Genomic DNA, 57,671 nt, shown 5'->3' with positions numbered 1-57,671 from the left:
GCCGGCGGCGCCGAACTCGTCGATCGCGCGCCAGGTCCAGTCGACGCGCCTGCCTTTCAAGCGTGAAAGGATGTTCGGTTTGATGAAATATTTCGCAATGATGCGCGGATGGTAGGCCAGCATGATCTCCTTCGCCGCCAGAAAGATCGGCGAGCGGGAGAAATTGGCATCGTCGAGCCGTCTTTGCATCGGCTTGCCGGAATTGGCCATCATCAGAAGATCGGTGCGCGTGCCGCTCATGCCGATGGAAGCCTTGGGTTCGTTGAACCGGAGAACAAATTGTGCCGCATCGATTTCGGTTGAAAGATCGCGTGGCAGGCTGCCGTTTCCGACGATGATGAGTTTCTTGCGTGAAGGGGGCATTCCGGACTTTCCAGGTGGAGATACACGCTTTGATTATTCTAGGCGCTGAAATATTCAACGGGCAAATTCGCCAGCGTCTGTGGCACGTCCGCTGCTATGCAGCATGAGCGTATCTCCTTGGCGGTAAATCGTCATTCTGAAGACGGGAGGTGAGAAATCAAAAAAGGTGAATAAATTAAGCGGCCTCCGCATTCAATACCGCTGCTTGACCGTTACTGGAAGCAGCATCACACCATCTGCAGGAACTTCGCCGCTACGGCGATCCCACCTCATGGATTTCGGCATCACACGCTCTGGTGCCCGCCGCGCGGCATGCGAGGCGGCCAGAATCTGATGGCAGTCCGAAGACGGCGCTGGTTCCGATCAGGTTTCGCCAGGCTTTTTTACACGGATATGGACGTCTTCATCGGCTAGATCGAAGCCCGAATAGCTGCGTTGAAACGCGATGATGGCGTCATTGACGCCTTTTGAGAAGTCATCGTCGCGCACTTCGATCCTGTGCCGGTACAAAATCCGCTCGCCCTTGTAGAAAACGACCTGTCCTTCCATCGGAGCCTCCTTTGGATGCGATGATCTAAATAAATTAAGCCTGAATCCCGGCAGAACAAGGGAAAGCACGATACTCCGGTCGATAACTTCCAACGTCCCAAAGGACGCACGCGCTGTAGAAAGTTATTCTGCGGGACCTCGCTCTGCCGTGATATCGCGCGAGCGCGCAAGCTCGAGCCATGCCTTCGCGATCGCCGGGCTGCTCATGGTCGGCATGGTGAACGTATTGGCGGCGCCTGTAATCGCCTATCTCCTGGGATAGGGCAGGTTTCATCCCGAAACAAAAACGGCCCTCTAAAAGGGCCGTGTCTGTTCATCTCAGCCGGTCCTGTCATGGGAGAACGACCGGCAATCTCCGTTTCCGGCGCTCTTCGCAGAGCGACCGCATGGCGCGGGCTGCTTGCGCATAGGTCGTGCCATGGGTTTTGTCGGATGTCAGCCATGCTTCCGGCACCAGATCGCGCAGGGCATCGAGCGTACGCATCGGCACCGTGTCCGTGCAACGCCACAGACGGCGAAACACGACGCTGATGCGCGTATTCTTGCCATTGATGTTGACCGCAGGCTCGTCGGTGCCGGCAATCCAATCCTCATATGCATCCACCGCATCCTGGAATGCGTTGTGCAGATAAATCGGCGCATGACCTTCATAAAGCGGGGGCAGCAAACTCGTCATGTCTGTTCCTCACTCTTCGGTGACTGGCCTGAAAATTGCCCGTGACTGTACTCGAGGCCACCGGCAGCGAGATCATAGGGTACAAGCGTTTTGTGATGATATGCAAGAAAACTTGTTCCAATGGATTGCGGCTGCTCTTCAGACGGCAATCGTCATGACGATATCCGTCAGCTCTTGCCAAGTTCGATCGAGCGCGTTTTCGCCGCTTCCACCGCGTCTTCGACCAGGTTTTTCAGGCGGTTATCGTCCATCAGCACGGCCAGCGCCGCCGCCGTCGTACCGTTCGGGCTCGTCACCTGTTCACGCAGCTTCGACGGGCTGTCGCTGCTTGCAGCTGCAAGCGCGCCCGCGCCATAGACGGTCTGCATGGCCAGCAGCGCCGCCGTATCGCGTTCGAGCCCGGCCGTAATGCCGGCGTCCGTCAGGCATTCGATGAAATGGAAGACATAGGCGGGACCCGAGCCGGAAACCGCCGTCACCGCATCCATCAGGCTCTCGTCGGCAATGCTGGCGACCTGACCGCTGGTCTTCAGGAGATCAGCGACGAAGGTGGCGTCCTCGTCGTTCACATTGGCGTTCCTGTATGTCACCAGCATCCCCTTGCCGATAGCGGCGGGCGTGTTCGGCATGCAGCGGATGATGGCGGTTTTGTCGTCAAGATATGTTTCGAGGAGCGCGACGGGAATGCCGGCGGCAACACTGACGAAGCTGGCGGTTTCGGCGAAGCGGGCATAGGCTGGGAGGATTTGCGCCATCACCTGCGGCTTGACGGCAATCAGCACCATGCGCGGCTTCAGATCGGCGGGAAGCGAACCGGCATCGGCGACGATATGGACACCCAGGCCACCGGCGCGTTCACGCAAGGCATCCGCCGGTTCCACGACATGAACGTCGTCCGGTCGCAGGACGCCGGAATCGATCCAGCCCTTCAGCATGGCGAAACCCATATTGCCGCATCCGACCAGAATAACCCTGTCGCTCATCTTTCCCACCTCGAACTGCTGAATGTGCGCGGCACTTTGACCGCGGACAAGCGCTGAGGTCAACTGTCGGTGCGGCTTTATTTCTCGTGGGAAGAAAGCGTTACGCGAGCGGTCATCCGCAGGCCGAAAATGGCGAGGACCAGCATCAGCCAGACCGGATCGACGCGGCGGAAGAAGAAGCTCTCCAGAAAGGCGTTCAGTGTCGAGAACGTCAGGATCATCATGAAGAAATCGGCGAGCAGCACGTTCTCGCGGTTGCGGCGGCAACGGGCATAGTCGATCAGTGGTAAGAGGATGATGACGATGACGGCACAGATAAAGGCCGGAATCCCCATCGTCACGGCGATGTCGAGATAGCCATCGTGACCGTGCACGATGCCGCGCACGTCCCAGTCGAGATAATAGGGATTGGCCGCCTGCTGGACGACGGGTGTCGACCAGAAGCTCTCGAAGCCGTAGCCGGTCCAGGGCCGCTCAGTGAGCTTTTCCAGCGCAAAGCGCCAGATCGAGGTACGTCCGGTGAACGTCGGATCGGAGACGAGATTTTCGACGATCCGGGCAAAAGGCGGAAACAGCACCGTGCCGATGGTGAAGCAGAAAAAGCCGATCTGAGCGGCCAATACGACCAGGGCCGCGAGAGGGCGCAGCCCGAAGATGCCGGGCACCGTCACCATGACGACGACAAGCGGCACCAGTGCGGTCGAGGTCTTCGATCCGGTATAGGCGACGAAGACGAGCGCTGCCATGGCGACAAGGGCGCCCGAGATGAACCATCGCCGCCGCATCAGGTAAACGCCGGCGAAGACGAATGCCGCCATGACAGGCGCGGCGATGTTCTTGTGCGAAAAGACGCCGCGCCACAAATAGGAATTCTGTGGCTCCAGCGCGTCAAAGCCATGCGTCGCAAGATCGGGGACGATCACCAGGCCGACATAGGACAGGACCAGCACCAGCGTCGCCGATATGGCCAGCGTCAGGGAGAAGCCGTCCGCATCGCGCGGCAGGCACAGAACCGATATCGCGCAGATCATGCCGATCAGCGTGAAGATGACGGCGCGCAACGCCGCCTGTGGATCGGGCGAGACCTGCGAGGAGAAAACCACGAAGCCGAGCATCAAGAGCCAGAACGGGCTCGCCATCGCACCGATCGTGCGCGGTCTGGCCAGCATCATCACGGAGAGGATCGCCAATCCGCCGAGGCCGCCGAACCCCAGCTGGTTCATCAGATCGCCGCCCTCGCTCTCCGTGGCGCCGGCCGGCTGATAGGGCCTGAAGGAGATAAGCAGAACCGACAGGATCAGTATTGCGAGCAGGATCGCCGCTGTCCGCATCGAAATGATGGATCGGGTGCGGTTGTCAGTTCTTTTCAGGCTGGCGGTATTGCTCATTGGCATATCCGAATTCGGCCAGGACGCGGCCGAGGCCCACATGGATATAGTAAAGGCCGGATGATGGCGATCCCGACTTTAGCGTCTTGACGATGGCCTTGAAAGGCGAGAATGCGAGCAGCGTCAGGCTTTTGGCGATGACGCGAAGTCTCCCGAGCGGCTCGCCGGCGCGCTTGCGTTTTTCGACGAGCGTCGAGATCACGCCGTTGCGCAGGCCGCGCGCCCTGATCCAGTCGCTCTCCAGCCTGCGGCTCGGGATCGTCTCGCGGATCGGCGCTTCCGCGCACCAGGCGACCCGGAAGCCTTTTTGAACGCTTCGGCTGATGAAATCGGAATCGCCGCCGCCCATGAAATTGAACATCAGGTCGAGAAACGGATAGGGCATGGTTTCCAGCATCCGCCGCGATATCAGCAGATTGCCGGAGGAATAGACGATCGGCACCGGGCCGCTGCGCGCATAGGGCGGAGCGAAGACCGGATGCCTGGCCCATTTATCCTGCTCGGGCCGCTCGAAAACCGGTATCTGCGGCCCGCCGACGATATCGGCGGCATATGTTTCCCGTGCGCGGCACATGTTTTCGAGCCAGTGCGGATCGGCGATTTCGTCGTCGTCTATGACGAGAAGCGACGAGAAATGCGCAAACCGGGTAAGCGCGGTCAGCCAGCCGGCATTGTATGCGTTGCAATTGCCCCGGTCGTGAGCGACGAGCAGGATTCCCTGGAAGGTGTCATCCTCGAACAATGGACGAACCGCTTTCGCGCCTTCCTGCGCTTCGGCATCGTTTTCCATGACGATGATGGCGAAGCGGCGTTCGGTCACCTGCGCCTTGACGGAATGAAGCGTCTTGAGGAGATGCTCAGGGCGGCGGAAGGTCGGTATCGTCACGACGATTTCGACCGCGTTGGGGCGCAAGTGCGGCGACTGGGCAAGGACGGTGATATTGTCGGGCAATCGCTGCTTCATTCCGGCGGTTTCCAAATGGATATCCCAGGGTGTGTTGAGCTGTATCTCAATACACCCTGGTGGTTTGTTTCTAACATTCGAGTCCGATGGAATTGGACGCAAATGTGTAAAAGAAACAAACACAAACAAAAGGTTATCTAGTGGTTGGGCCGACGTTTCGCGGGAGCGAAGCGTCGGAGTCAATCCACTAGGCTTAGCGCTGCGATCTTAGAGTTCGATTAACGGCCGCGCGGCCTGTCCGGCATCGGAACTCGCTCTACATTGATTAATCAAGCCTTCATTTCGCCTGCTTATGATTTCAGGGCACGAAATATGGCATTCTTTCTGATGGCTTTTTGATTTCCAGTGGGGCCTATGCATCTTCTGTTTGTCACGTCGCTTGTTCCGGATGGTGAACCGACGACCGGTTACGAGATCGCCAATGCGGCGATCATCGACGGTCTTCGCAGAGCCGGCGCGCGCGTGACCGTGCTGGGGTTCACCTGGCCGGGAAAACGGCCCTCCGATCCTGACAACACCATTGTTCTGGGCGAGGTGGATGTCCGCACCGATACCGCCGGGCTGGTGCAAAAGCTCGTATGGTTGCGCCGGGCTGTCACCGTGGGTCTGACCGTCTCCTCGATCAAGCTGCGTGTCATCGCGGAAGCTCAACTGCGCGCGGCGATCGCTTCCGCCGAACCATTCGATGCCTATGTCCTGAACGGCGTGGCGCTTGCCGGCGCTTTCGAAAATGTCTTCAGCGATAAGCCGTCGATCTTCGTGGCGCATAATGTCGAGCATCGTTCCGCGCGCGAAAATTCGAATGCCGCCGCGAGCCTCATGCAAAAGGCGCTTTTCGCGCGCGAGGCAAGGCTGCTTCGCGGGCTCGAGACCCGGCTTTGCGCCAGGGCGGATTTCGTCTTCACCCTGGCAGAGGACGACGGCAAGGCATTCGGCCTCCCGCTGGAGCGCTTTGCGGCACTACCGCTGGTGACGCGCAAGGCGATCACCGTCCGGCCCGTTCTTCCGGTCGCACATGATCTAGGCCTGATCGGCACATGGACATGGCAGCCGAACCGCATCGGCCTCGAATGGTTTTTGCGCCAGGTCAAGCCGCTGCTCGACCCGTCCATCGGCATCGCTGTCGCGGGTAGCACGCCTGCCGATCTCCTCACTGCCTGGCCGGGTGTCACCTTCGCTGGCAAGGTACCCGATGCGACGGCATTTGTTGAAAGCTCAGGCGTCATCCCGCTGGTCAGCCGCGCCGGCACCGGCGTTCAGCTCAAGACGATCGAGACGTTCGAGCTTGGCATGCCAAGTGTCGCAACCGCGCGCTCCGTGCGCGGCATCGCCTCGGTGCCGGCCAACTGCATCGTGGCCGACGAGCCCGTCGCCTTCGCCGCCGCCATCAATGCGATGGTGGCGCGGACAAGACAAGGTGACCGCCAGCGGCTCGACGGCAGGGCCTTCCACGTCAGCCAGTTGCAAAAGCTCGATACCGCCATCCGCCGAGGATTGGATCGTCTGGCTTCGGGAAAGCGGAAGGTTGCCGGATGAAATCGCCGGACGGGAAAAAGCCGATTGCCGGCGCATCCGAGCGGGCGAAAACTTGCCGGCTGGCACCGGCCTATGATGTTCTCGGTATCCCGGTCGCCGCGCTCGGATGGGGTGAGGCGCTCGACCTCATTGCCGACCACATCAAAAAGGGCGAATTTCTCCGGGTCGCCTGGCTCAATGCCCATTGTGCCAACATCGCCTACCAGGCGCCACGCTATCGGGCCGCGCTGAACAATTTTCTCGTTCTCCCCGACGGCTTGGGCGTCGATCTGGCTGCATCCCTGTGGCACGGCAAGAAATTTCCGGCCAATCTCAACGGCACAGACTTCACGCCCGCACTCATCAGGCACATCAAGATACCTTTGCGCATCGGACTTCTCGGTGCCCGGCCGGAGGTGGTGAAAAAGGCGGTCGCATTTTTCGTTGGGCTTGCGCCGCAGCACGAGGTCAAGATGATCTCGGATGGTTTTTTCACGCCCCAACAGGAAGAAGCTGTACTGCAGAAGCTCGCCGATTTTCGTCCGGATATCCTGCTGGTTGCCATGGGCGTGCCGCGCCAGGAGCTCTTCATCGTCGACAGACTGACCGAGCGCCACTGCACGGCCGCCTTCGCCGTCGGCGCCTTGTTCGATCTCCAGACCGGCGCTATACGGCGTGCGCCGCTCTGGATCCGCAAGCTTCGCGTGGAGTGGCTCTATCGTCTCTGGCAGGAGCCGGGGCGCCTGTGGCGTCGCTATATCGTCGGCAATTTCCTGTTTGTCGCTAGGCTGATCCGGGAGCGGCTGTCCGGGCGAAACACGATGTCCTCCAATGATGATGGGGCCGCATGAAAACCGCGATCGCGACTGCGAGCTATGCTGGTGATTTCGAGCGATGCAGGCTGCTTTGCGAAACGCTCGATGCCAATGTCACCGGTTTCACCAAACACTATCTCCTCGTCGAAAGCGACGATGTCGGCCTGTTCCGGCAGTTGGAAAACACCCATCGCGTCGTGGTGGACGAACGCGACCTCCTGCCTTCATGGCTGAAAACATGGCCAGATCCCTTTACCTCAGGCAAGCGGCGCATCTGGCTTTCGCCGCGTGTCCTGCCGTTGCGCGGCTGGCATGTGCAGCAGATGCGGCGCATAGCGCTTGCCTCCCATATCGACGACGATGCGATCTTCTATGCCGATTCCGACGTGGCTTTCCTTCGCCCGTTCGATGTCGAAACGCTCTGGCGGGGCGAGGATCTCCGGCTGTTGCGCCACGACGGCGCGCTGTTACGGCCCGTGCCGGGCGATCAATTGATCTGGTCGGCTAATGCGGGCGCTTTGCTCGGCATCGATCCGGCGCAAAAATCGCCGCATGATTATATAGGCACGCTGATCGCCTGGCGGCGCGACGCGCTCCTGTCCATGTGCAAGCGCATCGAAACGCTGCATGGCGCAAATTGGGTCGAGGTGATGGGCCGTGTCAGGCGTTTCTCCGAATGCATGATCTATGGCAGATATGCAGATGAAATCCTCGGGGCCAAGGGCCACTTCCACGACAGCGTGGACTTATGCCGCGTCTACTGGTTTGCGCCCGCGCCGACGGACGAGCAATTCCGCGCTTTCGTCGCGGAGATGACGCCGGGGCAGGTGGCGGTCGGAATGCAGTCCTTCATCGACGTCGATACGGATCATATCCGCAAGTTGATTGGGTATTAAGCAAGTCCAGGAAAAGTGCGAAACGGTTTTCCGTCCGGAGCTTGCGTGGGGACAACGAGCGTGCCTCAGACGCGCTTTGCCGGAAGGCGCAAGCCGCGATAGGTCAGCGCCAGCGACAGAAGGTAGAGCGCGGCGAAGATCGCGTTCAACCAGATCACCCAGGCATCATCGGCGCCAAGACGTGTGAACAGCAGATAGACGAGCAGCGCCTTCGCGCCGGCAAGAATGGCGAGATTGACGGTGCGCAGGCCGGATTGGCCACGCGCATAGAGGAGTTCCGCCTGGTATTCGACGAGGTTGCGGAAGCCCGGGACGAGGATGACCAGCGGCAGCAGAGCGACGATCCCTGCGACATTCGAACCCAGTGCGCGCGGAAAGAAATAAAGAAACAGCGCCAGGGCGGCGAGCGCCGTGGTGGAGACGAGAAACACGCCGCCCTCGAGGCCGGCTTTTATCTTCAGCGAGCGTAGCATGTCGGGCGTTCGCATCAGCCGCTGCACGAGCATCATATTGAACGAACGGATCGGCAGGGCGGTCAGGTCGACGAGCCGCATCAGGATGGCATAGATGCCTGCAATCCGTGGTCCGCCGATGCTGAGCACCAAGAGCTTGTCGAGCTCCATCTGGACGTAGAACAGGATTTCTGCGCCGGCCACGGCGAGTGCATCGGCAATGCGGCGCTTGTAGAGTGCCGGCACGAAACGCAGTTTCACGCGGGGGTAGAACCACAATGCGACAAGAAGCGAGATGCCGTTGGCGGCGAGGTACCACCATGCCCAATGGGCAAGATCGCTCTCTGCTGAAAAGGCGAAGAGAATGGCTGCCGCAGCGCGTGTCACTGTACCGAATATAACGAGGATGGCGGCCTTGCCGAAGCGATTGAGGCCGTTGTTGACAATGATGACGACCTCCGCCGACCGCCAGAGCAGCGCCTCGGCCACGATGATCACGGCAAAGACGCCGAAGCCGATATCGCGGCCGAAGAAGATGGCATGCACCGCCCATGCCGCCAGGGCGACGAAAGGCAGCGACAGCACGATTGCCGCGAGATAGCCGCCGGTATAGGCGCCGATCAGCTGCGGTTTGACGGTGGCGATGCGGTATAGCGGCGATACGAAACCGAACGACACTAGGCGCGACAGAACGACCCCGGTAGCGGACGCCGTTGCGAAAACGCCGAAATCGGCGATGGAAAGGGTATTGGCGAGCGCGATGAAATAGGCCAGCGAGATGACGACCCGCCCCGCCGATCCGCTGATGACCGAGAAATAATCGCGGAGGATATCGGCTTGCTGTTTCAACTGGCGCACGATCAAGAGGGGCGTTCCGCTGCTAGCTCCGCATCTGGGCGGGGAGATGACCGGCAAAACCTAACGACAAAAGTTTAACACCCTGTATGAACTTGCAAGGGAAGGAAGGAAATGTCCTCCCCTGCCGTATTTTTTAACGATTTCTTTTCCATGCAAATTTAGGTTGGCTTAACCAGGAAGACGAGTGCGTTCCTGCGTTTCGAGGATGACGATAGCGGATGACTGGTCCGGAAGACGAACAAAAGAAGCGGGCGTCAAGGCCGCTTCTGTCGTTTGCAGGCAAGCCCGATCCGGAAGGATTGCGCGAAGGCCCCGTGACGCCTGTACCTCATTCCAGTAAAGACGACGATGCCGAGCGCTATCGCCTTGCCCATGCGAAGCGGATGGCGGAACTCGACCACCACATTTCCGAGGCGGCGCCTGCGGAAAGCGAGCCTTTTCCTTCTGAGGATGCGGTCCGGAACGATCAGGAAGCGCGCATCCGCGAAGAAATGGCCGCCGTCGAGGCCGATTTACGCGAAAGACTTGAAACCGGCGAAAGCCGCATTCCGCCATCATCTCCGTCGCCCGCCATGACTCGGCATTCGGTCGAGGAGACAGGCGAAGATGACGACCGCAGCGAACCCATTCCTGATGATCGGGCGAAAACCGATGACTATCACAACGAATATCGCAACGATGAATGGAAGCCGCTCGTCGATCCGCGCATGGTCATCAGTGCCGTCCGCCGTTCCAGAAATCTCATTGTTGCTACGACGCTTCTTGGCGTTTTGCTGGGCGTCGCCTATGCCTTCTCGGTCCCGAAAATGTATGTGTCGAGCGTCGACCTTCTCGTCGATCCCCGCGAAATCCAGGGGGTCGGCCGCGATCTGACGCCGGACCAGCTTCCGACCGATGCCTCTCTCGCGATCGCCGAAAGCCAGGCCCGCATCATCGATTCGAGCAGCGTGCTCAGCAAGGTCATCGATCGCGCCGGACTGACCGGGGATCCCGAATTCAACGGGACGCTGAGGCCCAGTGGGATCGCCGGCTTCTTCGACTCGATCAGGAACGCGATATCCGGGCATGGTGCAGAAGACGCGACGGCACTTGAAACCAAGGTTCTCAATAATCTTCACAAAAGCCTGACCATCAGCCGTGACGCCAAGAGTTTCATCTTCTCGATTTCGGTGAGGACGCGGGAGCCCGAGAAGTCGGCTTATATCGCAAACACCATCAGTCAGGTCTTTCAGGAGCAACTCGGCTCGATCCAGTCCGATGCCGCCAAACGCACCACCGATGCCCTGTCCGGGCGCTTGGCCGATCTGAAATCGGGCGTCGAGAAGGCCGAAGGCGCCGTGGAGAAATTCAAGGCCGAGCATGATCTCGTCGATGTCCAGGGAAGGCTCATCGGTGATGACGAGATCACCAGCCTCAACAACCAGCTGAGTGCCGCTCGCGCCGAAACCATCCGGCTGAATGTACGCGCCCAATCGCTCAAGGGGACGACCGCGGATAGCCTGTTCACCGGCGGTCTTCCCGAAGGGCTGCGCTCCGGTGCCATCACCGCATTGCGCTCGCAATATGCTGCCGCCAGGCAGCAGGCGGATGGAATGGCGACCAAGCTTGGTCCGCGCCATCCTCAACTGATCCAGCTCCAGTCGCAGGCGGAAGGATTACGCCGCGAGATAGAAGCGGAACTCGGCCGCATCCGCGCCTCCATCCAGGTCGATCTAAGGCGTTCTGTGCACCAGGAACAGGATCTGGCGGCGCGTCTCGCGCAATTGAAGGTCCGGCATGCCGGAACCAACGAGGATATGGTCAAATTGCGCGAACTGGAGCGTGAGGCGAGCGCCCAGCGCTCTGTCTATGAGGCCTTCCTGTTGCGCGCGCGCGAAACCAGCGAGCAGGGAGGCCTCGATACCGCCATTATCCGCGTGATTTCCGAAGCGCGCCCGGCGCTCGAACCGACAGGCCCATCGCGCCGCAACATCGTGCTGGCGGGCCTGTTGCTGGGTCTTCTCGCCGGTCTCGGCATCGCCATCCTGCGTGGTATCTATGCGAGCCTTATGGGTGGGGCGCCCCAGCCATCTTATGCGCGTGGCCCTCGGCAACCGGATTACGATCCGCAGCCGCCTGCGCCGACAGGCGGCGGCAATCCGCCCCGCCGAACGTCTTCGCCGCAGCGCGAGCCGCAATCGCAACAAGAGGAATCGCGCCTTGCCGCGGCGGTGCGCCGGGCGAGGGAAGGCCGCGCCATGGATGAATCGGATGCACCCGAAGCGTACGATGTCTCTTCGGATCTGCCCGAGGATGCCGCCCCAAACGCTGCATCATCGGAGGAAAGCCAGCTCATACCGTTCCCGCGGCCGCAGCGCGCCGGGATCGACGACATCCGCGAGGCGATTGCCGATGTCCGCGCCGCCATGACGCAATATGCCTCGCGTCGCGGTTAAGACGCTCCTTTCACGTCCAACGTCGCTTTTGGTTATTGTCACGCGGCCCTCAGCCGATTATTGCGGCTCACATGATGACGGTTGCGAAGCTTTCCGCACGCTGGATCAGCCGCCAAGCAGGCTAAAACCACGGGAGTTGTGTGAATGACGCAGGTGATTGACGGCAAGCTTATTGCCGAAGACGTCTTGACCGAGGTGAAGAAGGCGACATCCGAACTCGCCTCCGAAACGGGTGTCATCCCCGGTCTCGCAGTGGTGATCGTCGGCGACGATCCGGCCAGCCATGTCTATGTCAATTCGAAAAGCAAGATGGCGAAGGAATGCGGGTTCAAATCCGTCCAGCACACGTTGCCGGTCGAGACGACGCAGGAAGAGTTGGCGGCGCTCGTCGCTTCACTGAACGATGATCCCTCGATCCACGGCGTCCTTGTCCAGTTGCCGCTGCCAAAACATCTGAAATCCGAACCGATCATCCAATCGATCTTGCCGGAAAAGGATGTCGACGGTCTGCACGCCGTCAATGCCGGCAAGCTTGCGATTGGCGATCTGGAAACAGGCCTGGTATCCTGCACTCCCGCAGGCGCGATGGTCTTTGTGCGCCGCATGCATGGCGAAGATCTTTCCGGCCTGAATGCGGTGGTTATCGGTCGCTCGAACCTTTTCGGCAAGCCGATGGCGCAATTGCTGCTGAATGCCAATGCGACGGTGACGATTGCCCACAGCCGCACGAAGGATCTGCCCGCCATCTGCCGCACCGCCGATATTCTGGTAGCCGCCGTGGGTCGCCCGCAAATGGTGAAGGGCGATTGGGTGAAGCCCGGCGCAACGGTCATCGATGTCGGCACCAGCCGCATCCCCGCGCCGGAGAAGGGCGAGGGTAAGACGCGTCTCGTCGGTGATGTGGATTATGTGGAAGCGGCAAAGGTTGCCGGCGCGATCACGCCGGTTCCGGGCGGCGTCGGGCCGATGACCATCGCCATGCTGATGGCCAACACGCTGAAGTCTGCATGTCGTGCAGCGGGTAGGGTGGCGCTGCGGTTTTAATCCGGCATAGGGAATCGCACTTCTTCTCACCCCCCTCTGCCCTGCCGGGCAGAGGGGGGTGAGAAGAAGTGCGATTCCCCTCGAAGAATGAATCTCAAAAAACCGAAGCCCCCTGATCCGCCCGTCCGGCGAACTGGCGGAAGGCCGAAAACAATTCTCGGCCCATGCCGAACTCGTTACCCGAAAGGTCCGGCTTGTCCGCGGCTCTTTCGGCAAGGACTGCCGCATCGATCAGAACCTCGAGCGTTCCCGCTGTCGCATCGAGCCGCACCATATCGCCATCCCTGATCTTGCCGATCGGTCCGCCGTCGAGCGCTTCCGGCGTCACATGGATGGCGGAAGGCACTTTGCCTGACGCGCCCGACATCCGCCCGTCGGTGACGAGCGCCACGCGCTGTCCGCGATCCTGCAGGATGCCGAGAACCGTGGTCAGCTTGTGCAGTTCAGGCATGCCGTTCGCCTTGGGTCCCTGGAAGCGGACGACGGCGACGAAATCGCCGGCAAGCTTGCCTGCCTTGAAGGCGTCATGCAGCGCGGCCTGGCTGTCGAAGACCAGGGCAGGGGCCTCGATGACATGGCGCTCCGGCTTGACGGCGGAAATCTTGATGATGGCATTGCCGATATTGCCGGTCAGGATCCTGATGCCGCCCGTCGGCTGGAAGGCGTGTGCCGTGGTTGCCAGCACCTTGTCGTCGCCGCTCTTTACCGGCGCCGGCCGCCGCTGCACGCCGCCCGCCTCGTCGAGCATCGGCTCGCTGGCATAGGGCCGCAACCCTTCGCCCCAGACGGTGCGCACATCCTCATGCAGGAGCCCGCTGTCGAGGAGTTCGCGGATCAGGAAGCCCATGCCGCCCGCCGCATGGAAATGGTTCACATCGGCAAGACCGTTCGGATAGACGCGGGCCAGAAGCGGCACCAGATCGGAAATCTCCGCGATATCGCGCCAGGTCAGCTTGATGCCTGCCGCCGCCGCCATGGCGATGAGATGGATCGTATGGTTGGTCGAGCCGCCCGTGGCGTTGAGGCCGACCACGCCATTGACGAAGGAGCGCTCGTCGATCATCTCGCCGACGGGCGTATATTCATTGCCGAGCGCGGTGATGGCGAGCGCGCGCTTTGCCGCTTCCTTGGTCAGCGCATCGCGCAGCGGCGTCCCCGGATTGATGAAGGATGCGCCCGGTAGATGCAGGCCCATGATCTCCATCAGCATCTGGTTCGAATTGGCCGTGCCATAGAAGGTGCAGGTTCCCGGCCCGTGATAGGATTTCGATTCCGCTTGGAGAAGCTCGGTGCGTCCGATCTTGCCCTCGGCATAAAGCTGGCGGGTGCGCGCCTTCTCGTCGTTCGGCAGGCCGGTGGTCATCGGTCCCGCCGGAACGAAGACGGCGGGAAGATGTCCGAAGGTCAAAGCGCCGATGAGGAGCCCCGGCACGATCTTGTCGCAGACGCCGAGATAGACCGCCGCGTCGAACATATCATGCGACAGGCCGACCGCCGTCGCCATCGCGATCACGTCGCGCGAGAACAGCGACAGTTCCATGCCCGCGAACCCTTGCGTGACGCCGTCGCACATGGCGGGCACGCCGCCGGCCACCTGCGCCACGCCGCCCGCCTCGCGCGCCGCCTGCTTGATGAGCTGCGGAAAGGTCTCGAAGGGCTGATGCGCTGAAAGCATGTCGTTATAGGAGGTGATGATGCCGAGATTGGGGACTACATCGCCGGAGAGGTTCGCCTTGTCCGATGGACCGCAGGCGGCAAAGCCATGGGCGAGATTGCCGCAGCCGAGGAACGAGCGCGCCGGCTTGCGCGCGGCCGCTTGGCCGACGCGGTCCAAATAGGTCTCACGCGTCGGCTTGGAGCGTTCGCGGATGCGGTTGGTGATATCGAGAATTCGTTGGTCGGCGGACATCATATTCTCCTAGAGCAAGTCCCCGGAAAAATGGGAACCGGTTTTCCCGGCAAAACAGAACGTTTTTCGTCTGGACTTGCGTAAAAACAAAGCATTGGAGCGGTTTCCAGATTCAAAACCGGAACCGTTCTATGGCGCCCAGAACACATGCACGGTCGTCTGCGCCTGGTTGAGCACGGCGCGTATCGGCATTTCCGTTTCGTCGCCCTCCTCCATCGCACGGGCAAGCACCTCCCGTTTGGCCGCGCCTTCGATATGCAGGACGATGAACCGTGCCTCGGCGATCACCGGCAGTGTCAGCGTCAGGCGCGGCTCGCCGGCGCTTGTCGCCTGCATCGGCAGCACCAGCGCCTTGCCCTCGGGGTCGATTGCCTGGTCGAGCCGGTCCCCTCCAGGGAAGAACGAGGCCGTGTGCCCATCCGTTCCCATGCCGAGAACGACGACGTCGAATGGCCGGGAAAGTGCGTCGATGCGGTTGGCTGCCGCAATGGCTGCCGTTTCGGCCACCAGTGCCGGATTGTAGAGGCCGACGAATTTTGCTTGGGCCCCATTGTCCTTCAAAAGATGCGTGTGCACCAGTCTTTCGTTGGAACGGCCGTCTTCGGGCGGTACGAAACGTTCATCCACCAGCGTCACCGCCACGCCGCTCCAGTCGATATCCTGCTGCGACAGGGCTTCGAACAGCGCAATCGGGGTCGTGCCGCCGGAAACGGCAAGCACAGCCTGGCCATTGGCCTGAATGGCGTCGGCCAACCGCGCCGCGATCTGCGAAGCGAGCGCTTCGGCGAGGTCTGCGCCATTGGCGAAATCATGCCGTTCTATGACCATCATGGCATTGCCCACGCTCATAGGCTGTCGTGCCACGTGCGGCCGTCGCGCTCGATAAGCGCGATCGCCCCGGAGGGCCCCCAGGTTCCGGCCGTGTAGCCCTGCGTCGTCTGCCCGCCGTCCTCCCAGCCATCGAGAATCGGATCGATCCAGCGCCACGCCGCCTCCACTTCGTCGCGACGCATGAACAGCGTCTGGTTGCCGCGCACCACATCCATGATCAGCCGTTCATAGGCGTCAGGATTTCGCTCGCTAAACGATTCGGCGAAGCTCATATCCAGCGGCACATGGCGCAGGCGCATTCCGCCGGGGCCGGGATCCTTGATCATCAGCCACTGCTTGACGCCCTCGTCCGGCTGCAGGCGGATGACGAGTTGATTGGCGATGACCCGGCCCGCACCCTCACCGAAGATCGAATGCGGGATCGGCTTGAATGTCACGACGATCTCGGAAACACGCGTGGCGAGTCGCTTGCCCGTGCGCAGATAGAAAGGCACGCCCGCCCAGCGCCAATTGGCGATTTCCGCCTTGATGGCGACAAAGGTTTCGGTGTTGCTGGTGTGCCCCTCCAACTCTTCGAGATAGCCCTTGACCGGTCCGCCCGCCGAAGCGCCGGCCCGATATTGGCCGCGCACCGTGCGTTCCTCGACATTGGAGCTCGTGATTGGCTGCAGCGAGCGCAACACCTTCACCTTCTCATCGTGAACGGCATCGGCCTCCAGTGATGAAGGCGGCTCCATGGCGACCAGGCAGAGCAATTGCAGGATATGGTTTTGCACCATGTCGCGCAATGCGCCAGCCTTGTCGTAATAACCCGCACGGCCCTCCAGCCCGACTGCTTCCGCGACCGTGATCTGCACATGATCGATATGGGCGGAATTCCACAGCGGTTCATAAAGCGCATTGGCAAAGCGCAGCGCCATCAGGTTCTGCACCGTCTCCTTGCCGAGATAGTGGTCGATGCGGAAGGTCTGCTCCTCGCGGAAAACGCTGCCGATGATATCGTTGAGCGCCATTGCCGATTTCAGATCGCGTCCGATCGGCTTTTCCACTATGATGCGCGTATCGGGCGTGATCAGGCCATTGGCGTCGAGATGCTTGGCGATATCGCCGAAAAGCGATGGGCTGACGGCCAGGTAGAAGGCGCGGATGCGCTCCGGCTGCTTTTCGATGAGGGCTTTCAGCGCATCCCAGCCGCCATCGGCCTTCACATCGACGGCGACGTAAGAGAGGCGGGCGACGAAGCTTTCCACCTCCTTCTTGTCGACTTCCGCTTCCTTGATGTGTTCCTTGATGGCGGCGCGGGCAAAGGCCCGATATTCCTCGTCACTCATCGCAGAGCGCGATGCGCCGATAATGCGTGTCGGCTCGCTCAGCTGCCCGGCGCGCTGGCGCTGGTAGAGCGCGGGGATCAGCTTGCGCTCGGCGAGGTCGCCGGTGCCGCCGAAGACGATGCAGTCGAAAGGCGCTACCGGTATGATCTGGCTGGTCATGGGTAAGTCTCTTCCATTGGAAAGATAGGAGGTCAACGGGAAAGTAAGAGGTCCGATGGCTCTCGACAAGCGATATAATCTAATCGATTTAAAACCGCCAGTCTCATTTCGGAGATTGGCGGCTGAAAGAATAGAATGAGGTGGCAAGCGCAGTTGTAAAGGTGATGACGCTGATCTTGCCCCATGGCGATTTCAAGTGCTTCTGGAAGGGCCGGATATTGAGCACGCCAACTGGATGCGTTACGGGTATCTCAGCGCACGCGTTGCTGAGAATAAATAACTATGTTTCCAAACAAGGAGATTATCAGTGCTCGACAGTTTTCGATCTATTGCTTTCCTGACATTGATGCTCCTTGTGGTTGAGCCAGCTTTTGCGGTTGAGGGCTTAAGCTCGTCGGATATGGCAACTGGAAGCCAGAAATTAAATGAATTTCGCGAAGTAAAAATGAAAATATTTCAGACATTGTATAATGGCATAAGTCCAAGCGGTTGGGGAGAGGAGGCGCCCAAACGTTTGTTCGATAAGATTGAAGGCAAATGGGTCAGATTGAGCGATGTTGACCTTAGCGACGCAGCAAGCCTTGAAGCAGCTTGTCGGGACGAATGGACGCTGTTCAGTAGAGTTGACGGTTACTCGTTCAGCGGTGTGACGATGTCCAAGTTTTATGATGAACCAAGACGGACGGAATATATCAGCAGGAGTGGTTCGACCTATGCGGTTCGCAATGATTTTAGATATATGAGCAACTCAAGCAAGACACCGGCAGAAAACAAGGATTTTCTGCTAGGAATGTCTGCTCGCTCAGCTAATCAAGAGGCTGTTTTACTGCCTTTGACACCGAACATACTTCTGGAAGTGCGAGTGGAGGGTGGTTTCCCAGAGCTTCTTGGGCGCTGCGAATGAAGAGTTCTGGCTTGGCTTCCCCTAGATCCTGTCGATCAGCGCGTACCAGGAAAGCGCCAGGAAGAGCAGTGGCGTGCGGAAACTGCGTCCGCCGGGGAAGGGCGGGATGTGCAGATCCTCGAAGAGCTTCAGCCGGTCCCGATTGCCGGCGAGCGTCTCCGCATAGAGCTTGCCCATGAAATTGGCGAGCATCACGCCATGGCCGGAATAGCCGCCCGCCGAGATGACATTGGGCATGACCTCGCGCACGAAGGGCTTGCGCGGCATGGTGATGCCGACGGAGCCGCCCCATGCATGGGTGATCTCGATATCGGCGAGCGCGGGATAGATTTCGGCGATCTGCCGGCGGATATGGGTGCGGATCTCGCGCGGGTTGTCGGCGGTATAGGCTTCACGCCCGCCGAATAAGAGCCGCCCATCGCTCAGGCGGCGAAAATAGCGCACCACGAAGCGCGAATCATCGACCGATTCACCGCCCGGCAGTACGGAACTGTCGTTTCCAAGCGGAACGGTCGCGCCGATGAAGGAGCGGATCGGCATGACATGGGCCGCACTGACGGGTTCGAGTGTACCGCCATAGGCATTGACGGCGAGCAAAGCCTTGGGCGCCGTCACGCTACCCCTGGCGGTGGTCACCGTGACGCGTCCATTTTCGGAGCTGATGGCTGTAGCCCCAGTGTTTTCGAAAAGATGCGCGCCCGCCTTCGCCGCAGCGCTGGCCGTTCCGACGATGAGCTTCAGCGGATGGATATGACCGGTGCCTTTGTCGTAAATGCCGCCGAAATAGCGTTTCGAGCCGAGCCGTTCGGCTGTCTCCTTTGCATCCATGAAACGGATGTCGGGATAATCGAAGCGCGATGCCATCAGTTCGGCATGTGCGCGGTAGTGTTCGAGATAACGCGGCTTGTGCACGACCGACATCTGGCCCGGCATATAGTCGATGTCGATCCCGTGCGTCTCGGCAAATTGCAGGAGATGCGCCTTGGCTTCCTCGGCAATGTCGAACAATGCCTTGGCGCGGGTGAGGCCGAGTTCGGCCTCCATCTCCTCCGCCCAGGCGCGCTGTCCGGTATTGAGCTGGCCGCCATTGCGCCCCGACGCGCCATCGCCGAACCGCGCGGCATCGAGCAGCACGACATCCGCGCCGGCAGCAGCCAGGTGATAGGCGGCGGAAAGGCCGGTATAGCCGCCGCCGACGATGACGACATCCGCCTGCCGCGAGCCGTCGAGCGCCGGATATTGCGGACGCGCGGTCAAGCTCGCTTCATACCAGGAAAGGCCGGGAGAGATCGGGGATTGGTGGGGCACGGGAAGCTCCGCGTTAAGGGAGTAGGGGAATAGGGCAGTAAGGGAGTATGTTAGGTTTCCGATAGCCTGCGGATAAGGAGCCTTAGCAATTTACCGATGCTTTCACTCATTGCCATCATCCGGGCAACCACCTCTTTTTTGCTGAAGCCCAATCTCTCAGCTATAAGCAAGTGTGTTTCTACTTCCTTCAGCGAACCCTGGGCAATGCGCAGAAACTGCTGATAGGAGCCACGGGTGTCGCGTCCATAGCCTTCCGCAATATTGGCCGGGACAGAAACGGCAGCCCGGCGAACCTGACTTGTCAGGCCATATATTTCTTCTCTTGGCCAAGACTCGGTCGATTTATATATCGCGATCACCAACTCCATTGCTTGCTGCCATGCAAGAAGATCGCGATAAGAATTGATTGCCATAGTTGCGCCCCCGCATATTTCCCCTACTCCCCTACTCCCCTACTCCCCTACTCCCCTACTCCCCTACTCCCCTACTCCCCTAAACATTCAGCAGCAAAAACTCCCGCTCCCAAGGACTAATCACCTCCATGAAGGTCTCGAACTCCGCCCGCTTGATGGCGGCATAGGTCGTGACGAAGGCATCGCCCAGCATGTCCCGCAGCTCCGTGTCGTTCTCGAACAGCGACGCGGCTTCGATCAGTCCGCGGGGCAATTCGATCTCATTGTCGTTCACAGTGGTCGAAGCCGGCTGGTCCGGTTTGATCTTGTTCATCACGCCGATCAGCCCGCATGCCAGCGATGCGGCCAGCGCCAGATAGGGATTGGCGTCGGAGGATGGGATGCGGTTTTCGACACGACGCGACGACGGGTCAGAGCGGGGCACGCGGAAGGCCGTCGTTCGGTTATCGTAGCCCCATTTGACATTTACCGGCGCCGACGCCGCCTTGGTCAGGCGACGATAGGAGTTCACGTAAGGCGCGAACATCACAAGCGCGTTCGGCACATGCTTCTGCATCCCGCCGATGAAATGACGGAAGGCATCGCTCTCGCTGCCGTCCTCATCGGTGAATATGTTGCGTCCGGTCTTCTTGTCGAGGATGGACTGGTGGATATGCATCGCCGATCCCGGCTGGCCCTGAATGGGCTTGGCCATGAAGGTTGCATACATCTCGTGCTTCAGCGCAGCCTCGCGAATGGTGCGCTTGAACATGAAGACCTGATCGGCCAATTCCACCGGATCGCCATGGCGCAGATTGATCTCGAGCTGCCCCGCACCCTCTTCATGGATCAGCGTATCGATCTCCAGTCCCTGGCTCTCGGAGAAATGGTAGATGTCGTCGATCAACTCGTCGAACTCGTTGACGCCGGCAATCGAATAACCCTGGCCGCCGCCGATGGCGCGGCCCGAACGGCCGACGGGCGGTGTCAGCGGATAATCGGGATCGGGGTTCTTGCGCACCAGGTAAAACTCGATCTCCGGCGCCACGACGGGACGCAGGCCGAGCCTGTCGTATGCGGCAATGACACGGCGCAGCACGTTGCGCGGCGTGAACTCGACCACGCGCCCGTCTTGATGGGCGAGGTCGCAGATCACCTGCGCCGTCGGGTCGCTCTCCCACGGCACGAGGGAAAGTGTCGTAAGATCAGGCACCAGCTTCAGGTCGCCATCGTCTTCCGGATAGGAAAAGCCGCCGCCGTTTTCCGGATAGCCTCCGGAGATCGTCGCCATGAAAACCGCCGAGGGCAGGGCGAGCGATGTGTTGGAGGTGAATTTCTTCGACGGCATCATCTTGCCGCGCGCCACGCCGGCCTGATCAGGGGTGATGCACTCGATATCTTCGATGTCGCGCCACGCCAGCCATTCCGATACCTCACGCCAATTCTTCACGCCACGCAGCGATTTGACATAAGCGGGCGTCCGGCGGCGCTTTGTCGAGCGCACCGATTTCTTCTCGGGCATATCAGCAGGCATCAATCACCAAAAAATTGTTTCGTCGCACCATGATATAGCATCGGCCTGAAAACCGAAATCGGTTTCGGGGCAGGCGACGCGTCCATTCAATAGCTTACAGCCTCGCTGATATATCCAAGCCAGTCAAAGATTTTCAGAGGCCGAAATGGCCCTTGAGTTCGGGAACGGCCTGAACGAGCGCATCGACCAGCTGCGGATCCGTTTGGCGTGCATAGGCGATGACCTGCGATCCCGCCGCGCTGATCTGCTCCTCGGTCAGGCCGCTTGCCTTCAGCGCCGCCACGCCATTGACCAGCGCACCGACCTTTTCACCGGTCGCGCCGCCGAGCAAATGGGAGATAGTGCCGATAATGCCGCTGCTCGGCTGCGCCTGCGCCATCACGTCATTGGCCGTGGCCAATTGCTGCGCACCGGGCATATTGGCGAAAATCTGAGCCGAGATCTGTGGCGATTCATGCTGGAGAACCGACAGAACGATCCCTGCGACCTTTTCGGCAACCTGCGGATTAAGATTGGCCTTGGCCGCGACGGTATCGATGAGATTCTGTATAGGCATAACTTTCCTCGCGATGGTCGGATTGAAGATGAAGAATGCGTGATATTTGCCATGTAGGCAATGACAGAAACATGACATAGCTATATTTAGTTGATGTTTAGTAATGTCCGGTGAGGATGGTTGTTCTTCTGAGGGTTTTGCAAAGAAAAACTCTCCGCAGGTCCTCTGCGGAGAGTTGGTTTGCAACAATCGAAAGTGGGCACCTGTACGATGTCACCGTCCGCGGGTGACGATGACGGGGATCAGCAGGTCCCCCAATTGCCGTCGCCTGCCCGCGCTGCCGCAGGCACGCAAAGGAAAAATCATGGCGGCGCAACGTTACCGCCCGTGGGTGACGATGACGGGGATCAGCAGATCCCCCCAATTGCCGTCGCCTGCCCGCGCTGCCGCAGGCACGCAAAGGAAAAATTATGGCGGCGCAACGTCACCGCCCGTGGGTGACGATGACAGGGATCAGCAGATCCCCCCAATTGCCGTCGCCGCCATGATGGCGTGCCGAGCGGACGAGTTCGACCGAAACGCCGGCCTCGACGGCCTTCATGACCGATTGATTGAGCCGGTGCAGATCATTGGCCAGCATGCGGATGAGGCCCTGTTGGTCGGTGCTCATGGCCGAAGATTGTTCCTCGGCCCTCTCCTTGACGCGTGTGATGGATGCCATTGTCATTCTCCTTTTTGCTTGCATATCATTCCGCAGCCGGGCGGAACTGCGCAGCTTCGGTTGATTCCGTCATGGCGGTGGTCGAGGACTGGCCGCCGGTGATGGCCAGCGACACGGTATCGAAATAACCGGTGCCGACTTCGCGCTGATGCTTGGTCGCGGTATAGCCATGCACCTCGGATGCGAATTCCGCTTCCTGCAGCTCGGAATAGGCGGCCATCTGCCGCTCCTTGTAGCCGCGCGCCAGTTCGAACATGCCGTGATTGAGCTGGTGGAAGCCGGCGAGCGTGATGAACTGGAATTTGTAGCCCATCGCGCCCAGTTCCCGCTGGAACTTGGCGATCGTCGCGTCGTCCAGATGCTTCTTCCAGTTGAACGAAGGCGAGCAATTATAGGCGAGCAGCTTGCCCGGATGCGCCTTGTGCACGCCCTCGGCAAAGCGGCGGGCCTGCTCGAGATCCGGCTTCGAGGTTTCGCACCAGATGAGATCGGCATGCGGCGCATAGGCGATGGCCCGCGCGATGCAGGGTTCGATGCCGTTTCTCACCTGATAGAAGCCTTCTGCCGTGCGGCCGGCATCATGGTCGACGAACGGCCGGTCGCGCTCATCGATATCCGAGGTGAGCAGTTTTGCCGCCTCCGCGTCGGTGCGCGCGATGACCAGCGTCGGCACGCCCATCACATCGGCGGCCAGCCGCGCCGCGTTGAGATTGCGGATATGCGCGGCGGTCGGTATCAGCACCTTGCCGCCCAGATGGCCGCATTTCTTTTCCGAAGCCAGCTGGTCCTCGTAATGAACGCCGGCTGCGCCCGCCTCGATGAACGCCTTCATGATCTCGAAGGCGTTGAGCGGACCGCCGAAACCCGCCTCCGCATCGGCGACGATGGGCGCGAACCAGGTTTCGACCGAAAGGCCCTTGCCCTCGGCGGTCTCGATCTGGTCGGCGCGCTGCAGGGTCCGGTTGATGCGCTTCGTCAGCTCCGGCGCGGCATTGGCTGGATAAAGCGACTGGTCGGGATACATCGCCGAAGCGGTGTTGGCGTCGGCCGCCACCTGCCAGCCCGAGAGATAGATCGCCTTCAGGCCGGCGCGGACTTGCTGCATGGCCTGATTTCCAGTCATGGCGCCAAGCGCATTGACGAAATCCTCGTCGTGGATGAGCTTCCACAGGCGGTTCGCGCCCATCTCGGCCAATGAATACTTGATCTCGACCGAACCGCGCAGCCGCTTCACATCCTCCGCCGTATAAGGACGTTCGATGCCGTCGAAACGGCCTTCCGGTGCGGTGGGGACAAGATTGTAAAAATCAGTCATAGCCTGGCTTCCTCAATAGTTCCTGTTTGAAAAATCAGAGACAATCAGCGCGTGCTGTGTGTGACGAGATTTACATTGCGTCGCGAAACAGGCGAGGAAATTCAGGATAACCGAGGTATTAAACGGGTCATGCTGTAGGGGATTTGACAGGATGGCTCGGTAAATTTGTAAATATTGTAATGGCCTTGCCTTTGCGGCATGATGGGCGACATTGTAAAGATCGTGTCAAATTTTGAGGCGCCTTTCCAGTCGTCATCCTCGGGCTTGTCCCGAGGATCTGCCAACGTGGGACGATAACAACGCCATTCCGTCGCTTTCCACAGATCCTCGGGACAAGCCCGAGGATGACGGAGGTGGAGAAGCCAAGCACAAGACGAGGAAACCGCTATGGCTGAGCAGAAAATCTTCGCGGGCCCGCGTATCCGGCGCATCCGTAACGAGCGCGGCCTCACCCAGACGGCGATGGCCGAGGCGCTCGGCATTTCTCCCTCCTATCTCAATTTGATCGAGCGCAACCAGCGTCCGCTGACGGTGCAACTCCTTCTCAAGCTCGCCTCCGTTTACAAGCTCGATCTCGATGCGCTGCAGGCGGAAAGCGGCACGACCATCGCGGGGCTGAAAGAAGTCTTTTCCGATCCGCTGCTCGCCGGCGAATTGCCGGGTGACCAGGAGCTGATCGAGATCGGCGAGGCGGCCCCCAATGCCGCCGCCGGCATCGTCAAGCTCCATCGCGCCTATCGCGAACAGCTCGCCCGGCTTTCGGATCTCTCCGATCTTCTGGCGCAGGAGGGGCGCGAAACCTCGCTGTCGGCTGCCCGCCTGCCACTCGACGAGGTGCATGATGTGCTGGACCGCCGGCCCAATCATTTTCCCCTTATCGAGGAGGAAGCCGAAAGTTTCACGGCGCTGCTCAAGTTCGGCGACGATCTGATGGGCGCTTTGAAGAACTGGCTTCGCGCCGAACATGGCATCGCCGTGCGCGTGCTGCCGGTTTCCGCCATGCCCAACTGGCGGCGACGTTATGACAGGCATTCGCAGCGCCTCTTCCTGTCGGAAAGGCTGTCGCCCTTCGACCAATTACGGGAAGTGGCGATGGAAGCGGTGTTGATCCGCATGCAGGTGGCGATTGCCGCCGAAGTCGAAAGGCTGAAGTTCTCATCCAGCGAGGCCCGCCGCATCGCCCGTTTCGAACTGGGCCGCTATGCCGCACATGCGCTGATGATGCCCTATCAGGCGTTTCAGTCGGCGGCTTTGCGGGCGCGTTACGATATCGATGTGCTGCGTTCGCGTTTCGGCGTCTCGTTCGAACAGGCTGTAAACCGGCTCACCACATTGCAGAGGCAGGGCGCGGCGGGCGTGCCCTTCTTCATGCTGGAGACCGACCACGCCGGAAACCGCTTCCGCAGGGCCGGCGCCCAAGGCTTCCCACAAGCGCGTTTCGGCGGCCAATGCCCGAAGCTGGCGATCTACGCCGCCTTCGCGCAGCCCTCGCAAATTCTGGTCGAAGCCGTCGAAATGCCGGATGGCGCGGCGTTTCTCACCATCGCGCGCACGCTCGAAGGGCCGCAAGGCGCTTTTGACGAGCGCCCACGCCGCACCGCTATCCTGCTTGGCTGTGACATCGGCTTCAAGGATGAGATCGTCTATGGTGCTGCGGTGGCGGGAAGGGCGCTTACGCCCATCGGCCCGGCCTGCCGCCTTTGCGAAAGGCAGGGCTGCCTTGCCCGCGCCGAGCCGCCATTGACACGCCCGCTCGGGCTCGACGAGATGGTGACGGGTCTGAGCGCCTTTGATTTTCAGTAAGTTGCTGTGCGGGGGCGGAATACTGAAAATAAAGCCCTGCAAGGCAGTTGACGAACTCCTCGCAATCTAAAAAAGTGCGTGTTGGCGGGGGCGCTTTTCCAGGTTTCCGCATGGCTGCGAAAATGGAGTTCCGCATGACGATCAAATCGCTTTTCCTGACATCCTGTCTCGTTCTGGCAGCAGCTGTCGTACCGTCGGGCGCACAGGAACGGGTGGTCAATGTCTACAACTGGTCGGATTATATCGACGAGTCCATCCTGGCGGACTTCACCAAGGAAACCGGCATCAAGGTCGTCTACGATGTCTTCGATTCCAACGAGATCGTCGAGACCAAGCTGCTCGCCGGCGGCTCCGGCTATGATATCGTCGTGCCTTCGGGCGAGTTCCTGGGCCGGCAGATACCGGCAGGCGTCTTCCAGAAGCTCGATAAATCGAAACTGCCCAACATCAAGAACATGTGGGACGTGATCGAGAAGCGGACCGCCGTCTACGATCCGGGCAACGAATATTCCATCAATTATATGTGGGGCACGACCGGCATCGGTTACAACAAGGCCAAGGTGAAGGAGGCGCTTGGGCTCGACGAAATCAATTCGTGGGACGCGCTGTTCGATCCGGAGAAATCGGCGAAGCTCAAGGATTGCGGCATCTATGTGCTCGATTCGGCCAGCGAGATGCTGCGCCCGGCGCTCAACTATCTCGGCCTCGACCCCAATTCACCCAATTCGGAAGATTTCGCCAAGGCGGAAGAGCTCTATCTGAAGATCCGTCCCAACATCCGCAAGTTCCACTCTTCCGAATATATCAACGCGCTTGCCAATGGCGATATCTGCATGGCGGTTGGCTATTCCGGCGACATATTCCAGGCGCGCGACCGCGCCGAGGAGGCGGGCCAGGGCATCGAGATCGGTTATTCGATCCCGAAGGAGGGCGCACTGATGTGGTTCGACCAGATGGCCATTCCGGCCGATGCCAAGCATGTGGAGGAGGCGAATGAATTCCTCAACTACATCATGCGTCCGGAGGTTATCGCCAAGGCCTCGAACTACGTCTTCTACGCCAATGGCAACAAGGCCTCTCAGCCGCTTCTCGACAAGGAGGTGATCGACGATCCGGCGGTCTATCCTGATGAGGCGACGATGGCCAAGCTCTTCGTGCCGCTGCCCTACGACATCAAGACCCAGCGCTTGGCGACGCGGGCCTGGACCAGGATCGTGACGGGGCAGTAGAGCGGGCATACCCCTCATCCGACCTCGCTTCGCGAGGCCACCTTCTCCCACAAGGGGAGAAGGGAGGGGACTGCCTAGGCCGGATCTGCCAAACGCCAACATCTGCGATTGGCATTTGCTTTCATGCAGCATTCTTCCTTCTCCCCTTGTGGGAGAAGGTGGCCGCGAAGCGGTCGGATGAGGGGTGCTGCGCGAGATGGCCAGGTAAAGCATATTGAACGAGTAGGGAACCGGATGGAATCCTTTGGAAGTTTTAGCCGCAAATTCGCGCCCTGGAACGATCCCGCGGCGAAGCCCTACATAATATTCGACAAAGTCACCAAGACCTTCGGCGGTTTCACCGCTGTCGATGATCTGTCGCTCGATATCTTCAATCGCGAGTTCTTCGCATTGCTCGGCGCGTCTGGTTGCGGCAAGTCCACGCTCCTGCGTATGCTGGCGGGCTTCGAGGAGCCGAGTTCTGGCCGCATCCTGCTCGACGGGCAGGATCTGCGCGGCATTCCCCCTTACCGCCGCCCGGTCAACATGATGTTCCAGTCCTACGCGCTGTTTCCGCATATGACGGTCGAAGGCAACATCGCCTTCGGCCTGAAACAGGATCGAATGGCCAAATCGGAGATCGATGCGCGCGTCGGCGAAATGCTCAAGCTGGTGAAGCTCGAGCAATTCGCCAAACGCAAGCCGCACCAATTGTCGGGCGGCCAGCGCCAGCGCGTGGCGCTTGCCCGCGCCGTAGCCAAGCGTCCGAAGGTGCTTTTGCTGGACGAGCCGCTCGGCGCGCTCGACAAGAAGCTGCGCGAGGAAACGCAGTTCGAACTGATGGATTTGCAATATAAGCTAGGGCTCACCTTTGTGGTCGTCACGCACGATCAGGAGGAGGCGATGACCCTGGCAGACCGTATCGCGGTCATGGATCAGGGGCGTATCATGCAGGTCGCGACACCGGCCGAGGTCTATGAAGCGCCGGCGTCCAAATTCGTCGCGGATTTCATCGGCAATGTGAACATTCTGGAGGGCGTGGTCGAGAAGATCGCAAACGGCGAGGCCGAGATCACCGCCGCGGCGCAGGGCCCCACCATTCGCGCCGAGACGGGCAAGGCGCTTGTCACCGGCCAGAAGGTCTGGTTCGCCGTCAGGCCCGAGAAGATCCGCATTGGCCGAAAAAAGCCGCGGAATGCGTCTTTCAACGCGGTCGAGGGTGAATTGTGGGATATCGCCTATTTCGGCGATATGACGGTGTTTCACGTCCGGCTCGACAATGGCGAGCTTATCAAGGCGTCGAGCCTCAATGCCGTGCGCAAGGTCGAGAACCCCCTGGGTTATGAAGATCGCGTCTGGGTCAGCTTCGACACGGATGCCGGGCTGGTTTTGACGGCATGAGGGGAAACGCACCCACGCAGAAGCTCATCGCGGCCATCGCCGGGCGCCTCGTCATCGCCGTACCCTATCTGTGGCTCTTCGTTTTTTTCCTCGTCCCGTTCTTCATCGTTTTGAAGATATCGCTTTCCGAAGTGGCGATGGCCATTCCGGCCTATCGGCCGGCCTTCGATCTGACGCAGGGCCTCGCCGCCAATTTCGAAAAGCTGAGGCAGCTATCTCTTGACAATTATTTATGGCTCGTCGACGATGCGCTTTATTTCAAGGCCTATTTATCAAGCTTTTTCATCGCCGCCGTTTCGACTGTTCTGACGCTCATTGTCGGTTATCCGCTCGCCTATGGCATGGCGCGCGCGCCATCGACCTTGCGCCCGACATTGCTGATGCTGGTGATCCTGCCGTTCTGGACGAGCTTCCTGATCCGCGTCTATGCCTGGATCGGCATCCTGAAGCCGGAAGGGCTTCTCAACCAGTTCCTGATGTGGGCGCACATCATCGATACACCGCTGACCATTCTCAACACCAACACCGCTGTCTATATCGGCATCGTCTATTCCTATCTGCCGTTCATGGTGCTGCCGATCTATGCGGCGCTCGAAAAAATGGATTATTCGCTGATCGAAGCGGCGCAGGATCTCGGCTGTCCGTCCCTCACCGCCTTCTGGAAGGTCACTTTCCCGCTTTCGATGTCGGGCGTGATCGCGGGCTGCTTCCTTGTCTTCATCCCGGCGATGGGGGAATTCGTCATTCCCGATCTCCTCGGCGGATCGCAGACCCTGATGATCGGCAAGACGCTGTGGAGCGAGTTCTTCTCCAACCGCGACTGGCCGGTCTCCTCCGCTGTCGCCGTGGTACTGCTGGTCATCCTGATCGTACCGATCGTCTTGTTCCAGCGGGCGCAGGCGCGCGCGCAGGAAAGTGGGAGGTAGGAGGAGGTTTTGTGAGGAAAACTGTGGCGGATTACTCTTTCAGTGCCCCCCTTCATCCTCGTGGTTCGAGGCTCGCTTCGCTCACACCTCACCATGAGGATGAAGGGGCGCGGCGCTTCCGTAGCCCTCATCCTGAGGTGCGAGCGAAGCGAGCCTCGAAGGGCGAGGGCGCTAGGAGAAAACGATGAATACCACCTGGTCGCGCTTCAACATCGCTTCGGTCGTCCTGGGCTTCGCATTCCTCTATCTGCCCATCGTGCTCCTGGTGATCTATTCCTTCAATGAATCCCGCTTGGTCACCGTCTGGGCCGGGTTCTCGACGAAATGGTATGTCGAGCTCTTCAACAATCGCGGGCTGATGGATGCCGCCTGGGTCACCGCCCGCGTCGGTGTCCTCTCAGCAAGCGTGGCGACGGTGCTGGGAACGCTCGCGGCGATCGCGCTCACGCGCTATACGCGTTTTCGCGGACGCATGCTGTTTTCCGGCATGGTCTACGCGCCGCTGGTCATGCCCGAAGTCATCACCGGCCTGTCGCTGCTGCTGCTTTTCGTGGCGATCAGTTTCGATCGCGGCTTCTGGACCGTGACATTGGCGCATATCACCTTTTCGATGTGCTTCGTCGCGGTGGTCGTCCAGTCCCGGCTCGTCACCTTCGACCGGTCTCTGGAGGAAGCTGCGATGGATCTGGGCGCGCCGCCCGTGACCACCTTTTTCAAGATCACGCTTCCGGCCATCCTGCCGGCCGTCGTCTCGGGCTGGATGCTCGCCTTCACGCTTTCGCTCGACGATCTGGTGATTGCGAGCTTCACCTCCGGCCCGGGCGCGACGACCTTGCCGATGAAGATCTACAGCCAGGTGCGTCTTGGCGTGACGCCGGAGATAAACGCGATATGCACCATTCTGATCGCCATCGTCGCGACAGGCGTCATCATCGCCTCGCTTGTCAACAAGCGGCGCGAAGTCCAGCGGGTTCGCGACGAACAGGCGGCGTTCCGGATTTAGGGGAGTAGGGGAATAAGGCAGTATGTTTTTGATGCCCATTGTCCTCTCTTGCGGACAAAGACTCTTTAAAGGGAATAAGTGAGAAGGTATCACACTCCCATACTCCCATACTCCCATACTCCCATACTCCCATACTCCCTCAGTTCCCCTCAGTAGGCCGGCTTGTTGGCGAGATGAAGGGCCGGTCCCAGGAGCCGCCGACGAAGAAATTGATCGGTTGCGGCGCCTTGGGCGCCGCAGCGTTTTGATCCTGGTTCTGGTTTGGCGCGGCGGGAAATTCGATTTCGCCGGAAAGCGCGAGGCTCCTGTCGAGGAACGGGACGATGCCTGCAAGCGTCAGCACGCCGTTGCCGGTCTCGACGCGGGCATTCTCAAGGGTGGCGATGCCCTCCGCGATAGCGGCCTTCACAGAGAGCCGATTGAAATCCAGAGAGGCATCCTGCTTGCGCTCCAACGCAAAAAAGCGATCGTTGCGGGCCTTGTTGATGAAGTCGTTGAAGTCGAATCCCTGCACCTGCCCATTGCCGAGATCAAGCGAGATATTGCCGCTTGCGCTTTCGAGGAGCGAAGACCATTTCGTCAGCGGGCTTTTCATGAGCAGCGATACCGCGCCCTTGCCGGTCAGGAAGGGTTGCTTGACGCCGAGCGTCGAAGCAAGGGCAGCGCTGTCCAGATCGCTCCCGTTGAAACGCAACTCGCTATTGGCGCCATCCGCACCGCCGATGATCTGGATATTGGCCTGAACCGATCCGTTGAACGCCTTGGCATCGCCGATATCGAAGATCGCGCGCCCGCCACGTACCTGTACCGCGGCCGCGAGGTTGGCGAGGCTGACCGGACCGGCCGTGGCGTTCTGGGCGGAAAGACGCAGATCGAGATCGAGCTGATTGACGAACCTCGTATCGATTTCATCGCCTGCATCCGCTCTGGGCAGCGGGATGAAAGCCGAGATCAGCGAGCGCAGATCGAGCGACTGAAAGGCGAGCGTTCCGGTGACGGCGGGCACCGGCTGCTCCAGCCCGATTTCGATCACGCCCTTGGCCGATTGCTTGTCGGTCGTCAGCATCACATCGTTGAATTTCGCCCGCTGCGGCGTAACCGTGACATTCGCCGCAAGCTCGACCGCGCCGATCATCGACGAACCGCCGGAGGAAGTCCGGCCGGCCCATCGCATCGTGTCGCCGAGGGACGGTGAGTTCGCCGTCAGCGCCCCTTCGAAAAACATGTTCTGCGAGATGTTTGCTTTGCCGTCGAACGTGAATGTCAGCGGTTTGGATGTGACGCTTGCGGTAATCGCGCTCATCCCGTTGGCGAGCAGTATCAGAGCCTGACTCGCGGAAAAATTGATCTCCGCGGCTTCCCCGCGCCAGTTGGCGCGGCCGCGAAAACTCGCGGGACTCGACGTTTGCGGCCAATCGAGCGTGCCGTTGATGTCCGATACCTGCTCTTCGAGCGGTGATCCGAAACGGCGATAGGCAAGCGACCCATTCTCGATGACGATGCGTCCGAAAGGCTGCGATGCGAGCTGGTCCATCTGAGGATCGTCCGGGTTGCTCTCCACAAGCGTCTTCGCCGCGCGGATGACCATGCCGAGCCGCCCTTGCGAATTGGCGGCCGCCGTAAACAATTGCGGCAGGTCGGTCACCGGCTCGTTCAGCCTGAAACGGGGACGGATGAGGCGTGTTTCCGAAAATGAGATATGCCCCATCAGCGCGTCGAAAGCGGAGAGCTCGACGTCTATACGATCGGCGCTCATTACCGGCTGCTGGCCGCTTTGGCCGAGTTTGCTCAAGGTGACGTCGCTCAGCGAAGCCTGGAAAACCGGAAAGACCGTCAGCCTCGGCGGCTGGCGCAGTTCGACGCTGTAACCCGTCCAGGCGCTGAGTTCCTGCGCCAGTCTGATGCGGATCGCATCGGTGGAAACGATAAAGGGCAGGGCCGCGATGACTGCCGCAACGGCTGCCGCCGCAAGGACAATAATCGCCAGAATAGGGCGCAGCAGTCGAGGCCAGGACATCAGGCGCAGTCCGTTAATGAAACATACATCATCCCGTTTAAACCAGCTATGCGGCAATTCAAGGCTTTGCTGATGTTATTCCGTAAAATTGGCTGAAAATTCAGTCGGATCGCATTTTTCGGCTTGCTGCTTCTTCGTATTGCGTTGCAACATGCCGGCGATCCGAGGAGGAGCATATGACAATAAAAAGACCATTGTGGGCGCCTGATGAAGCAGCGATCGCCGCGAGCCCGCTGACAGATTTTATTCAAGCCGCGCGTGCCGCAACCGGGCTGGCGCTGCCTGATTATGACACGTTGTACAACTGGTCCGTGGAGGACAGGGAAGCGTTCTGGTCGCTGGTCTGGGACTGGAGCGGAATTATCGGTGAAAAGGGCGGAAGAATTCTCCTGGACGGAGATCGCATGCCCGGTGCGCAATTCTTCCCCGATGCCAACCTGAATTACGCGGAGAACCTGCTGCGCCAAAGCGGGGCAGGCGATGCGCTGGTCTTTCGTGGCGAGGACAAGGTGGAGCGCCGCCTGTCCTGGGACGAATTGCATGCGCTGGTGTCCAGGCTCCAGCAATTTTTGCGCGCCTCAGGCGTCGGACGTGGCGATCGTGTTGCGGCGATGATGCCGAACATGCCGGAGACGATCGCAGCGATGCTGGCAACGGCTTCGATCGGCGCGATCTGGTCGTCCTGTTCCCCGGATTTCGGCGAACAGGGCGTGCTCGACCGGTTCAGTCAGATCGAGCCATTGGTCTTCATCGCCTGCGACGGCTATTGGTATAATGGCAAGAAGATAGAGGTGGCGGAGAAGATTGCCGCAATAGCCCGGCAACTGCCTGCTGTGCGCAAGGTGCTCGTCGTCGATTATCTCGGGCAGGCTGACGAGGTCGCAAAGCGTGTCGCCAATGGTATTTCGCTCGGCATGGCCATAGCGCCGTATGCGGCCGGCGAGATCGACTATGACAGGCTGCCGTTCAACCATCCACTCTATATCCTGTTTTCATCGGGAACGACGGGCATCCCGAAATGCATCGTGCATACGGCTGGCGGCGCGCTTCTCCAGCACATCAAGGAGCATCGGCTGCATGGCGGTGCCAAGCCGGGCGACCGGGTGTTCTATTTCACCACCTGCGGCTGGATGATGTGGAACTGGCTGGTCACCGGTCTTGCCTATGGCGCGACGCTGCTCCTCTACGACGGTTCGCCCTTCTGTCCCGACGGCAATGTGCTGTTCGATTACGCCGATGCGGAAGGCATGACCTATTTCGGCACGTCGGCAAAATTCATCGATGCCGCCCGCAAGGCCGGTTTGAAGCCAATTGAGACCCATGATCTTTCGACGGTGCGGACCATCTCCTCGACCGGCTCGCCGCTTTCGCCGGAATGCTTTCATTATGTCTATGACGGGATCAAGAAGGACGTGCATCTCGCTTCGATTTCGGGCGGGACCGATATCGTGTCCTGTTTCGTGCTCGGCGTACCGGTCAAGCCGGTCTGGCCCGGTGAAATCCAGGGGGCAGGGCTGGGCATGGCGGTCGATGTCTGGAGCGACGACGGCAAGCCGGTGAGAGGCGAGAAAGGCGAACTGGTCTGTACCAGGGCTTTTCCCTCGATGCCGCTGATGTTCTGGAATGATCCGGATGGGGCGAAATATCATGCAGCCTATTTCGAGCGTTTCGACAATGTCTGGTGCCATGGCGATTTCGCCGAACGGACGGAGCATGACGGCATCATCATCCATGGCCGCTCGGATGCAACCCTCAACCCCGGCGGGGTGCGGATCGGCACGGCGGAAATCTACAATCAGGTCGAGCAGATGCCGGAGATCGTGGAGGCGCTGTGTATCGGCCAGCAATGGGAAGATGATGTCCGCGTTGTCCTCTTCGTTCGGCTCGCCGAAGGCATCGTGCTCGACGAGGATCTGATTGCGGCGATCAAAAAGAAAATCCGCACCGGCGCCACGCCGCGCCATGTGCCGGCCCGCATCGTCGCGGTGGCCGACATCCCCCGCACCAAATCCGGCAAGATCACCGAACTCGCCGTCCGCGATATCGTGCATGGCCGCGAGGTTAGGAACAAGGAGGCGCTGGCCAATCCGCAGGCATTGGAACTGTTCCGCGATCTCGCCGAACTGCAGACGTGAAGAGATGTGCTTAATGAAACATTGCGGTGATATTTACCGCGTTTTCACAGGCAATATTTTTTCGTAAAGATTAAGGCGGTCGGTTAAGGATTTGTTAGGGAACTTCACGCGATAAAGGCCTTAACACACTGGTAATGATGAGGCCTCTTGGCTCCCAACCTTTGCTTTTGTGCCCCTTTTCTCTGTTGTACAGCTTTTACAGCGCCGGTTCGTCCGGCGCTTTTTTTTGGCTGAGTGAATCTATAGAGCGCATCACTTCAGGTGAAAGCGTTGGCGATCGCCGTCGCCAGCAGGCCTCTGAACACCGGAGCTACGGAGGACGGGGGCGACAGGGGGTGAAAGGATCGCCTCCATGACGCGCGCGCCGTGGTCGTTTTTTTCCCTTCCACTGCTTCGCATATCATGATATACATATCACATATCAAAGGAGGATGCGATGCGAACCCTTATCGACATGAACGATGCCCAGGTTGAAGCTCTCGACACCCTTGCCAAACGGGTGCGCCAATCCCGTGCGGCCCTGATCCGGGCGGCCATAAACGATTATCTTGACCGCCATCATCGCGAACAGGTCGAGGATGGCTTCGGCTTGTGGGGCAAGCGCAAGGTTGATGGTCTGGTTTATCAGGAGAAGGTGCGCCGCGAATGGTAGGCGCGCTTTTCGACACCAACATTCTCATTGACCATCTGAACGCCGTTCCCCAGGCCCGAGAGGAAATCGAGCGCTTCGAAAGCCGGGCCATCAGCATCATCACCTGGATGGAGGTGATGGTCGGGGCGAACGACGATCTGGTGGAGCCAACGCGGCGTTTCCTCGCAGGTTTCAAGATCATCGCCCTGGACGATGAAATCGCCAACCGTGCGATGGCCTTGCGGCGAACACATCGCATCAAACTGCCCGGCGCGGTGATCTGGGCCACGGCGCAGAGCGCCGGACGTCTGCTTGTGACCCGCAATACCAAGGATTTTCCAACCGCCGATCCGGGGATACGCGAACCCTACGCCTTGTAACGAACGCGCCCACGTCTGAACGATAGGAGAGCCCATGACCCGTGTCGCTCTCTACGCCCGCTTCTCTATTCGGCCTTCAATCCGCCAGGACGCGCGTGGAGGGGAAGGAAATTTCGACCATCGTACCGTTGCCCGGTGTCGATTCGATCGAGAACACCGCCCGGTTGGCTTCGACCATCGCCTTGGTCAGCGGCAGTCCGAGGCCGGTCCCGTCCTGGCGCCAGTCGGTGTGATCGTCTGCGCGGTTGCGCTTCAGCGTGTTGATCTGCTTGAACGGCTTCAGCGCCTGCTCGATCTCGGCCTGGGTCATGCCGACGCCGGTGTCGCGCACCCGCATGACCACGCCGCCATCTGCCTCGTAAAGTGTTGAGACGATGACCTGCCCGCCAGGCGAGGTGAAGCGCACGGCATTGGAGAGGAGGTTCAGCGCGATCTGCTTGACCGAGCGGGCATCGGCAACGATATCGGGCAGGTTGGATGGAAAGCTCGACCGGATGATGACGCGTTCGCGGTTCGCCTGCGGCTGCATGATCGCCACCGCTTCCGAAATGGCATCGTTGAGCGACACCGCTTCGAACTGCATGTCGAGCCCGCCCGCCTCGATCTTGGAAATGTCGAGCAGGTCATTGACGAGGGCGAGCACGTGATTGCCTGAACGGTTGATGTCGCGCAGATAGTTGCGATAGCGCTCATTGCCGATCGAGCCGAATTTCTCGTCCGACATCAGCTCCGAAAAGCCGATGATAGCGTTGAGCGGCGTGCGGATTTCATGGCTGATGCGCGCCAGGAATTCGGATTTCTGGCTGGAGGCCAGCTCCGCCTCGTGCCGCGCATTGGTCAGTTCCTCTTCGGCACGCTTCCATTGCGTGATATCCCGCAGAACCGCGCAGTAGCTGTTGGATGCGGCAAGCTTGCCGATGGTCATGAACATCGGGATGAAGCGGCCCTGCGCTTCGCGACCGATCACCTCGCGCCCATCATTGAGCACGCTCGCCACGCCGTTTTCCGCCAGGCCGTCGAGGTAGTCCATCGCCGCGCGCTGGCTCTCTATGGCAAACAGCATGGAGAAGGATTTACCCTCGATCTGTTCGGGCTCATAGCCGAAGAGAGCCGCCGCCGAATGGTTCATGGAGCGGATCAGGCCGTCCGAGCCGATGATGACGACGCCATCCGTCGCCGTGTCGAGAATGCTGGTCAGTTCATCGATACGGGTCTGCAGCGAAAGCCGGTCTTGGTCCGGTATCGCTGCCGCGCTGATAGGCTGCAGCTCCCGAAGCGCAGGTTGCTGCTCCTGGGCCGGAGCTGCGTTCAGCTGCGGCAGGAGGCTCAGCATCAGGGCACGGCCGCTTCTCCACGGCACGGCCTGGAGATGCGCTTCCACCGCCTGCTCGCCGCCATCGGCACGGCGCAGGACCATGGCGCCCGGCTTGCCATCTTCTCCCTCACGCCGTTCCGCAAACAGCGCTTCGAGCCCGCCCGCCTCGATCAGCGCCCCGGTTGTTTCATAGCCGGTCAGATCGAGCAGTGCCTGGTTGGCATAATGCACGAGATCTCCCGAATGGATCAGGATGGGCAAGGGCAGCCGGGCGACGATGGATGTATCGTCATCGCCTGCTTCCTGGGCCGGGGCGGATGTCGCCTCGTCATCTTCATTTGCCTCGGATGCAACCAGATTTGCTGGTGCGGGCTCAGGTGCTTCCGCCTCGAAAGAAGCCGGAGCAGCATTATCCTGCACGGCGTCCATACCGGCATCGCTCGCCGCCTGCGATGGTGTTTCCGTTCCAGCGAAGGTTCTGACCGGCCTACGCGGATCCGGTACGGGCTCGGCATCCGGCACTTTGGCCGCACTCTCATTCGCGGCCAAGTCATTGCCTGCCGGGGCGACTGTTGGAACCCCAGCCATCATGCTTTCGGCGGGCTCGGTCTTCGTCTCTTTACTTTGCTCTTCGGCCGGAGTTTCGCTTTTGGCTGTACCGATGCCCTCGCGTCTCAACCGATCGGCGATTTCGCGAAAAGCATTGCGCTCCGTAGGCGTCAGGCCACTCTCGGCGCGGGGCGCGCGATGCTCTTCCAGGCTGATGACCTTGTCATGCATGCGCCGGCCGGCGGACGGCGTCAGCTGCAGTGCGGGCTGTTCCCCCTGGAACGGATCCTCCCTCTGGGCAGGATCGGGGCTTTCCGCTTCCGGATCCACGGCGGCCTCGAGCTTTTGCAAGAGCTTTTCACCGAGATCAACGACGCCGGCAGGCGGGGTGGTTTCCTGCGGAAGCATCTCTTCCGCCAGATCTTTTGGCGCCATCGGCCCGGCGACGAGGGCAAGGCCGATCGCGTCCGGGTCCGCCTGCGCCTCGCCGGAGCGCACCACACCGAAACCGCGAAAGCCGAGGAATGTCCGCTCGCGCGAATAGACGGGCAGGGCGGCAAGATCGACGGGCGCGCGAAGCGATGTCCCTTCGATCGGCCAAAGCACCGTTCGCCCCGACCAGGTGTCGCGCCCTTCCACCAGTGTTGCGATCGCACCATCCTCATCGAGGCCGAAAACCTGCGCGACGTCGGAAAAGCGGCGGCCGATCACGGCGGCGGCCTGCGGGCCGACGGCCGCGGCGAACTCCGGCGATATCTCGCTGAAAACCGTATCTGCATCGACTTTCCAGACGAAACGGGCCGGCGTGGCACTCGGATCATAGGTGAAGGCCTGCGGCGGCAATGCGGGCTCGCTCGCTTCATCAGCTTCTTCCGCGGAAACCGGCTCTTCGGTGGCGGGCTCTGCTTCATCCATCACATCGCCGATGTCGGCGATTTCAGGGGAAGGGGGTTCCACATCAGCGAACACGACATCGGCGATTGTGGCAGATGGCACGCTGTTATCGATGACCTGCACTGTTTCCGCCTCGGCGGCTTCCCGTTCCGCTATGACGAACAGGAGATGACGATATGGATCGTCAGCCAGCCGGGCGATGCCGGCCGGCACGCTTCGTCCTCCGGCGCGGACGCGGCGCTTGACCATGCGGTCTTCCTCGTCGCGCACTTCCACGACGAGATCGCTTAATGTCGTCGGCAGAATGCCGAGTTCATCAAAATGCACCGATCTGGCGAGAACCGCGCCAGCTTCGTCGAGGAGTGCGACATGCGTGCTCTCGTCACCAAGGCCGGTAATCGCCGTTTCAACGTCGGAATGCTGTCCTGCAGTTCCTGCCATGGCGAGAACGCGCGCCGGCGTGCCATCAGGCAGATCGATGTCGAATATCTGAAAACTGGCCAGCCGGGAGGTAAGGCCGGAGGCAAGGCGCACGGAGACGGTTCGCGCGTTGCCTGCCTGCGAACCGTCGAGCGCCATGATCTGGCGTTTCGTATGCACGGCAAAGCCCGGATCATTGCCGAGAACGTCATCGATCCTGTCGAACCCGAACATCGCCGCGCCAGGACCGTTCGCCCAGATCACCGATTTGAGGTCGGGCGAAATCACCACAAGCGCATCGCCCCGGACGAAGCGTTCGCGGATGTCATCCAGAACTGCAATATCTATGAAGGGATAGGTCCCCGGCATGCCAGTAATTACCTGTTTGTCCTGCCCTAAACGAGCTTTCTTATTTTACTCAAAGCTGAGCTTTTTGCTTAATACCCCGTTAATAAGGCGCAATCGTCACAACGTCTATAAAAGAGAGCGGTGTGGCAATGGTTTTTCTGCGCCATTAGTTAATGTCCCCAGGCTGCGATTCCTGATATTCCCGCGCTTCGCGTTTTGTGCAATGCAAAATAATGTTGCACTGCACAAAGAAGAATGTTATATGAAAAGAAACCATAGGTGAGGAAATGCCCTGAAACTATGTCAGGGTAACCAAAAAGGGTTTCAAAATGAGCAAGAAAGCAGAAGCAGACGTGTTTGCGTTTCCAGGCTTCGACGCCAATGCCGTGACCGATCATGTTCGAGAGTTCACCGAGAGCAGCGTTGCGCAGTCCAAGGAAGCCTATGCCAAGTTCAAGGACCAGGCAGAGGTCGCGCAAAAGACCATGGAAACGACATTCGAAACCGCTCAATCCACCGGTGCCGAACTGTCGTTGAAGGCAATTTCCGCGCTGCGTGCCAATACCGATGCGGGCTTCACCCATCTTGAGGCGCTTGTCGGTATCAAGACATTTGCCGATGCCGTCGAACTTCAGACCGCGTTCCTGCGCAAGCAGACGGAACTGGTCGTCGAGCAGGCCAAGGATTTCCAGTCGGTGGCGACGAAGGCTGTCGAAAACATGACGAAGCCGGTCAAATCGGCTGTTGAAAAGGCAGTCAACGACATCAAGGCCGCCTGATCTCTTAGAGCGCCGCGCGTCCAATTGGACGCGCAAAGGACGCTCTAACACTTTGAAATACTGCATAATTCCTTAAATCGTTTCCGATTTGAGGAATTATGCAGCAGAGCATCGGCTCCTAACGGACGCACGGCGCTTGAGATGGACCGCACCGCGCATAAAGCGTTCCAGCGGCATTCCTCCTCCCGTCCGCTGGAACAAAGAGACCGGACATCTCCTCCCGTTTGGTCTCCTTCTCAGAAGGCCGGGTTCCTCCCCCCGGCCTTTTTCTTTATCGTTTCCGCTGTCTTCAAGCGGGTTCGAGGTGAATATTGCACCCGGCACAAATCGGTTGGCACGATTGCGCTCTAAAGACTTGCAAATCGCTGCGATTCTCCGTATGTGACCCCTGTCGGATGTCGGATCCCATCAGGTTCCGCTGTAGGCAAGGTACGCGGTCGTAGCTCAGTTGGTTAGAGCGCAGGATTGTGGCTCCTGAGGTCGTAGGTTCAATTCCCACCGACCGTACCATTTCTTCTCCCGAAAATTTGCCATAAGTCACTGAAAAAATGATAATTCCGATTGTCATTTCCAGCATCGTGCGCCGTTTCCAGTTTGTGTGCGGCAAATTGTGCCTCAACGGGTATTTGGCGAGACGATGGCGAATAAGAAATCAGGGACAGATCCTGACCGTCATTTGCAGCAGCGTGGAGGAATTTACCACCATAAGCGCCGCGTGCCTGCGCAAGTTGCCAACCTCGATGCGCGGGCGCAAATCATCCGACGGTCTCTTAAGACGGCAAGCACTGCCATGGTCCAAACAAAAAGAGATGTGCTCGGAAATGCCGATAACGAGTATGGACGTCGCTTTCTGATTGGCAACGATGCCGACGCGGCGCGTGGCAGATATCACGCTGCGGTAAAGCGCGTCGAAGCGCTCGTATTCTCCTACAAAGATGGCGGGCGAAATCGCCGGCGAGCCACCCTGGTTCGATCCTGAGCCGCGTCGAGGCTCTCATGGTGCCGCAGAGGGGGCGATGCCGGTGGATATCCGCTGTCATAGCACCGTTGAGCGGCCAGCACCAAAAATCTCCGAGGCGCCTTGATATCTCCTGCAATAAGATCGCCTCGAAGCGCCCGCAGCCGCAGCAACGGGATTGAGGTTACGAACCTCTCGGTCAGCCGTCGGTATCGGACCGTACGGCGTAAAGCAGGCAATAGGGGAACCAGCATCCATATGATCGACGCGGGGTGTCGCATTCGCCACAATTCGTATTAGGAACAGAGGCAGAATCTATGCATGTTGCGACGCCTTTATTGTACAGGAGCATTCTTGGTCAAACGATCGGCTCAAAAGTTCCTTGGCAGCATCGAATCCAGTAGCTTTTTCGGTTCATCATTGCTGGTTTCGATGGCTTCTTTGAGCGCGCTTATGAGCTGATCCCGTTCCGTGGCATTATTGTTGATGGCGCGCATCATGGCGAGGGCAGTTCGCGCGATGGCAAAGTCCTGTGCGGCGGCTTTCTTAAACCAGACGATCGCCTGGTCGTTGTCCTGAACCAAGCCGTGGCCTCCAAGATACATTACGCCTAGAGCCGTTTGTGCTTTGGCATCGCCTTGTTCAGCAGCTCTGCGTAGCCAATAATGAGCTTTCATGTCGTCCCTTGGGGCATCCTTGCCAATAAAGTACACAAGGCCAAGCGCTCTCTGCGCGAGACCCGCCCCTTGTTCTGCAGCCTTTTCCAACCAAAAAATTGCTTGATCAACATCTCTGGCAACACCTTTCCCGACGCCATAAAGGCTGGCAAGGAAAGTTTGTGCGAGAACGTTGCCGCCTTCCGCTGCTATATGGAACCAAACCGCAGCCTTGGTATCATCCTGGTCAACACCTTTACCCCACAGATACATCCCGGCCAGCGCGGCTGCCGCATTGATGTCCCCCTGTTGTGCGGACTTGCGTACCCACAGCGCCCCTACCGCATCATTCTGCGCAACACCCTTGCCCAGCAAATGCATCATGCCAAATCGCCATTGCGTCGCCGCATCGCCGTGTTCGGCGATCTTGCGAATCAAATCGATATCCTCTGCACCGTCCTGGACAGGTCTCTTGCCAACAAACAGATATACGTGCGCGAGTGCAGTGCCCGCAGATGCACTGCCTTGTTTGGCAGCCTTTCGAAACCAGGCTGCCGCCTCATTATAGTCTGGAATAACGCCGGCCCCTCTCAGATACATCATGCCGATTTTAAGTTGTGCCCCGATGACACCTTGCTCCGCCAAACGGCGCACCGTTTCATGGCGGTTGTGTCGGGAAAGTGGTGCTTCGACGCCATGGGCGGAACCCGCATGAGAAATTGCCAATAGGCAGCTCAACAAGACAATTTGGGATCGCATAGGATTTCCATTCGAACGCGCTTTGAATGTCCGCGATCTGCTCGCGTCTGCTGATGTGGCATGGCGAGCTAAAATCGAATCTGTCGCTCAATTCTCGACAAAATTCCCATCGGTTCTCACGGCGCTGCGATAGAGAACGATCTATCGGTTGGTGTGCTGCTATCAGGATGAAGTCACGCTACGCCATGCCAGGATCTCGGATCATGCTGGAGGTCAGATTAGGACAGCGAGATATCTACCGATTGCTCCAGGTCAGGCGGCCAACAGCTCTGCGCTTTCCTTGATCGGCAGATAGAAGTGATCGTCCTTCTATTCCCCCAATCGAGAACGCCTTCGTGCCTGATATCCATTAGGGCGTTCCGCGATAGGCATTTTGCCCAAGATAAAAGTGATCATCCTCATCCTCGGACTGCGACGGTGCCGCCGCTACGCTTCCATCCAGGCGCAAAGAAATAGATGTTGACTTTTTAAACAGCCTGACCCAGTTCAACGAAAGTCGCTTTTCCCGGCTTTGTTTCATCGGTCCCAGCGCATCATTGCCGGCTTTACCAAAAGCTCCGGTAATGTTGCCCCCGTTTCCGCGGGTAACCACATCCTTGCCCCTTTGGCTAGTGGTGTGATTTGCGATCTTGGAACGAAATTGCATGATCAAGCCCTCTCCATTTTGATGAACGCCCTCTGTCGCCTGAAGGCAGCGTTCGATCATGCCAGCCCCGTTGAACTGCAGGCCGCTGGCAGCCGCCACGCAACCCTTAGTGAGCGGTAGGCTAGCAGCTTTGATGGAACTTGAGTGAAGGTTAGCGGTTACGCTTTGATACAAATGGTTTCATGTGAAGCCGGTCCTTTTCTATACATGGCACCCTCAATCCGCTGACAAAAAGCCCATCTTCCGCCATGGAGGACGGCGGAAGATGGGCGGATAGGGAAGAAGCGAAGAGGAATGGCTCTCCCGTCTATTTGGTCAGGCGGCCAGGAGTTCGGCGTGTGCTTCGATCGGCAGATGGAAGCCATCTGAAGCGTCGAAGCTGTGATAGCCTATATCGTGCTCAGGAGTCGAATGCCTGGAGTCGCCCAAATACTTGGCGTGCCCCTGATCCTCAGCATCGGCAAAGAGCTGAAGCGCATGCGTGTACGACTTTTCGATAAGGGCAGTCGATATCACATAGAGAACGCCCAGGGGAATCGGGTGAGTTAATTTTCAGGTGATGAGGCTGACGAGGAAGTCCTCGTCCCAAGCGGCGGTCAATCGTTTTGTTGTCATGGAATGCTTGGCTGGATGACGGCGCAACAAGTTGTGTGCCATATGTTTGATGGTGGTGAAATTGGCCGGGGCATGGTCGGTGCGGACCCGACATTCATCGTCTCTGAAGAAGCAATCCATCAGCCATATGTGGACGGCCCCCTCCTTGTAAGAACTTTTTGATGATTTTGATCGGATCGCTTGCGTTCATATGTCCGGCCTGTTGGTGCGCTCGCACATGAACGCTGGCCAAGATGGGTTCCGCGACGTGGGTTCCAAACAATGCATCGACCACGTTGGGTCACTGGCTGATACGGAGTGTCCCGCGTCGGGACTGTCGGATATTTTGTGCCTGAGGCCTGTTTCCGTCACTGGCTGACGAACCGCTCGCCGAAGACGACGGCGAATTGTGTCTTGGCCTCGAACCACTCGCGCGGCGGGCGCTTCCATTCCTCGGCCGCGTGGTTCAGCACCAGATATAACAGCTTCATAGCGGCATCGTCACTTGGGAAGTGCCCGCGGGTGCGAACCGCACGTCTGAGTTTGGAGTTCAGCGCTTCGATTTGGTTTGTGGTGTAGATGATCCGGCGCACGCTCTCGGGAAAGGCGAAGAAGGGCACGACATGCTCCCAATTGCGCCGCCAACTCTGCGTGATCGCCGGATAGCGCTGCCCCCAATAGCCTGCCGCGAATTCCTCCAGGGCCTTCGCCGGCCTCGGCGTCTCGGGCCTTGTAGATGGCTCTGAGCGCAGGCATCACCGTTTTGCGGTCCTTCCAGGACACGAACTCCAGAGAATGGCGGATGAGATGCACGATGCAGGTCTGGACGATCGCCTGCGGAAAGACGGCGTTGATCGCCTCGGGGAAGCCCTTCAGGCCATCGACGACGGCGATCAGGACATCGGCGACGCCGCGGTTCTTCAGCTCGTTCATGACGCGCAACCAGAACTTGGCGCCCTCGGTCTGCTCGATCCAGATGCCGAGTATCTCCTTGGCGCCGTCGGGCAGGATGCCGAGCGCGATGTAGACGGCCTTGTTCCTGACGAAGCCCTCGTCCCGGATCTTGACCCGGATGGCGTCGAAGAAGACAAGTGGATAGACGGTGTCCAGCGGTCGGTTCTGCCATTCGCCGACCTCCTCCAGAACGGCGTCGGTGACAGCCGAGATCAGGTCCGGCGACACGTCAATGCCGTAAAGCTCCTCCAGATGGCCGCGGATCTCGCGCACCGTCATGCCGCGCCATACATCGATATGATCTTCTCATCGAAATCGGGAAAGCGCCGCTGATACTTGGCGATCAGCTTCGGATCAAAGGTGCCGGCCCGATCGCGCGGGATCGCAAGCTGCACCTTCGAGGTGCCCGTCAGGACCGACTTCTTCGACACGCCGTTGCGCCGGTTGTCGGGGCCGCCGGCCTCGCGCTCACCGTCCTGATGCTCATCCAGCTCGGCATTCAGAATGCGTTCCGACAGCGCCTTCTTCAACTCGTCGAGCAGTCCCTCCCTGGCAAAAACCTCGGTCGGATCGCGTCCGGCAAGCAATTGGTCCAAAAGCTCTTTATCAATGGCTATGTGATGATTCTCCTTTCCATCATCATGACCTCAAGCACGAAATTCCTGACAGTCCCGAGTTGTAATATCGCATGGTCCCGCAAACCGGCGGCCGTCATGTCCATGCTCGTACTTGCCAGAACCGCGGTGATCTGGTCGCGCTCCAGAATCGACGGCACCCCTTCATAAGCATAGAGCCGCGGCGAGATGATATGTGGCGACAGATCTGCCGCAACGCGGGCCGTCCTGTGGAGGTAGCGCGGCAGCGAACGAAGCCGCTCCGCTGTGGATTTCAGCGAACTGCGCGTCAGCTTCGAGCCACGCAGGTCCATATAGCTGTCGATGTCGCCGACGGTTACTCCCTTGAGACCCTCGACCCCGTTCCGGTCGAATTGCCAGGCAAGGAAGTAGCGGGCTTCCCACAAGAATGCGTCTATGCAACGGTGTTTTTGCTGATATCCGTGGTGGTTTCCGTACCTTTGTTGGGCCAAACCTTGTTATTGCAAAAATGCCAACGGGACTCTCATCAGTTCAATCTGCGTGGAACCGATTTCTCCGCCTCGCACCCAGTCAGAGCCAAGCGCCGGGCTCTCGTCCTTATCTCGTCTGACAGGCTTCATTGATAAAGCAGTCGTTCAATGAATTCGCGACCTTGCGCGCTAAGATCGGGTGAATCCTTCATCGCGAGGAAGTACTTCTCGTGGTTACTCTTCATCAACGATGCATAGTGTGGGTGGTCCAATAATCGCAATACATAGTTTTGTCCGATTCTTCCGTTGAATATGCGAATTTTTTTTTCCGGTGAAATGAATTCGGTTGGCTTTGTTAAAATATTTCTAAAAATATAACCCAATAAATTATATGCCGCCTCCCTAGGCATCCCGTGCAAAGACAGACCATCGGAGCCTGCTGCTCTCAACCAGTAACTTTCGCTTGCACAAATGCCGGCTGTTTTTGCCACACACCAGAAAAAACGACAAAAGCAAAGGTCTTCGTTTACCTTGAGATTCTCAGGAAACCGAATGCCAAACCGGTCGATAACATCACGACGCATCAACCTACCAATTGCGTAGCAATCGCCAAAAACGAAACTTTCAATATTAGGCAAGATGTCGTTGGAATTTATCTCTATTTTTTCCAAATCCTCAACTATCGCCTTATAGCCGTTTGCGGCTTTTCTTTCCGAAATCTTTTTAATGATCACCATGTCGCAATCGTTGCGCGTGGCAATCCCCATGGACCGACTTAGCATTCCCGCGGAAATGCAATCATCGCTGTCGATAAACAGTACGTATTCTCCGCGCGCCTGGGATATCCCAAGATTGCGCGGAATGGAAGCGCCCCCAGAATTAACGCTAAGACGATAAACGCGGTAGTTCTTAATCTTGGAATAACTTAGAATCTCGCCAATACCATTTGGCGAGCAATCATCAACGACTATTACTTCGTAGTTCTCTTGCGGATAATCGCTTTCCGCAATGGAATTCAGGCACTCGATAAGAAGTTCCTTTCGGTTGTAATACGGAATAATTATCGATAAGCTTATCAAGCTATTAGGATTTCCCGGGACCACTTTGTTTTACTCCGTTTACGAAACAGCTTTTTGGCGCGTACGCTGTTCTTCGAGGTGGCGAAAGTATTCGAAGTGAGTGATGGCATCCTCGATTTCAAAAAACGGTCCATCGATGTAGGTGTTTACCTCAAACAGGTGCAGACTAGGCACGCCGTCGCACTGCTGAATGCCAATATCCAGCCCCACGTCAAAGAGGGTCGTCGGCTTATGAAATGACTGGTAATATTCCGGAAACACGTTGCCCAAATTCACGAGCTCGTTCTTGACTTTTCCATGCATATCGCCAAATTCCTGACGCAGGAAAACATTGATATCCATGGAATAGCCGCCACTCGAGATATTCGAGACAACGCCCGTTGCATTGCCGATTCGAGGGAAAAGGTGAATTTGAAACTTCCCTTTATGGCCTCGGCGCGCGTGAATGCGAATGTCAAAGGGATTGCCGCTCTTGGTGCGCGAGCCGATATAGGGCTGCCAGACATAAGTAACTTTTCTATCTTCGAGTTCTCGAAGAAATTTTACCAACCCAACTTCGTCAAGGTGTTGCGTCGTATTCTTTTCCGTAAGCAAGTACGATCCGGTTTGCTTGCTTAAACGACGGACCCCTGAGCCCCGCCCGCCACTAGCGGGCTTGATGATGATATTGCCATGCTTCTCCAAAGCCGCGATAATTTGATCGGGCGATGCAAATTTTTCCGTGGGAATCAGAATGGACGCAAACCGGCCATCTCGCACCAGAGTGTCGTAGGTTCGAAGTTTTGTCGTCCGAAGTGGATGTCTCACCAACACACTGTCTTTTTCCAGTTCCCTAAGAAGCTCTCCATATTCCTTTTCGTCAAGAATGCTATTTTCGATCACCGGGGGAAACGGTACGCGCTTTCTAACCTTCTCATTGTGCACAAGAAATAAACCATTAATCGTTCTTGTTTTCAGATCAACATCATCGGGGTGAAAAAGGAACAACTCGATATCGAATTGCCTGGCCGTGTACATCATGGCGCAGGCTGTATGCTGAGGTTGCCATACATACTTTGTATTAATGCGCAGCATGCCCACGCGTAAAACCGAATCCGCAGGTTCGGTAGCAGTAGGCCAAGCGTTTGTCTGTTCGTTCATGTCAGTGCATCTCCTTGTCGCAATAAAAATTCTCAAGCTGAACTGATCAGGCGAATGCCGCCTTCGGCGGGCGTCGTATGATGCCTGCTCAGCGCCGCGGTGGTGCTCACGGAGGAGAGGCAGATGACACCAGTGCATATCCTTGCGATCAACCTCGCGAAGCGAAGCTTCCAGATCTGCGCAAGAGACCGGAGTGGAGCGGTTCTATTCAACCGCGTCCCATCGCGAACTCGGTTGCAGCAATTTCTGAGTGAGCAGTCGCCGTGCATTGTGGCGTCGGGTTTTTCGGAGCGGTTCATGGCTTGCCAAGCGGGCGATCTAACTCTTAACTGCGATCAGGACCGTCATCTTCCTCCGGCTTTCGTCTTGCCACAGCACTGCTACTCAATCTCTAGAAAAGGATCCAGTTCATCATCTGAAACGCCGGTCCTGCGTATTGCTCTCAGGATCGCGGCTAGAATGCGAGGGTCATGCGATGATGCTGTCTGATTGCTCTCTGTCCAATCGTATGCGTTCCATCCGTTCAAGTAGGATACAATGTCGTCTTCGGCGTCCAAGGCTTGATATACTGAATTGATGAGTGCAGCACTCCTAAGTGTAACCACCTTGGAATTGACAGAGTTGTCAATTCCAACAAGAAAAACAGTGTCATTTACAAGTTTACCAATTGTTAATATTGTTTATATTGCCTTGAAAACTAATGAACAACATAAGGTGCCGAAAAAGAAAGTACGCGATTTATCGGCTGCCTACATTGTGGAGAGAACAGTCATTGGTCTTGCCAAATTCCTTGATCGCATGCAGGAACGCCTCGACTTCCGGGTTGGTAACACCAGCGCGGGTAATGACTCGCCCTATAGCAGCCAAGATGCGCCCGTCGTGATGCCTCGATATCTGGTCTTTCTCGTGCCAGGCATAAGCGCTCCAGTTATTGAGATGCGAAATGGCGTCGTCCTCCGCATCAAGCGTTTGGAAAACTGCAGCTATAAAGCCAACTCCTCTCAAGGTATCATCCTTGAATACTTTTTCCCCGCCCACGTATTCCTCCTGCATCAACGTAGGCGGCAAATGAATTTTCGCATCTGAGCTGTCCATCAATTGAACCAGTCGGCTCCAGAAGCGATTTGCCTCACGCGAGACCGGATTTGCGATTAGGCTATCAATCTCGCAGGTCGTCGCCGGAAGTGCTTCAGGTGGTGCTTCAAGCGGGTACATGTCGCGCTTACGCAGGGCGTACTCGGCCCATTTCGCGAGTGGTTCATTTACCCAAGCACGCTTGAACAAAGTATAACCATATTGATACAAATGAAACATTTCGTGCGAGACAACAAACCATCTCGCGGCAATAGACGCGCGATCCTGAAGATTCACAGATAAGGTTATGTGAAGCGAGCAATCGCCCCCTCTATTTGGAGATAACGGATGTCTTGCCATTGCGTCAAAGGCGAGGCCGTTTGCCTTCGTACTGAGGAGATTGATGTCGATATATTTTGAATACCTGTAGCGGGGGCTTTCCAATGGATCGCGAAAGCCGAGAACATTGTACACGCGCCGAGCCGCGTCGGCTTGTCGAGCAACATTTTCCACGAAATCGGGCACCCCATTTTTATTTTGATCGGCCAAGGAGTGTAAGGGAATGCTGTGACCAAACTTCGAAGGCGAGCTATCTATCGTGTAAAAAACCCGGATAGCGCCGATTGTGTATACTCGGTCGAGCTTATTGAGCTCCCCTGAGCTATGCGTTCGACAAACGACGATTGGATCCTGAGTATCTACGGCAGAAGTTGCGTAGGTGGGCAAAGTTCCGGCGAACGTCGGTGATGGCAGGCTCACGCATAATGCGAAGACACACGACTTAACGTGGTTGGTTATCCGTGGGGTCACAACTTGATCCTATAAACTCTTATGCCGGTCTTGACGGGGCGAACCAAGGCTGCCTCACCAACTCGAGCCGAATGAATGCGACAGTCTCGTCGGCCATTTCGGTCGCTGCGGCCACTCCGATACTTCGCTGCAACGCATGGGCATGGATATATTTTCCCAGTCATTCAGCGGGGAGAGAATCCGAGATGACGTGCTGAATGTCAGCACGACCCGAATCCTGTTCTTCGCGCAAATAGACGCGCAGAAGATTTAACGCCATATTGGCCGCTCCATTGTAGCTCTTGCCCGCAAAACGCCGTTCGAACTCGTACAGGCGCGCGGCCAATTCGGCCGCACGGGGCGTCACGTTTCGTAAAGCCGGCCGCATCTTCGCCGCCTGCCCGATGGCTTCCTTCAATTCTCTATCTATCCTGGCGGAAATCGGCCAGCCCGCTCCCACAGGCTCCAGACACCAACCCGCCCAGTGATAGAGGCAGAAGCGGCCATCATCATTTCTGTAAATCGGCTGGCCGCCCATCCACGGCAGCGCAAGTTGCTCGGGTAGACTGTCAAGCACGGAAACCAGATCGCTCCATATATCGCGGAGATCCTCCACGATCTGAATCTGCTTCTCGTCTGCGATCGACTGGAGGATGACCTCGCACATGTCAGGTTTCAATCGTTCCCTCAGATTGGGACGCGAGCGGCGATATTTGTCGATTAAAGACGGGGAAGGATCGTGGCTCAACAATTGGGTTCGGATCGCGACCGCGGCGGCCGTGTATGCTGCGCTTTCAAGACGTTCAGCGTGCGGTTGCCAGCGCATCAGATGGCAGAGATAGCCCTTCACCTTGTCCTCGCCGAGCCATTCGAATGTGGGCAGAAAGGCTCCTTCCTCGTTCAGCAGATCGGCTTCCTGCAGGGCAAGAGCGTCTCGCGTGTGATTATACAGCTTCACCAGATAGCCTTTGGGATCAGGATTCTCTTTGCCACTTTCCGTGATGGTGACAAAAAAGAGAGCGACGTTGCCGACTTCCGTCATACTCATACGGACGGTCCAGTCGCCTTCGATGACGCCCTCGTAGGATTGCACCAACTTGCGAATCCAGTCCATCCGATGCTCCGCCCGCAAGAGATCATCGAACGGACTGTTTCGCGGAGCTGAAGCAGGCCAAGGTACATCGGGCAGGAACAGGGCCATCGCCTGGCTTTTCTGCCGCATCAGATTCCGCAGGTTCAAAACCACGCTGGTGCTTTGCTGCAGCGCCTGACGCAACACGAACAGCACGATAAAGCTGACATAAAAAGGAGGCATGGCCCCATGCCAATGGGCCCAGATCAGCCAGCCAAGAGCGCAGAAGAAGCCTGTGTTTGCGTAAACGCCCAAAGTCCACCCCAACGAAGTTGCTAGCCAGTGCCGCACTGGGCGCCAGCAGACGGCGGCGCACCAGATCGCAGTCCCAAAAAACAGGCTCCAGCTCACGAAGACAACCAGTATGGCGGGATACAGCAGAGACAGCAGCCACAGCGACACAGCGATAAAACATGCGTCGGCGAGGCAGCGCGTGATCCGCCGGTAGATTTGTTCGGCGATCTCACGCTGGTTGTTGAACAACCCTGTTTTGCCGCCCGCCAGCCTTTGCCTTCTGGCACCACGCACACACAGCCAGCCAGTTATCTTCTCGCAGGAGAGGTGAAGCAGATATGCCAGCACCACCGCCAAACTGAGGATGAGTACCTGGTTCTCTTGCGGTAGCGTTGCGACGGATGCCGGCAGGAGCCAGGGTTTACCCCCCGAAAGAACCACCAACACCTTCCAGGGGAGCCAGAAGGTCGCGAACAGAGCCATCTGAGATATAAACACGACCAGCACAATGGCCCCGAAATGAACCGGCGTCCGGCGCAGGATAGCCGCGATTAGCGAAAGGTAGGAGCGCTGGTGGAACATGTTCTTGAAAGGAGCCGCCGTCAAATTCCCATCCAATTGGCGGCCCGTTCCCGCGTCGATGCATTGCGCGCTAAACTCGGATGTTGTCATGTCGGTCCTCGCCATGTGTCTTAGCCGTGTGGTCAATCCCTCAAGCAACGACACGTTGTTCGCCGACGGGCAGCACCGCGTGGCACGTCGCGCCTCCTTCATAAAGCATTGCGTTGCCGTTCAATTCGGTCTCCAGAAACGCATGCTGAAAGGCGCGATCCAGCGAAAGGCCGTAACGGAAATAGTTGCGCTTCGTAGCCTTCAGGCGCGCGTGCAGATCAAGCCAGGTGGTTTCTTCGGCGGCTTCGACCCAGTCGACGCGCAGCCACCGCGGCGGCGTCTTCTTCTTCTCGACAAGCTGAGCAACGCGCTGCATGCCTTTCCGCCATACGGATGCAAAGTCTTCACCTGTTATGGTTGTGACTTCAGCGCGCCGCTGGCCATCGCTCACCGAAAAGAAGAGAACGAACGCAGGGTATGGATCGGCAAGCGTGACCACATTTTTTTCGACCTGAGGCCGAGCACGCATGAGAAGATGAGAGAGGCTCATGGGAATGCCTGCTTTGCGATTTACGGAATTGGATGAGAGTCAATATCAATCTAAGGTTTAGATTGAATTCATCCATCGGCTGTTCTGCACCGGTTATCAATTCGTAACCAGCGTGGAACTTATGAGCAATATAAGTGGGTGATGGAATGGTAGTTACATCGGCTGGGTCGCCAGCCCGCACGGTGCCCTGTCCAGTTCGGCGTAGGATAGAGTTCGGTGCGCTGAGGCAACTCTATTAGGACGTGGCGCAACCAGGCTAACGGCTCGACGCCACAGGCCCGGCACGTCAGCATCAGGCTGTATATGACGGCGCTGGCCTTGGCTCCATCGTGGCAGCAAGGGCAGACGTGGATCGTGTCCCGCAGCGTGGTGTAGCAGGGTAGCGGTGGTCACCAGTGTTTTCCGTTAGGGTCGGGTTGTTCAAGACCAACCTGAAGGACACCACCGATGACCGACGACATGATGAACCTGCGCTCACTCGTTGAGAAGAGCGCCGACGCCGATTTACTGCGCGAGATGATCGGCTTTGCTGCCGAGAAGTTGATGGCGCTGGAGGTCGGCGCGAAGGCCGGCGCGGGCTATGGCGAGAAGAATGGCTTCCGACTGGCCCAGCGTAACGGCTACCGCGACCGGAACTGGGAGACACGGGCGGGTACCGTCGAGCTTCGCATTCCAAAGCTTCGCACAGGCAGCTATTTCCCGAGCTTCCTTGAGCCGCGCCGCATGGCGGAGAAGGCTCTGACGGCGGTGATCCAGGAAGCCTATATCCAGGGCGTTTCGACCCGCTCCGTCGACGACCTGGTCAAGGCCATGGGCATGTCGGGCATCTCCAAAAGCCAGGTGTCTCGGCTCTGCGAGGAGATCGACGACAAGGTGAAGGCCTTCCTCGACAGGCCCATAGAAGGTGAATGGCCCTACCTGTGGATCGATGCCACCTACCTCAAGGTCCGGCGCGGCGGGCGCATCGTCTCCGTCGCCGTCATCATCGCGGTGGGCGTCAACACCGACGGACGCCGAGAGGTGTTGGGCATGGAGATCGGCACATCCGAGGCCGAGGCGATCTGGACGGAATTCCTGCGCAAGCTGACTAGGCGGGGCCTACGTGGCGTCAAGCTTGCTGTCTCCGATGCTCATGAAGGCATCAAGGCGGCTGTTTCCAAGGTTCTTGCCGCCACCTGGCAACGCTGCAGGGTTCACTTCATGCGCAATGCCTTGGCCCATGCCGGAAAGAGCGGACGCCGCGTTGTCTCCGCCTTCATCGCTACGGCATTTGCCCAGGACACGCCGGAGGCCGCAAGCGCCCAGTGGCGCAATGTCGCCGACCAGATCAGGCCGAAGGTGCCGAAGCTCGCCGCCCTCATGGACAGCGCCGAGCAGGACGAGTTCGCCTACATGACCTTTCCCAGGCAGCACCGGACCAAGCTTCACAGCACGGATAAGATCGACAAGCGTTTTCCCTTAAAATGTGATAATTTTCTTATGCGCGGACGACCTCGGGGTGAAGCGTGGTGCATCAGCTGAAAGCGCCGCCAGGCCACCTCATTCGAGCCTTGCCGGATTGAGGCGTCCGCGCGTCTTTTGATCTGGCGGGCGCGGACGCCAAGTCTCTACGAAGCGTTCGTAGCTCTTCTGTGCTTGCTCAGCGGCGCGCATCTCCTGGTTACGTAGATTCTTGACGTTGTAGGCATAGGCGGGGCCCCGCTGATTGCCCTTCTTCTGCGGTTTGCCCGCCTGGAGTTCCATCGCTCGCGTCTTGTGTGCGACAAGACTGGGGCGAGCCCAAAGATAGTCGGTCTCCTTGGTCAACATGTGCCAGACCAGAACGGTTAATTTGCGAGCTACGGCAACGGCTGCCATCTGATGGCCGCGCCTGGCCCTGACCCGGACGAAGAAGGCGTGCAGCGGCCCCGGCGCTTTCGCCGCCGCCGCCTCCACCAGCATGGCTCGGGTATGGCTACGGCCAATTTTGCTGATGCGTCCGTGATGCGCAGCGCCAAGTCCAGACTGGCGAACCCGCGGATTAGGCCGAAGTAGCTCACCAGCTTCTGCGGGCTTTTGAAGCGGCTGATATCGCCGATGGCCGCCATCAGACCAGTCGCCACGGTGAGGTTAACGCCGGTGATCGTGAGCAGTCGTCTGACCGCGGGATCATCCATGGTGCCCTCGGCAATTTGCCGATCGAGAACCGCAAGATCTTCGCCGAGCCGGTCGAGTTCGCGTACATGCCGCTCGATCGCAATCTGCTCATCTTCAGGCAGAGGCTGGCGTTTAAGCCATTCGCGCCCGCGGCCGTTGAACAGATCAGCATGCGGGCACTTCGGTATCAGGTGAGCGTGCAGGATAGAATGGACCTCGTTCTTGATCCTTGTCCGATGTCGCACAACCTGATAGCGCCGCGCCACCAGTCGCCTCATGCGCTCCGTGGCGGCGTCTGGCGTCCAGATCTCCGGCAGATAGCCCGCGGCATACAAGTTGGCCAAAGTGCCTGCATCGATCTTGTCGATCTTCACATGTGCCTGTGCAATTGCCCTGACCTGTAATGGGTTGGCAATCACGACCCGTCGCACGAACGGTGAAAGCACGCGAGACACCGCCATGCAGTTTCCCGTCGCTTCGATCACCACCTCGTCCGTTTGCGATAGTGTCTTGCCGAGACCCTCAAGATCTGTTCGCGTCATGTCGACACGGCCACCATGGCGCAACCGGGCGAGTCGCAGAGGCGGCCAGCTACTAACACGAGCTCGCAGCTCATCGTGTGCATCGGCCTGCCCGCACCTTCGTGCTCCCGGTGCCTCTGTCCCGGATGCTCGCAGCATACGCCGCAATTCTAAAAACTGCAGCAGGACATCGGCACCCCAGATTCTTATACCGGTTACAAACCCTATCGAGCGATTGAATGGCGAGATCAAGCGACGGACAGAGGTCGTGGGAATCTTTCCTAACGATGACGCCATCGTCAGACTGGTCGGTGCCTTGCTCCTCGAACACAACGACGAATGGGCCGTCCAACGATCCCGCTACATGACCCTTGAGACCATCGCCACGATGAGCTGATGATCCGCTCATCAGCCTGCCAGCGGCAAGTTGACACGTTCCCGGCTCTGTCCGGAAGGCATGGCAACCGCCGAAGCTACACCACGCCCTGAGACACGATCCAGACGTGATCACCAGGATCGTCAATGGCCATCCCAACAGCCAGATCGACGAGCTTCTGTCGTGGGCCTATGCCGAAAAGCCAGAAACCAAGGTCGTGGCCTGAGAACACCGCTTACGCTTGAATTGATATCATACCCGGCAGCTTCATTGCCCAAACAGGCAAAGATTGCACCGCCCTTGTGCTCTGCAACAGAACACAAGGGCGGCAAGTTCGGATTTCCCGAGAGGAAATTGGGTAGCACTCCTGTGGCCGCTTATGCAGCGATTTTTTGCAGAATCCTGCGTGCAATCCGCTGTCCCCTGTCCGATGTTTGCAGTCGCCACAGGCGCTCTACAAAGGCTACTTTCTTCGTCATGGTCGAGGACAATTGTCCGCGTTTGGTGAAAAACGCGTTGAATTCCACGCGCTCACCATCGAAATTTGCCTGCTCCGAGAGTTTTCGAAGCGCGAAGTCAAAGCCGTCAAGATAGGTTACGATATCCCCAATGAGCTTTTGTCCAAGGTATAATGGATAAAAATGCGCTTCGAGTTCAATCGCGCTGCATCCGCTCAACAAATCGCCGCAACCTTCCAGAATCTCGTATTCGAGACCTTGTACGTCGATTTTAATAACATCCGGCGCGGGTACCTTGCCAGCCGCATAAAGGCCATCATAACGTTCCGTGGTAATCTCTGTCGTCGCGACGACATCAAAGATCGGCGCAAGATGATAACGTGACAGAACGGCGTCGTTTGGCCGGAGCAGCGATGAACATGCGGGATAGCGGGTAATATAGAGGGGACTCTTTCCCTGTACGTTGGATAGTCCGGCCTCTATGACTGTGCAACCCTGCTTCCGGAGACTTTCGGCGGCAGCGGGTTCAGGCTCCACGAGAACAAATTCAATTTGTTTGCCATATCCCAGCCATTCCATTCTCGCTCCCCCGCGAGCTCCAACGTCAACGACGACCAATTTATCGACATCATCGATTGCAAAATCGCGCCGTGAAATCCGGAGATCAAATATCTGCCATTGATCGCGGTTCTCGCCTTGATACCGTGGCCCGACTTTACTCCGAGTCAAGCCGACTGAAATCGAGTTGTGCCTGTTTTCAAACTCAACCTCGATCTCAAGCCGGCCGTTGCTAAGTTGCTTGCACGCAACAGATCTCGCCATACCATTGTTCACAACCTTACCATCTGCCCCGATAGCGCAAATATCGATGTTGCCCCAATGGTGAATATAGAAGTCGGCATTGCATCCTGGGACCGGTTGCACAGTAGCTGTCAATTTAATCTCCCCAGCATAAAGGTTATTCCAGACTCTGATGAGATGCCAATCCGCATCAGTTCCGTCATTTATGACAAATCCTCCGTCGGGGCTTGGCCGATACATCGTGGAATACTGTGGCTTCCAACCTGCGAGGGTATGGAATAAACAGGGCTGGTATTGTGTCTCTTTCAATTCCATCTTTAGTCCTCCGTTTGCAATAACTCTTCGTATTCCTGCGGCGTGCCGCAGAAGATGACATCCGAGCGATCGATCAGCTCGTACCGGACGCAGCCGCCGTGTTGGATCAATATGTTGTAGACAGGGGCATCCGGGCGTTTTGCTCTAAGCTCCCTGCTGCTATGTACCATCGCGCGCAACCGGAAAGCCTAGTTTGCGATAATTCACCATAAATCCGCTGCCCGAGTAGGTATTCGCAACCAAAAGGCTTGGCTGTCCATATGCATCTGCATGAAAGAAATTTATTAGCCGAACCGCCTCGTCATTGCTCAAGTGCAGATAGAGATCGGCTCCTTGGCGCGCATAGGCCTCTATCCAATCCACAAGCATATCAAGGGCGATATGTGACGTCGAACCAGTGTCTAATGATGCAGGTGTCCTTTCAAAGCCATAATGGTGGCGCACCGGATCCAGAGGTTGTGATCTTTGCACGAATTTGCATATCGAATTCCTTTTGATAATCTGATCTTCGTCTTGGTATAAGAATTTATTCTTATATAGGCGATGAATTACAGAAAGTATTAGTGTATTATTGATGATATGTAATTTTTAACTTCATATCAATATTAGAATTTTACAATGATCCTAAATCCAAATTGTGGACTCGCTAACTTGGAGGCTCAGGAGATTAAGCGGGCACGTGCTGCCTTCTTGAGATAGCGCTGCGTTCTGCCCAGAAGAGAGCGTGGATTGGTGCGCTGATTGCCTTCTGTTTGCTGTGTGGCCCTGGAACCGGAAGCGACATAGTGGTCGAACGTGAGGACGAGGACGGTGGGCTTGCAGGTCGCGAAGGCTGAAGCGCGACAACAGGCGGCATAGGCCCTTCAAATCGCTCTCTCGTCTTGAGCAGTTCGGCGAAGATGTGGGGCTGCTGGCATGGCGCGCAGCCCGGCGCAGGATCCGCTCGGTGCTGGCGGCCGAGATATCGCCGCCCTGAAAAGATTTCTGGAGCGCATTGAGCAACTTGTTAAGCCTGTATGAATGCTGCGCTGCCTACGGCATGCCCAGTGACCTGCCACTGAACTTTCATCCAGCGGCGACTAGAGCCCCGGTGGTTTTGAATACGCCAACAGGCGCGGTGTGAGCAACCGGCGGAAACGCGTAGCTTTCATCTTGCGCAGCGTTGGAGCCGGTT

The 57,671-nt window shown here is 58.3% G+C and carries 45 protein-coding genes, 1 tRNA gene and 7 pseudogenes (1 of these 53 running past the window's edge); 20 read left to right on the top strand and 33 right to left on the bottom strand.

Annotated elements, in window-relative coordinates; all coding sequences use genetic code 11:
- From C5748_RS22905 to C5748_RS22880, 6 genes are all read right to left on the bottom strand, one after another.
- Positions 1-363, bottom strand: the 5' portion of a protein-coding gene (locus C5748_RS22905; RefSeq protein WP_105744687.1) for a glycosyltransferase family 29 protein. Its footprint begins 261 nt before the window's first position; the window shows 363 of its 624 coding nt (coding positions 1-363); the start codon lies at positions 361-363; the stop codon falls past the left edge of the window.
- 363 nt (positions 364-726) lie between these two features.
- Complete coding sequence (locus tag C5748_RS22900) at positions 727-912, bottom strand: hypothetical protein (protein WP_105744685.1); 186 nt, start codon at positions 910-912, stop codon at positions 727-729.
- A 331-nt stretch (positions 913-1,243) separates the two neighbouring features.
- Positions 1,244-1,588 carry a BRA0787 family protein gene (locus C5748_RS22895; protein ID WP_105744683.1) on the bottom strand — a complete coding sequence of 115 codons (345 nt, stop codon included), beginning with the start codon at positions 1,586-1,588 and terminating at the stop codon, positions 1,244-1,246.
- A 167-nt stretch (positions 1,589-1,755) separates the two neighbouring features.
- Positions 1,756-2,571: a pyrroline-5-carboxylate reductase gene (gene proC, locus C5748_RS22890; protein ID WP_105744721.1), complete on the bottom strand. Its 816-nt coding sequence runs from the start codon at positions 2,569-2,571 to the stop codon at positions 1,756-1,758.
- Between the two features lie 77 nt (positions 2,572-2,648).
- The gene (locus tag C5748_RS22885) at positions 2,649-3,959 is read right to left on the bottom strand and encodes an O-antigen ligase family protein (protein ID WP_105744682.1); all 1,311 of its coding nucleotides are present in this window, start codon (positions 3,957-3,959) and stop codon (positions 2,649-2,651) included.
- Positions 3,928-4,923 carry a glycosyltransferase family 2 protein gene (locus C5748_RS22880; protein ID WP_105744680.1) on the bottom strand — a complete coding sequence of 332 codons (996 nt, stop codon included), beginning with the start codon at positions 4,921-4,923 and terminating at the stop codon, positions 3,928-3,930. The genes C5748_RS22885 and C5748_RS22880 overlap by 32 nt, the downstream gene beginning before the upstream one ends.
- A 345-nt stretch (positions 4,924-5,268) precedes the next feature.
- On the opposite strand from C5748_RS22880, the gene C5748_RS22875 reads away from it, so the two are divergent.
- Genes C5748_RS22875 through C5748_RS22865 form a run of 3 tightly spaced genes read left to right on the top strand, consistent with a single transcriptional unit; the run spans position 5,269 to position 8,149 of the window.
- Positions 5,269-6,459, top strand: coding sequence for a glycosyltransferase (locus C5748_RS22875; RefSeq protein WP_425350291.1), 1,191 nt, complete (start codon positions 5,269-5,271; stop codon positions 6,457-6,459).
- Positions 6,456-7,289, top strand: coding sequence for a WecB/TagA/CpsF family glycosyltransferase (locus C5748_RS22870; protein ID WP_105744676.1), 834 nt, complete (start codon positions 6,456-6,458; stop codon positions 7,287-7,289). The genes C5748_RS22875 and C5748_RS22870 overlap by 4 nt, the downstream gene beginning before the upstream one ends.
- Entirely contained in the window at positions 7,286-8,149 is an 864-nt protein-coding gene (locus C5748_RS22865; RefSeq protein ID WP_105744675.1) for a DUF6492 family protein, read from the top strand. The genes C5748_RS22870 and C5748_RS22865 overlap by 4 nt, the downstream gene beginning before the upstream one ends.
- A 65-nt stretch (positions 8,150-8,214) precedes the next feature.
- Here the strand turns inward: C5748_RS22865 and C5748_RS22860 are convergent, their stop codons facing one another.
- A complete protein-coding gene (locus C5748_RS22860) occupies positions 8,215-9,465 on the bottom strand; it encodes a lipopolysaccharide biosynthesis protein (RefSeq protein WP_105744674.1) in 1,251 nt (416 codons plus the stop codon).
- 377 nt (positions 9,466-9,842) lie between these two features.
- On the opposite strand from C5748_RS22860, the pseudogene C5748_RS22855 reads away from it, so the two are divergent.
- Together C5748_RS22855 and folD are read left to right on the top strand one after the other, a co-directional pair.
- A pseudogene (locus tag C5748_RS22855) lies at positions 9,843-11,489 on the top strand (GumC family protein); the annotation flags it as partial.
- A gap of 549 nt (positions 11,490-12,038) precedes the next feature.
- Positions 12,039-12,938 (top strand): bifunctional methylenetetrahydrofolate dehydrogenase/methenyltetrahydrofolate cyclohydrolase FolD, encoded by a 900-nt coding sequence (gene folD / locus C5748_RS22850; RefSeq protein ID WP_105744670.1) that lies wholly within the window; start codon positions 12,039-12,041, stop codon positions 12,936-12,938.
- A gap of 94 nt (positions 12,939-13,032) precedes the next feature.
- Here the strand turns inward: folD and edd are convergent, their stop codons facing one another.
- The 3 genes from edd to zwf all read right to left on the bottom strand — a co-directional run bounded on the left by edd (position 13,033) and on the right by zwf (position 17,168).
- Positions 13,033-14,847 (bottom strand): phosphogluconate dehydratase, encoded by a 1,815-nt coding sequence (gene edd, locus C5748_RS22845; RefSeq protein WP_105744668.1) that lies wholly within the window; start codon positions 14,845-14,847, stop codon positions 13,033-13,035.
- Between the two features lie 129 nt (positions 14,848-14,976).
- Positions 14,977-15,675: a 6-phosphogluconolactonase gene (pgl, locus tag C5748_RS22840; RefSeq protein ID WP_105744719.1), complete on the bottom strand. Its 699-nt coding sequence runs from the start codon at positions 15,673-15,675 to the stop codon at positions 14,977-14,979.
- 17 nt (positions 15,676-15,692) lie between these two features.
- Positions 15,693-17,168 carry a glucose-6-phosphate dehydrogenase gene (gene zwf / locus C5748_RS22835; RefSeq protein ID WP_105744666.1) on the bottom strand — a complete coding sequence of 492 codons (1,476 nt, stop codon included), beginning with the start codon at positions 17,166-17,168 and terminating at the stop codon, positions 15,693-15,695.
- A gap of 307 nt (positions 17,169-17,475) precedes the next feature.
- Between zwf and C5748_RS22830 the strand changes: the two genes are divergently transcribed.
- Positions 17,476-18,072: a hypothetical protein gene (locus C5748_RS22830; protein ID WP_105744664.1), complete on the top strand. Its 597-nt coding sequence runs from the start codon at positions 17,476-17,478 to the stop codon at positions 18,070-18,072.
- Positions 18,073-18,093: 21 nt separating this feature from the next.
- On the opposite strand, the gene C5748_RS22825 is transcribed toward C5748_RS22830, so the two are convergent.
- The 6 genes from C5748_RS22825 to aceA all read right to left on the bottom strand — a co-directional run bounded on the left by C5748_RS22825 (position 18,094) and on the right by aceA (position 23,838).
- Entirely contained in the window at positions 18,094-19,380 is a 1,287-nt protein-coding gene (locus tag C5748_RS22825; RefSeq protein WP_105744662.1) for an NAD(P)/FAD-dependent oxidoreductase, read from the bottom strand.
- 50 nt (positions 19,381-19,430) lie between these two features.
- Positions 19,431-19,793 carry a four helix bundle protein gene (locus C5748_RS22820; RefSeq protein WP_105744660.1) on the bottom strand — a complete coding sequence of 121 codons (363 nt, stop codon included), beginning with the start codon at positions 19,791-19,793 and terminating at the stop codon, positions 19,431-19,433.
- Between the two features lie 79 nt (positions 19,794-19,872).
- Positions 19,873-21,306: a glutamine synthetase family protein gene (locus C5748_RS22815; protein WP_105744658.1), complete on the bottom strand. Its 1,434-nt coding sequence runs from the start codon at positions 21,304-21,306 to the stop codon at positions 19,873-19,875.
- A gap of 133 nt (positions 21,307-21,439) precedes the next feature.
- Positions 21,440-21,862, bottom strand: coding sequence for a hypothetical protein (locus C5748_RS22810; RefSeq protein WP_105744656.1), 423 nt, complete (start codon positions 21,860-21,862; stop codon positions 21,440-21,442).
- A gap of 424 nt (positions 21,863-22,286) precedes the next feature.
- Positions 22,287-22,523 carry an SMc00767 family acetate metabolism repressor gene (locus C5748_RS22805; RefSeq protein WP_105744654.1) on the bottom strand — a complete coding sequence of 79 codons (237 nt, stop codon included), beginning with the start codon at positions 22,521-22,523 and terminating at the stop codon, positions 22,287-22,289.
- A gap of 25 nt (positions 22,524-22,548) precedes the next feature.
- The gene (aceA, locus tag C5748_RS22800) at positions 22,549-23,838 is read right to left on the bottom strand and encodes an isocitrate lyase (protein WP_105744651.1); all 1,290 of its coding nucleotides are present in this window, start codon (positions 23,836-23,838) and stop codon (positions 22,549-22,551) included.
- Positions 23,839-24,225: 387 nt separating this feature from the next.
- On the opposite strand from aceA, the gene C5748_RS22795 reads away from it, so the two are divergent.
- From C5748_RS22795 to C5748_RS22775, 5 genes are all read left to right on the top strand, one after another.
- Positions 24,226-25,641 (top strand): helix-turn-helix domain-containing protein, encoded by a 1,416-nt coding sequence (locus C5748_RS22795; protein ID WP_105744649.1) that lies wholly within the window; start codon positions 24,226-24,228, stop codon positions 25,639-25,641.
- A gap of 134 nt (positions 25,642-25,775) precedes the next feature.
- Positions 25,776-26,870, top strand: a complete 1,095-nt coding sequence (locus tag C5748_RS22790; RefSeq protein ID WP_105744717.1) for a polyamine ABC transporter substrate-binding protein — start codon at positions 25,776-25,778, stop codon at positions 26,868-26,870.
- A gap of 234 nt (positions 26,871-27,104) precedes the next feature.
- Complete coding sequence (locus C5748_RS22785) at positions 27,105-28,250, top strand: ABC transporter ATP-binding protein (RefSeq protein ID WP_105744647.1); 1,146 nt, start codon at positions 27,105-27,107, stop codon at positions 28,248-28,250.
- A complete protein-coding gene (locus C5748_RS22780; RefSeq protein WP_105744645.1) occupies positions 28,247-29,176 on the top strand; it encodes an ABC transporter permease subunit in 930 nt (309 codons plus the stop codon). Before C5748_RS22785 ends, C5748_RS22780 begins: the two co-directional genes overlap by 4 nt.
- A gap of 184 nt (positions 29,177-29,360) precedes the next feature.
- Positions 29,361-30,179 carry an ABC transporter permease gene (locus C5748_RS22775; RefSeq protein WP_105744643.1) on the top strand — a complete coding sequence of 273 codons (819 nt, stop codon included), beginning with the start codon at positions 29,361-29,363 and terminating at the stop codon, positions 30,177-30,179.
- 139 nt (positions 30,180-30,318) lie between these two features.
- Here C5748_RS22775 and C5748_RS22770 read toward each other — a convergent pair whose 3' ends face one another.
- Positions 30,319-32,196 (bottom strand): AsmA family protein, encoded by a 1,878-nt coding sequence (locus tag C5748_RS22770; protein ID WP_105744641.1) that lies wholly within the window; start codon positions 32,194-32,196, stop codon positions 30,319-30,321.
- A 176-nt stretch (positions 32,197-32,372) separates the two neighbouring features.
- Between C5748_RS22770 and C5748_RS22765 the strand changes: the two genes are divergently transcribed.
- From C5748_RS22765 to C5748_RS22755, 3 genes are all read left to right on the top strand, one after another.
- Positions 32,373-34,331 carry an acetoacetate--CoA ligase gene (locus tag C5748_RS22765; protein ID WP_105744640.1) on the top strand — a complete coding sequence of 653 codons (1,959 nt, stop codon included), beginning with the start codon at positions 32,373-32,375 and terminating at the stop codon, positions 34,329-34,331.
- Positions 34,332-34,767: 436 nt separating this feature from the next.
- Positions 34,768-34,983, top strand: a complete 216-nt coding sequence (locus tag C5748_RS22760; protein WP_105744638.1) for a ribbon-helix-helix domain-containing protein — start codon at positions 34,768-34,770, stop codon at positions 34,981-34,983.
- Complete coding sequence (locus C5748_RS22755) at positions 34,977-35,342, top strand: type II toxin-antitoxin system VapC family toxin (protein ID WP_105744636.1); 366 nt, start codon at positions 34,977-34,979, stop codon at positions 35,340-35,342. The genes C5748_RS22760 and C5748_RS22755 overlap by 7 nt, the downstream gene beginning before the upstream one ends.
- A 76-nt stretch (positions 35,343-35,418) precedes the next feature.
- On the opposite strand, the gene C5748_RS22750 is transcribed toward C5748_RS22755, so the two are convergent.
- Positions 35,419-38,889 carry a histidine kinase dimerization/phospho-acceptor domain-containing protein gene (locus tag C5748_RS22750; RefSeq protein ID WP_105744634.1) on the bottom strand — a complete coding sequence of 1,157 codons (3,471 nt, stop codon included), beginning with the start codon at positions 38,887-38,889 and terminating at the stop codon, positions 35,419-35,421.
- Positions 38,890-39,197: 308 nt separating this feature from the next.
- Between C5748_RS22750 and C5748_RS22745 the strand changes: the two genes are divergently transcribed.
- From C5748_RS22745 to C5748_RS28030, 3 genes are all read left to right on the top strand, one after another.
- Complete coding sequence (locus C5748_RS22745) at positions 39,198-39,647, top strand: phasin (protein WP_105744632.1); 450 nt, start codon at positions 39,198-39,200, stop codon at positions 39,645-39,647.
- 433 nt (positions 39,648-40,080) lie between these two features.
- Positions 40,081-40,157 (top strand) — tRNA-His (locus tag C5748_RS22740).
- Positions 40,158-40,284: 127 nt separating this feature from the next.
- Complete coding sequence (locus tag C5748_RS28030; protein WP_146119597.1) at positions 40,285-40,626, top strand: DUF6538 domain-containing protein; 342 nt, start codon at positions 40,285-40,287, stop codon at positions 40,624-40,626.
- Positions 40,627-40,976: 350 nt separating this feature from the next.
- Here the strand turns inward: C5748_RS28030 and C5748_RS22730 are convergent, their stop codons facing one another.
- From C5748_RS22730 to C5748_RS29030, 11 genes and pseudogenes are all read right to left on the bottom strand, one after another.
- On the bottom strand, positions 40,977-42,020 hold the full coding sequence (locus tag C5748_RS22730) for a tetratricopeptide repeat protein (RefSeq protein WP_105744628.1): 1,044 nt from the start codon (positions 42,018-42,020) through the stop codon (positions 40,977-40,979).
- 349 nt (positions 42,021-42,369) lie between these two features.
- A complete protein-coding gene (locus C5748_RS22725; protein WP_158259910.1) occupies positions 42,370-42,765 on the bottom strand; it encodes a hypothetical protein in 396 nt (131 codons plus the stop codon).
- A 216-nt stretch (positions 42,766-42,981) separates the two neighbouring features.
- Positions 42,982-43,182, bottom strand: coding sequence for a hypothetical protein (locus C5748_RS22720; RefSeq protein ID WP_105744625.1), 201 nt, complete (start codon positions 43,180-43,182; stop codon positions 42,982-42,984).
- Positions 43,183-43,628: 446 nt separating this feature from the next.
- Positions 43,629-44,831: pseudogene (locus C5748_RS22710) on the bottom strand (IS256 family transposase).
- On the bottom strand, positions 44,828-45,235 hold the full coding sequence (locus tag C5748_RS29035; protein WP_245581936.1) for a site-specific integrase: 408 nt from the start codon (positions 45,233-45,235) through the stop codon (positions 44,828-44,830). The pseudogene C5748_RS22710 and the gene C5748_RS29035 overlap by 4 nt, the downstream one beginning before the upstream one ends.
- 191 nt (positions 45,236-45,426) lie before the next feature.
- Positions 45,427-46,359 (bottom strand): glycosyltransferase family 2 protein, encoded by a 933-nt coding sequence (locus tag C5748_RS22700; protein ID WP_158259909.1) that lies wholly within the window; start codon positions 46,357-46,359, stop codon positions 45,427-45,429.
- 39 nt (positions 46,360-46,398) lie between these two features.
- Positions 46,399-47,499, bottom strand: coding sequence for a YheC/YheD family protein (locus tag C5748_RS22695; protein WP_158259908.1), 1,101 nt, complete (start codon positions 47,497-47,499; stop codon positions 46,399-46,401).
- Between the two features lie 738 nt (positions 47,500-48,237).
- A complete protein-coding gene (locus tag C5748_RS22690; protein WP_146119594.1) occupies positions 48,238-49,122 on the bottom strand; it encodes a peptidase MA family protein in 885 nt (294 codons plus the stop codon).
- 421 nt (positions 49,123-49,543) lie between these two features.
- Positions 49,544-51,400, bottom strand: coding sequence for a hypothetical protein (locus C5748_RS22685; RefSeq protein WP_146119593.1), 1,857 nt, complete (start codon positions 51,398-51,400; stop codon positions 49,544-49,546).
- Between the two features lie 40 nt (positions 51,401-51,440).
- Positions 51,441-51,839, bottom strand: coding sequence for a hypothetical protein (locus C5748_RS22680; RefSeq protein ID WP_146119592.1), 399 nt, complete (start codon positions 51,837-51,839; stop codon positions 51,441-51,443).
- Between the two features lie 170 nt (positions 51,840-52,009).
- Positions 52,010-52,219, bottom strand: a pseudogene (locus tag C5748_RS29030) (transposase domain-containing protein); the annotation flags it as partial.
- 118 nt (positions 52,220-52,337) lie between these two features.
- Here C5748_RS29030 and C5748_RS22670 point away from each other — a divergent pair.
- A pseudogene (locus tag C5748_RS22670) lies at positions 52,338-53,339 on the top strand (IS256 family transposase); the annotation flags it as partial.
- A gap of 90 nt (positions 53,340-53,429) precedes the next feature.
- Here C5748_RS22670 and C5748_RS29645 read toward each other — a convergent pair.
- Together C5748_RS29645 and C5748_RS29640 are read right to left on the bottom strand one after the other, a co-directional pair.
- The gene (locus tag C5748_RS29645; RefSeq protein ID WP_245581935.1) at positions 53,430-53,747 is read right to left on the bottom strand and encodes a hypothetical protein; all 318 of its coding nucleotides are present in this window, start codon (positions 53,745-53,747) and stop codon (positions 53,430-53,432) included.
- Positions 53,748-53,870: 123 nt separating this feature from the next.
- Positions 53,871-54,568 (bottom strand): annotated as a pseudogene (locus C5748_RS29640) (IS110 family RNA-guided transposase); the annotation flags it as partial.
- Between the two features lie 193 nt (positions 54,569-54,761).
- On the opposite strand from C5748_RS29640, the pseudogene C5748_RS22660 reads away from it, so the two are divergent.
- Both C5748_RS22660 and C5748_RS28645 read left to right on the top strand, forming a co-directional pair.
- Positions 54,762-54,978 (top strand): annotated as a pseudogene (locus C5748_RS22660) (transposase); the annotation flags it as partial.
- 69 nt (positions 54,979-55,047) lie between these two features.
- Positions 55,048-55,149, top strand: a pseudogene (locus C5748_RS28645) (transposase domain-containing protein); the annotation flags it as partial.
- A 151-nt stretch (positions 55,150-55,300) separates the two neighbouring features.
- On the opposite strand, the gene C5748_RS22655 reads toward C5748_RS28645, so the two are convergent.
- Positions 55,301-56,497, bottom strand: coding sequence for an FkbM family methyltransferase (locus C5748_RS22655; protein WP_105744611.1), 1,197 nt, complete (start codon positions 56,495-56,497; stop codon positions 55,301-55,303).
- A gap of 159 nt (positions 56,498-56,656) precedes the next feature.
- Positions 56,657-56,941: a BapA/Bap/LapF family prefix-like domain-containing protein gene (locus C5748_RS29555; RefSeq protein ID WP_425350292.1), complete on the bottom strand. Its 285-nt coding sequence runs from the start codon at positions 56,939-56,941 to the stop codon at positions 56,657-56,659.
- Positions 56,942-57,671 lie beyond the last annotated feature (730 nt).

The sequence above is a fragment of the Phyllobacterium phragmitis genome, from assembly GCF_002980495.1.
In the GTDB taxonomy this organism is placed as follows: Bacteria; Pseudomonadota; Alphaproteobacteria; order Rhizobiales; family Rhizobiaceae; genus Paramesorhizobium; species Paramesorhizobium phragmitis.
This window is presented reverse-complemented; position numbering and strand designations above follow the sequence as displayed.

What these genes read in the sequence shown, in the direction of transcription:
- C5748_RS22900 (WP_105744685.1), bottom strand. Translation starts at nt 912, where the DNA reads ATGGAAGGACAGGTCGTTTTCTACAAGGGCGAGCGGATTTTGTACCGG.
- C5748_RS22895 (WP_105744683.1), bottom strand. Translation starts at nt 1,588, where the DNA reads ATGACGAGTTTGCTGCCCCCGCTTTATGAAGGTCATGCGCCGATTTAT.
- proC (WP_105744721.1), bottom strand. Translation starts at nt 2,571, where the DNA reads ATGAGCGACAGGGTTATTCTGGTCGGATGCGGCAATATGGGTTTCGCC.
- C5748_RS22885 (WP_105744682.1), bottom strand. Translation starts at nt 3,959, where the DNA reads ATGAGCAATACCGCCAGCCTGAAAAGAACTGACAACCGCACCCGATCC.
- C5748_RS22880 (WP_105744680.1), bottom strand. Translation starts at nt 4,923, where the DNA reads ATGAAGCAGCGATTGCCCGACAATATCACCGTCCTTGCCCAGTCGCCG.
- C5748_RS22870 (WP_105744676.1), top strand. Translation starts at nt 6,456, where the DNA reads ATGAAATCGCCGGACGGGAAAAAGCCGATTGCCGGCGCATCCGAGCGG.
- C5748_RS22865 (WP_105744675.1), top strand. Translation starts at nt 7,286, where the DNA reads ATGAAAACCGCGATCGCGACTGCGAGCTATGCTGGTGATTTCGAGCGA.
- folD (WP_105744670.1), top strand. Translation starts at nt 12,039, where the DNA reads ATGACGCAGGTGATTGACGGCAAGCTTATTGCCGAAGACGTCTTGACC.
- edd (WP_105744668.1), bottom strand. Translation starts at nt 14,847, where the DNA reads ATGTCCGCCGACCAACGAATTCTCGATATCACCAACCGCATCCGCGAA.
- pgl (WP_105744719.1), bottom strand. Translation starts at nt 15,675, where the DNA reads ATGGTCATAGAACGGCATGATTTCGCCAATGGCGCAGACCTCGCCGAA.
- zwf (WP_105744666.1), bottom strand. Translation starts at nt 17,168, where the DNA reads ATGACCAGCCAGATCATACCGGTAGCGCCTTTCGACTGCATCGTCTTC.
- C5748_RS22820 (WP_105744660.1), bottom strand. Translation starts at nt 19,793, where the DNA reads ATGGCAATCAATTCTTATCGCGATCTTCTTGCATGGCAGCAAGCAATG.
- C5748_RS22815 (WP_105744658.1), bottom strand. Translation starts at nt 21,306, where the DNA reads ATGCCTGCTGATATGCCCGAGAAGAAATCGGTGCGCTCGACAAAGCGC.
- C5748_RS22810 (WP_105744656.1), bottom strand. Translation starts at nt 21,862, where the DNA reads ATGCCTATACAGAATCTCATCGATACCGTCGCGGCCAAGGCCAATCTT.
- C5748_RS22805 (WP_105744654.1), bottom strand. Translation starts at nt 22,523, where the DNA reads ATGGCATCCATCACACGCGTCAAGGAGAGGGCCGAGGAACAATCTTCG.
- aceA (WP_105744651.1), bottom strand. Translation starts at nt 23,838, where the DNA reads ATGACTGATTTTTACAATCTTGTCCCCACCGCACCGGAAGGCCGTTTC.
- C5748_RS22795 (WP_105744649.1), top strand. Translation starts at nt 24,226, where the DNA reads ATGGCTGAGCAGAAAATCTTCGCGGGCCCGCGTATCCGGCGCATCCGT.
- C5748_RS22790 (WP_105744717.1), top strand. Translation starts at nt 25,776, where the DNA reads ATGACGATCAAATCGCTTTTCCTGACATCCTGTCTCGTTCTGGCAGCA.
- C5748_RS22785 (WP_105744647.1), top strand. Translation starts at nt 27,105, where the DNA reads ATGGAATCCTTTGGAAGTTTTAGCCGCAAATTCGCGCCCTGGAACGAT.
- C5748_RS22780 (WP_105744645.1), top strand. Translation starts at nt 28,247, where the DNA reads ATGAGGGGAAACGCACCCACGCAGAAGCTCATCGCGGCCATCGCCGGG.
- C5748_RS22775 (WP_105744643.1), top strand. Translation starts at nt 29,361, where the DNA reads ATGAATACCACCTGGTCGCGCTTCAACATCGCTTCGGTCGTCCTGGGC.
- C5748_RS22770 (WP_105744641.1), bottom strand. Translation starts at nt 32,196, where the DNA reads ATGTCCTGGCCTCGACTGCTGCGCCCTATTCTGGCGATTATTGTCCTT.
- C5748_RS22765 (WP_105744640.1), top strand. Translation starts at nt 32,373, where the DNA reads ATGACAATAAAAAGACCATTGTGGGCGCCTGATGAAGCAGCGATCGCC.
- C5748_RS22760 (WP_105744638.1), top strand. Translation starts at nt 34,768, where the DNA reads ATGCGAACCCTTATCGACATGAACGATGCCCAGGTTGAAGCTCTCGAC.
- C5748_RS22755 (WP_105744636.1), top strand. Translation starts at nt 34,977, where the DNA reads ATGGTAGGCGCGCTTTTCGACACCAACATTCTCATTGACCATCTGAAC.
- C5748_RS22750 (WP_105744634.1), bottom strand. Translation starts at nt 38,889, where the DNA reads ATGCCGGGGACCTATCCCTTCATAGATATTGCAGTTCTGGATGACATC.
- C5748_RS22745 (WP_105744632.1), top strand. Translation starts at nt 39,198, where the DNA reads ATGAGCAAGAAAGCAGAAGCAGACGTGTTTGCGTTTCCAGGCTTCGAC.
- C5748_RS28030 (WP_146119597.1), top strand. Translation starts at nt 40,285, where the DNA reads ATGGCGAATAAGAAATCAGGGACAGATCCTGACCGTCATTTGCAGCAG.
- C5748_RS22730 (WP_105744628.1), bottom strand. Translation starts at nt 42,020, where the DNA reads ATGCGATCCCAAATTGTCTTGTTGAGCTGCCTATTGGCAATTTCTCAT.
- C5748_RS22695 (WP_158259908.1), bottom strand. Translation starts at nt 47,499, where the DNA reads ATGAACGAACAGACAAACGCTTGGCCTACTGCTACCGAACCTGCGGAT.
- C5748_RS22685 (WP_146119593.1), bottom strand. Translation starts at nt 51,400, where the DNA reads ATGACAACATCCGAGTTTAGCGCGCAATGCATCGACGCGGGAACGGGC.
- C5748_RS29645 (WP_245581935.1), bottom strand. Translation starts at nt 53,747, where the DNA reads ATGGCAGCCGTTGCCGTAGCTCGCAAATTAACCGTTCTGGTCTGGCAC.
- C5748_RS22655 (WP_105744611.1), bottom strand. Translation starts at nt 56,497, where the DNA reads ATGGAATTGAAAGAGACACAATACCAGCCCTGTTTATTCCATACCCTC.